This window comes from Mycobacterium sp. (genome assembly GCF_046095365.1).
Taxonomy (GTDB): domain Bacteria; phylum Actinomycetota; class Actinomycetes; order Mycobacteriales; family Mycobacteriaceae; genus Mycobacterium.
In genome coordinates this window covers 1-54,714 of record NZ_JBJTJF010000050.1, presented here as the reverse complement: position 1 = coordinate 54,714, position 54,714 = coordinate 1, and the positions used below count along the sequence as shown (strand labels likewise).

Genomic DNA, 54,714 nt, shown 5'->3' with positions numbered 1-54,714 from the left:
CCTGCACGTGGCCGAGGGCGACCTGAACGTGCACCGCCCAAGGGTCACCCCCGGACACGAGGTGGTCGGAGAGGTGGTGGGACTCGGGGCGGGCGCCACCGGTTACGCGATCGGTGACCGGGTGGGCATCGCCTGGCTGCGTCACACCTGCGGACGGTGCCGCTACTGCCGACGCGGCGCGGAGAACCTGTGCCCGCAATCCCTTTACACGGGGTGGGACGCCGACGGCGGTTACGCCGACTTCACGACCGTCCCAGCGGAATTCGCCCTCCGGCTTCCGGATGGATACACCGACGGCGAGCTGGCACCGCTGTTGTGTGCGGGGATTATCGGATACCGCGCCCTGCTGCGCGCCGAGCTGCCGCCCGGTGGGAGGCTCGGGCTCTACGGGTTCGGCGGCAGCGCGCACATCACCGCCCAGGTGGCCATCGCCCTGGGTGCGGAGGTGCATGTGATGACCCGCGGCGCCGGAGCCCGTGAGCTGGCACTGGCTCTGGGGGCGGCATCGGCCCGCGGTGCCGCCGATGCCCCGCCGGCGAAACTCGACGCGGCGATACTGTTCGCTCCGGTAGGGGATCTGGTGCCGCCCGCGCTGGAGGCTCTGGACCGCGGCGGGACGCTCGCGGTCGCCGGAATCCACCTCAGCGACATCCCGCCGCTGAACTACCAGCGTCACCTGTTCCAGGAACGCCGGCTGCGATCGGTCACCTCCAACACCCGTGCCGACGCCCGCGAATTCCTCGCCTTCGCCGAGGAGCACCGCATCGAGGTCACCACCCCGCGCTACCCGTTGAGCCGGGCCGATCAGGCCCTGATCGACCTGGCGGAGGGAAGGATCGCCGGGGCCGCGGTGCTGCTGCCGTGAGTTCTGCCCGGGCTCACGGCGGCAGGCATGAGTGGAGGCCTGCCTAGGTCGACAGGTGCCACACCAGCGCGGCGGCCAGCGCGCCCACGCCGTTGAGTGACCAGTGCAGCGCGATGGGCGCTATCAGGCTGCCGCTGCGGCGGCGCAGCCAGGTGAACACGAAGCCCGCGGCGGCGGTGGCGATCACCGCGCCCACCACACCGGCGACCATGCCGAACACCCCGTCGCCCAGCACCCGGGTGAAGCCGACGTTGCCACTGGTCAGACCGAGCGACGACGCGATGTGCCACAGGCCGAAGAGCAGCGACCCGGCCGCGGCCACGCCGCGGAAACCCCAGACCCGGTCCAGGGTGCCGTGCAGCACGCCCCGGAACGCCAGTTCCTCGGGAATGACGGTCTGCAGCGGGATGATGACCATCGAGGCGATCACCGCGCCGGAGAATGAGGCGTAGCGGTCATTGAGGAACAGCGGCCGGGTCCACGGCAACAGCGCGCCGATGGCGACCACTGCGATGACCAGCCCGGTCGCCGCCAGCGCGTAGCCGGCTCCCGATCTCCAGTGCTCCCGGCCCAGGCCGAGTTCCGACCAGCCCAACCCGCGGGCCCGAACCAGCAGCAGCAGTGCCAGCGCGGCGGCCGGCACCGTCGCCACGCCGGCCCAGGGCGTGGTGAAGTGCGCGACCAGATTGGTGATGGCGAGCACGACGACGACAAGGACGATGTCGGCATAGACCCGGAAGTGGTGCAGGGCCGCCAGGTGCGCCAGTGCAGGGTGCGGCGGCGCGGCGGGGGCGCTGTAGGCAGACATTTGCCCGCCATCCTACCGGCGGAAACGGCGCCGGAGGCCCCGCGTGTAACGCACCCGACAATCGGGAATAAACGCCGCCGGCGGCCGAAATCGGCTCGCTGCCAGGGCCGAGTCGCAGCCAGCCACTAAGCTCGGCGCCGGAGGACGGAAGGCATGGTGTTGAGCGGTAGCGAGCCACTGCTGGCGCACATGCGGGTGCTCGACCTCTGCGACGGCGAGGCCGACACCGTCACCAGGCTGCTGGCCGACCTGGGGGCCGACGTGATCAAGATCGAACCGCCCGGCGGCGGCACGGCCCGCTCCGCCCGGCCGACCCTCGCCGGGGTGAGCATTCCCTTTTCCCTGCATAACGCCAACAAGCGATCGGTGGCACTCGATCCCGCCGATCCCGCCGATCGTCGCAGGCTGGTCGAACTGGCCGCCGGTGCAGACGTGGTCGTCGACAGCGGCATCCCGGGCCGCGCCGCGGCCTACGGCACGACGTGTGAGCGACTCGCCGACCGGTTCAGCCACCTGGTCACGATGCTGGTGAGCGATTTCGGCAGCACCGGGCCGTACGCGTCGTGGCGCGCCACCGACCCGGTGTTCTACGCGATGGGCACCGCCCTGTCGCGATCCGGGCCCGCTACCGGCACCCCGGTGCTTCCCCCGGACGGGATCGCCTCGGCGACGGCGGCGGTCCAGGCCGCCTGGGTCGCGTTGCTCGCCTACTACAACAGACTGCGCTGCGGTGCCGGCGATTACATCGACTTCTCCCGCTTCGACGCCGTCGTCATGGCATTGGATCCGCCGTTCGGGACCCAAGGTCAGGCCGCCACCGCCCGCACCGCCGGCGAACGCTGGCGGGGCAGGCCCCGCAACCAGGACCTGTATCCGATCTTCCGGTGCCGGGACGGATTCGTGCGGATCTGTGTCATGGCGCCGCGGCAGTGGCATGGACTGCGCGCCTGGCTCGGCGAGCCCGAGCAGTTTCTCGACCCGCGATTCGACAGCCTTGCCGCCCGAGCGCAGGCGTTCCCCGAACTCGGAGCATTGATCGGTGCGATGTTCGCCGATCGGACCAGGGACGAACTCGTCGCCGAAGGCCAACGACACGGTGTGCCGATCGCGGCGGTCCTGACTCCCGCCGAGGCTCTGCATTCCGACCATCTAGGCGCGGTCGGAGCCCTCGCCGACACCGCGCTGGCTCCCGGCCTCAGTGCCCGGGTACCAGTCGGTTACTGGTCGGTCGACGGATACCGGGCGGGTATCCGCACCCCGGCTCCGGCCCTGTCGTGCGATGAAATCGACTGGCGCACCGAGTCGTTCGACCCGGAACCGATCGCAGCTGCCGGCGGACTTCCGCTTGCGGGAATCCGGATCGTCGACCTCGGCATCATCGTCGCCGGGGGAGAGCTGAGTCGGTTGTTCGGCGACATGGGGGCCGAAGTCATCAAGGTCGAGAGTGCCGCCTATCCGGACGGTCTACGGCAGAAGCGTGAGCACCAGGCGATCGGTGACTCCTTCGCCCGCGCTCACCGCAACCATCTGGGATTCGGCCTGGACCTTCGCAGTCCGGCCGGCACCGGGGTGTTCGCCAAACTCGTCGCCCGGGCCGACGCCGTCTTCGCCAACTTCAAGCCGGGAACCCTGCGCGCCCTCGGCCTGGACTACGAGCGGCTGCGCGAACTCAATCCGGGCATCGTGCTCGCCGAGAGCAGCGCCTACGGCGACGCGGGGCCGTGGAGCACCCGGATGGGGTACGGCCCGCTGGTCCGGGCCGCGACCGGCGTGACCAGCCTGTGGGCCTCCGATCAGCCCAATCCGCTTGCCCGACACCCCTTCTACGACGCGACGACGATCTTCCCCGACCACGTGGTGGGGCGGATCGCCGCGATAGGCGCGCTGGCGGCCCTGATTCGCCGGCAGCGCTGCGGTTTCGGGGCCAGGATCCACGTCTCGCAGGCCGAGGCGGGGATCAACCAGCTCGACACCGTCTTCGTCTCGCTGGCCGCCTCCGGTGACGGAGCCGCGGGGGTCCGGTCCAGCACCGCCGAGCACCTGGTGCTGCCCTGCGCCGGCGACGACGAGTGGTGCGTGGTGTCGCTGTGCTCGGAAGCCGACCGCGAAGCGGTTGCCGCGCTCACTGCGGGCGTTCCGCTGGCAGACTGGGCGGCCCGGCAAGCGCCGCTGGACGTCGCGCAGCGCCTGCAGGCCGCCGGCGTCGCGGCCGGGCCGATGTCCCGCGCCGACGAGGTCTACCAGAACCCGCAGTTGCGGTCGCGTCAGGTCCTGACCGACATGGTCCATCCGTTGCTGGAGGTTCCGCTGCCCGCCGAGACCGGCCCGGCGCCCTTCCGCAACATCCCGCGTTCCCCGCTGCGGCCCGCTCCGTTGCCGGGTGCCGACACCCGCGCGGTCTGCCGTGACGTTCTGGACCTGTCCCCGGCCGAGACCGAGCGGCTGATCGCCGACGGAGTTCTGTTCGCCACCGAGGAGAGACAAGGAGTGCCGCCGTGACCGCACATTCGAGGACCGCCCGCCCGGAACTGTTCATCGACGGCGAGTTCCGCGCCGCCGAGAAGGCGGAACCGGTCCTGGAAGCGGCGACCGGCGAGTTGCTCGGTGACGGTGCCAGCGCCACCGAGGCGGACGTCGACGCCGCCGTCGCCGCCGCCCGACGCGCACTGTCCGGCTGGGCATCGGCATCCCCCGACCCCCGGGCCGGGGTCCTCACGGGGTTCGCCGCGGCCCTGCACCGCCGCGCGGCGGACACCAGCGAACTGGTGAGCCGGGAGAACGGGATGCCGATGGCGCTGTCCAGCGGCGCCAACGGGCAGTTTCCCGCCGCGCTGTTCGGTTACTACGCCAAGCTGGTCACCGCCACGCCGATCGAGGAGGTCCGGCCCAGCCGGACCGGTCACACCATCGTGCGCCGTGAGCCGGTCGGTGTGGTTGCGGCGATCGTGCCGTGGAATTACCCGCAGGCACTGGCCGCCTTCAAGCTCGCCCCGGCTCTGGCGGCCGGGTGCGCGGTCGTCCTGAAGGCATCACCGGAAACTGCGCTGGACGCAATGGTTTTCGCACAGGCCGCCGAGGAGGCCGGGCTGCCCAAGGGTGTGCTCAACATCCTGCCGGGGGGCACCGGGGCCGGTGCCCACCTGGTTTCGCACCCCGGCGTGGACAAGGTCAGCTTCACCGGCTCCACCGCGGTCGGGCGGATCATCGGCGAGGTCTGCGGACGCCTGCTGCGGCCGGTCACCCTCGAACTGGGCGGCAAGTCCGCGGCGATCATTCTCGATGACGCCGATCTGACCGCGACCATGCGCGGGTTACGGTCGGTCTCGCTGATCAACAACGGCCAGACCTGCTTTCTGGGTTCACGCATCCTCGCACCGCGGTCGCGGTACGGCGAGGTCGTTGACGCACTGGCCGATCTGGTCAGCGGTCTCAATGTCGGCAACCCGTTGGACACCGCGACCGACATCGGTCCGGTGGTCAGTTCCCGCCAGCGGGATCGAGTACTGGGTTACATCGCGGCGGGGAGGAACAGTGACGCGAAACTCGTTGCCGGCGGCGGGATTCCGGCGGATCAGCCACGTGGCTGGTTCGTCGAGCCGACGGTGTTCGCCGACGTCGACAACTCCGACCCCATCGCCCGGGAGGAGATCTTCGGGCCGGTGCTGGCGGTGATTCCGTACGACAGCGACGAACAGGCCGTCGCGCTTGCCAACGACAGCGAGTTCGGCCTGGCCGGCACGGTGTGGTCCACCGACACCAACCGGGCGACCGAGGTCGCCCGCGAGATCAGGACCGGCACCGTCGGCGTCAACGACTACCAACTGGACATCAACGCGCCCTTCGGCGGCGTCAAAGCCAGCGGCATCGGCCGCGAACTCGGGCCGGAGGGTCTCGAGGAGTTCTTCAGCCTCAAGTCGATCTACCGGGTGGGTCCCGCCGACGCCTGACCCGCTGTGACTAGTCGCGGGCGAACGCCGCAGCGGCCTCCCGCTCCAGATCCAGGTACTGGTCCCCGCCGATGTCGACGCCCACCCCGAGGATCCGCCCGCCGGTGAACGGGAAGCCCGGCGGGTAGGAGCGGCTGACCGGGTCGGCGCTGTCGAACCCGACACACAATCCGTCGCCGGAGAGGGTGAACTTGCCGACCTGGGCCCGCATCGGACCCTCGGCCACCACCTTCTCGTCGACGTAGAGCTTCGCCGTTCCCGTCGACTCGCCGTGCTCGCCGGCGCCCTCGCGGACGAACTCCACCCCGAGGGTGTGGTTGCCCGCTGTGAGCTTGGGTGAGACGAACTCCTGCTCGGGTTTGATGCCCAGGAAGTTGTAGACGTAGTGCAGCTTTCCGTCCTTGATGAACAGGGTGTGCCCGCCGAAGCGTGACCCGTGCGCGAAGATCACGCCCTCGGTGTCCTTGGTGACCTCGACGTCGGCGAGGATCTTGTAGGACCGCCCGCGGACGTTGACCGCCGCACCCTCGGGCACCGGAGCGGTGTCGGGGTAGTAGATGTAGCGGTTGCGCGGCGGCTCGGCCTGGGGACGTGCGTTGCCCAGCTGCTCGACCGCGGTGCGATCGTCAAGGGGCAGAACGAAGTTCTTGTCGGCCTCCTCGAACCAGGCGTCGATGAGCTCCTTGAGCTTCTCGGGATGCTTGTCGGCGACGTTCGTGGACTCGGCCCGGTCGGCGTCGACGTGGTAGAGCTCCCAGACGTCGGAGTCGAAGTTGCCCTTGCCGCTGATCGGGGCGTGCAGCGCGGAGGCCTTCCAGCCGCCCTGCCACAGTCCACGGGTTCCCAGCATGGCGTAGTACTGACGCTTCTTCTTCGTCTTGGCGTCGGCCTGATCGAAGCTGTAGCGCATCGATACGCCGTTGAGCGGGTACTGCTCCACGCCCCGGTACACCTCGGGCATCTCCAGTCCGGTGACATCGAGGATGGTCGCCACGACGTCGGTGGAGTGGTGGTACTGGTGGCGCATCTCGCCCCTGGCCTTGATTCCCCTGGGCCAGTGGATCACCAGCGGATCGCAGGTGCCGCCGGAGAACTGGGCGTAGCGCTTGAACATCTGGAACGGAGTGGAGAACGCCGCCGCCCAGCCGGTGGGGTAGTGGTTGTAGGTCTCCGGGCTGCCCAGGGTGTCCAGGTACTGCATGTTCTCCGAGAGCTCGTCGGGGTAGCCGTTGAAGAACTTGTTCTCGTTGACCGACCCGTTCGGCGAGCCCTCCCCGGAGGCGCCGTTGTCCGCGCAGTAGAAGATGAGCGTGTTGTCCAGCTGACCGGTCTGCTCGAGGTAGTCGATTATGCGGCCGACCTGGACGTCGGTGTACTCCGAGAAACCGGCGAACACCTCGGCCATCCGGGCGAAGAGCTTGCGCTCGTCGTCGTTGAGTTCGGCCCACGGCCGCACGTAGTCGCCCTCGTTGGCGACGTCCTCGGGCATCGGGTTGAGCGGGGTCAGTTCGGTGCCCTCCGGCATCACGCCGCGTTCGATCATTCGCGCCAGGACCCACTCGCGGTAGGCCTCGTAGCCGTCGTCGAACTTGCCCTTGTACTTGTCGATGTATTCCTGCGGTGCGTGGTGCGGGGCGTGGTTGGCGCCGGGGCAGAACCACATGTACCACGGCTTGGACGGGGTTGCGGAGTGCTGGTCGCGCAACATCCGAAGAGCTTGGTCGGCAAGGTCTTTGGAGAGGTGGTAACCCTCCTCCGGGGAGGCCGGCGGCTCGATGAAGCGGTTGTCCTCGACCAGGTCGGGGTACCAGTTGTTGGTCTCCCCGCCGAGGAATCCGTAGAACCGGTCGAAGCCCTTGGACAGCGGCCACTCCGAGCGGCTGCCGCCGGCGGAGATGTCCTCTTCTGGAACGTTGTGGTTCTTGCCGATCCAGAAGGTGCTGTAGCCGTTGTCCTGCAGCACCTGGCCGATGGTGGCGCACTCGGCGGGCAGCCGGCCGGCCGCGCCGGGGAAGCCGTTCGAACCCTCGGTGATCGCCGCGCAGCGGTTGACGTGATGATTGCGTCCGGTCAGGAAGGTCGACCGGGTCGGGGAGCACAGCGCCGTGGTGTGCCACTGGGTGTAGGCCAGGCCGTTACCGGCCAGCCGGTCGAGGGTCGGCATGTCGATCCGGCCGCCGTAGGGCGACCAGGCCGCCAGGCCGGTGTCGTCGTAGAGCACGATCAGGATGTTGGGGGCGCCCTCGGGAGCCCTGGTCAACTCGTAAGGCCCCCAGTCCGGCACCGAGTCCCGGACGTCGAGTTTGATGACTCCCTTGAACGGCTTTGTCATGGATATCCTTTCGCGTCGGCGACTCATCCTTGCACGCCGCTTGCCCCGCTCGTCGTGGCCGACGCTTTGGCCAGCAAGCGGTCGTGATGCGGGCTCCCGGTTTGGTTGCGAGAACCCGAGGAACGCGGCGCCCGGTCCGGTGTCCCATCTGCCCGATGTTAAGTTGACACCTGTCAAGGGAAGGGGTTGTCGAATGAGCCTGGGCCCGCGCACGCCGGTGATCGCCGGCGTCGGTCAGGTCAACCAGCGCGACGAGTCACCCGAGGTCGAGCCGGTCGACCTGATGGCCGCGGCGGCCCGGAAAGCCGCCGACCCGCGCGTGCTGCAGGCTCTGGACTCCATCCGGGTGGTCAATCTGCTGTCCTGGCGATACCGCGATCCTGGCCTGCTGGTGGGCCTGCGGATCGGCGCTCCGGAGGCGTCCACTCGTTACAGCGGCATCGGCGGCAACACCCCGCAGTCGCTGCTCAATCAGGCCTGCCTGGATATCCGGCTGGGCCGGGCCGACGCCGTGCTGCTGGTCGGGGCGGAGACCTGGCGCACCCGGATGCGGTTGCGGGCCCGCGGGTTACGGCCGGAATGGACTCGCCAGGACGAGTCGGTGCCGGTGCCTCCCGGCGGCGACGGCAGCGTGCCGATGTCAGGCCCGGGGGAGGACCGCATCGGCCTGGATCGCCCGGCATTCGTCTACCCGCTCTTCGAGCAGGCCCTGAGGATCGCCGCGGGAGAGTCGAGCGATGACCACCGCCGCCGCATCGGGCAGTTGTGGGCGCAGTTCAGCGCTGTGGCGCAGGGCAATCCGCACGCGTGGAGCCGAGAGGCGGTACCGGCCGAGCAGATCTGGCAGCCCGGACCGGACAACCGGATGATCAGCTGGCCCTATCCGAAGCTGATGAACTCCAACAACATGGTCGACCAGGCTGCCGCGGTGCTGCTGTGCTCGGTGGAGAAGGCGACCTATCTTCAGGTGCCTCCCGACACCTGGGTCTTCCCCTATGCCGGTACCGAATCGCATGACACCTACGGGGTGGCCGAGCGTTACGACCTGCACAGGTCCCCGGCCATCCGGATCGGTGCCGCGCGGGTGCTGGAGCTGGCCGGAGTGGGCGCCGACGATCTCGATCTCATCGACATCTACTCCTGCTTCCCGTCCGCGGTTCAGGTGGCGGCCCGCGAGATCGGTCTGCCGGTGGGTGACCCGGGCCGGCCGCTGACGGTGACCGGCGGGCTGACCTTCGCGGGCGGTCCCTGGAACAACTACGTCATGCACTCGATCGCGACGATGGCCGAGCGGCTCCGGCAGGCCCCGCGATCCCGGGGTCTGATCACCGCCAACGGCGGCTATCTGACCAAACACAGTTTCGGCGTCTACAGCGCCACCCCGCCCCCGCACGAGTTCCGTTGGGAGGACGTCCAGGACGCCGTCGACCGCGAGCCGACCCGGGCCGCGCTGGTGGAGTGGGAGGGCGAGGGCGTCGTCGAGTCCTGGACCACCCCCTACGACCGGGACGGCAATCCGGAGAAGGCTTTTCTCTCGGTTCTGACGCCCGAGGGCGCGCGGACCCTTGCGGTGATCGACGACGCCGGCGAGGCGGCGAGGACGGTCGCCGAGGACATCGCCGGCGCGCCGGTGCGGGTGCGGCCCGACGGCCGCGCCGAACTGCTCGCCGGATGACAGCAGGCCTGCCGCCCCCGAGCGGGCGACAGGCCTGCTGGTGAAACGGACTCTCAGGCGCCGGATGGGTGAGCGCCGAGAACCCGCTGCATATCGGGGATCATCTGCTGAAGCTGGGAACCCCAGTAACCCCAGCTGTGAGTCCCGTTCGGCGGAAAGTTGAAGACTCCGTTCTTACCGCCGGCGGCGAGGTAGTTCTCCATGAAGGTCTTGTTGGTCCGCAGCGTGAAGCCCTCCAGGAACTGCGCGGCCATCAGATTGCCGCCGCCACCGGAGGTGTCCAGCTCCGAGGGCGTCCCGGTGCCGCAGTAGATCCAGATCCGGGTGTTGTTGGCCACCAGCTTGTTGATGTTGATCATCGGGTCGTTCCGTCGCCAGGCCGGGTCGGACGACGGGCCCCACATGCTCTGGGCGTTGAAGCCGCCGGCGTCGTTCATCGCAAGACCGATCAGCATCGGCCACCAGCCCTCGGAGGGATTGAGGAAGCCTGACAGGGACGAGGCGTAGACGTACTTCTGCGGGTAGTAGATCGCGTAGGTGAGCGCGGCGCTGCCGGCCATCGAGAGACCGACTACGGCATTGCCGTTCGGGTTGATGCCGTGCTTGTCCTTCAGGTAGGCCGGCAGTTCCTGGGTCATGAACGTTTCCCACTTGTAGGTGTAGTTCTGGCCGTTGCCCTGCGACGGCTGGTACCAGTCGGTGTAGAAGCTGGACTGCCCGCCGACCGGCATGACCGCCGAAAGCCCGGAGTTCAGGAACCACTCGAACGCGGGCGTGTTGATGTCCCAGCCGCTGTAGTCGTCCTGTGCACGAAGCCCATCCATCAGGAAGACGGCATGCTCGCCGCCGCCCTGGAATTGGATTCTGATGTTCCGGCCCATCGCCGGCGAGGGCACGTCGAGGTAGAGAACCGGCAGGCCGGGACGGGAGAAGGCCGATGCGGTGGCCGGGTCGCCCGCGACTGTGACCAGGCCGGGCAGCACCGCCGCTGCGGCGACGGCTGCGGCCGTCCGGCGCATCCATGTGCCTCGCAACTTCTCGACGATCTTCATGTGGACTCCCATCACCGTGCTTACCTGAGCAGCCAATGAACTGCTGTTCCGGTAGTGAAGCACCGTGGCGATACGGTGACCGTTACGCACAGCGGTGCGCCAAGTCGCAGTTGCGCAACGATCGTGTCACGCGAAGTTATGCCGGGCTCAGGGCTCGGTCGGTACCGCCTGAATCGGACCCGTCGGATCGGGCGAGGCGGAGCTCTCACCGCCTCCGGCTGCGGCGTCCCGCGCGCGGGCGCGCCGGGCGTCGATGGCCTGGCTGAGGTCCTGGAGTAGTTCGGGCTTGCGAAAAACCAACTGCTCCACGGTATCCCGGTCGACGTGGAGCACGGTCACCTCGCCCACCGCGTGAGCGCTGCCGGAGACGGGTTCGCGGGTGAGCGCGGTCTGCCCGATGAAGTCACCCTCGTACAGGGTGGCCACCGGAACCGGCGCGCCGCCCTCGCCGAGCACCACCAGTCGAATCCGGCCCTTCACAACGAAGGACATTCCGGTCGGCACCTCTCCGCTGGTCTGCATCACCTCGTCGGCTCCGTACCGCTGCACCTTGACGTGCGGCAGCAACGACTCCAGGTCTGAACTGCTGGCACGCAGGACGGGGGCGATCTTGCGCAACGCCTCAGCGCGGCGGGCCGGAGTGGAGAAGTCGTCCTCGATTCCATCCAGGCTCAGGCCTTCGCGACGTGCCGCGTACCACAGCCAGCGCTGGAAGGTGGTTCGTGCGGCGACGTCGTCGGCAGGCGAGCGCACCGGGATGGTGATCGTGTACTCGGTGCTGCTGGTCGCGTTGGCGACCGCCTCGCCGTCGGGGTGCAGATGCGGCAGTCTGGAGGCGACTTCGCCGAGCAGGGCGCACACCTCGTCGGGGGCGTCGGTGCCGGCGAACTTGGTGTTGACCGTGATGGTGTGGCCACCGGGCGGGCGGCTGAGATTGGTGAACGCCTGGCCCGCCAGCACCGAGTTCGGGATGATCTCCAGCCCGCTGCCGGTGTTGATGTGGGTGGCCCGCCAGTTGACCTCGACCACCCGGCCGCGTGCCGCGGTGGTCTCCACCCAGTCGCCCATCTGGAAAGGCTGCTCGAACAGCAGCAGCAGCCCCGAGATGATCTGGCCCACCGAGTTCTGCAGCGTCAGGCCCAGCACGATCGAACTGACGCCCAGTGCGGTGAACAGGCCGCCGACGTTGGCCCCCCAGACGTAGGCGAGGATCAGCGCCAGGCCCGCGGCGATGATCGCGAAGCGCGCGACGTCGATGAATATCGACGGCATCCGCCGGCGCCAGGAACCCGCCGGCGCGTTGGAGAAGACAGTCGCGCTGACCCCCGACAGCGCCATCACGAGCACGCAGAATCCGAGGACCGTCTCCACGATCCGCACGCCGGTGGCCTCCACCGAGATCGACGTCGTCTTGACCAGGATCAGCAGCAGTGCGCCCAGCGGGACGATGAAGTTGCGCAGCAGCCCGACCGGTTTGGCCAGGATGCTGCCCCGGCGGTTCAGCGCGAGCTGAATCTCGGTCAGCAGCACCAGAACCAGCGGCAGCCCGACCGCGATGAGAATCGACCAGTAGAACCACGGCTCTGCGAAGACGCTCACGCGTCACGATCCTCTGCCAGCCGCCAGGTCGGCTCGTCACGTCCCTCGAGTTTGATGTTGCCGGCGGGGGTGTAGCGGCGGGTGTCCCGGGTCGCCTCGTAGACGTCCTGGCTGACGTAGACGCCCGGTTGAGCCGACCCGCGGCGGATCTTCGACGCCAGGTGTACCGCCCCACCCCACAGGTCGTAAACCAGGCCCGCCCGGCCGACCAGTCCACTGGTGACCGCACCGGTGTCGATACCTGCCCTCAGCTGGATGTTGCGACCGCTCTCGGCGTTGAACCGGTTGACGATCCGCTGCAGGTCGATGGCGAAGGCGACGGTCCGGTGGATGTTGTCCAGCCGCGGTACCGTCAGCCCGCAGCTGGCGAGGTATCCGTTGTGGGTGTTGCGTACCCGCTCGATTCCGTGGTTCTCGGCTGCCGCGTCGAACTGGCGAACCAGCTTGTTGATGATCGTCAGGGACTCGTCGGCCTCGAGTTCGGTGGACAACTCGTCAAGACCCACCAGATCGGCGAAGATCACCGTGACGTCCCGGTGCTCCTCGGCGATGGTCTGCTCACCCCCGCGGTAACGCTCCACGACCGACTCCGGCATCAGCGACATCAGCAGCCGGTCGTTCTCGGCGCGCTGCTCGGTGAGCAGCTGGTCCTTTATGGACAGATTGCGGCTCATCTCGTTGAATGCGTCGGTGAGGTCGCCGAACTCGTCGTTGGTGTCCACCGGGAGCCGGAGGTTGTAGTCTCCGGTGCTGATCTGCTCGGCGCCGTCCTCGAGTCGTTTTATCGGCCGCACGAACAGCCTGGACCACACCATCGCGGCAAGGCAGGCCAGGAAGATGATCAGCGCGGTCGAGCGGACCAGCCGCTTGGCGAAGTTGCGCTCCGGCGCGAAGGCCTCGTCGGCGTCCACCGCCGCGACGACGATCCAGTCCAGGTTCTTCAGGTCGAGGGGAGCGTAGGCCAACAGTGCCCGGTGGCCGAGATAGTCGGTGGCGATGAGGGTGCCGGTCTCGCCGCGCTGGGCCGCATCGGTGGCCTCGGTCGCGACCGGCTGGACAAGCACCGTGGTGCCCTGATTGATCGCGCGCTCGGCGACCTGCGGCGGCGTTCCGGCGGAGACCACATCGGCGCGGTAGGCCTCCGGATCCTCGAGGAACAACCGGGAGTCCGAGCGCATCAGGTCGTCCTTGCCGACCAGGAAGGCCTCCCCGGTCCGGCCCATCCCCACGCGCGACCACTGCCGGTTGGCGGTCATCAGGGAGTTGACGATCGACGCCGGATACTCCGCGACGAGCGCTCCGATCGCCCGGCCCGGCGGGCCGATCGGAACCAGCATCCAGGCGGTCGGCTGACCGGACGGCAGATAGTCGGCGAAGTCGGTGGTCGTCGTGAAGTCGATGTCGTTGGAGGCCATGGCTTTCCGGAACGCATCGGGTAGTGAGCTTTCGCCACGGAACGGGCCGGTGAGGACGTTGGTACCCAGTTCGACACCCTTGTGCGCGGAGTAGACCACATCGCCCCGGGTATTGATCAGCAATGCGTCCCGGAATCCCAGTCGGGTGGCGAACTCCCGGAAGTAGTCGTTGTATCGGGCGTTGGCCGCCGACCACGCACTGCCGTCCTTGGCGTCGTCGACGGCCACGGCCTTGTCCCGGTCCGGGAAGGCGACGGTGTAGCGCGACTGCAGGTATCTGGCCGCGCTGGAGGTGGGCAGCAGCGCGTTGACGTCGATGCGGCCGTCCTCGGCGGCGCCGAATCGCTTGGTGTAGTAGTCGACGATCGCCTGGTTCTGGGCCGGGTCGACCGTGGCGGAGCTCAACTGGTCGAAGGCGGTGTTGAAGGCGCTCAGCGCGTTGGACACGGTCTCACCGCGGCTGACGATCAGCATCACGCCGCTGATGTCCTTCAGCCCGAGTTCGAGCACCCGCGCCTGTGCCTCGCGGACCGCGGTCAGCTGCTCGAAGACCGCCGCCCGCAACGACTGCCGGCCGGACTGGAACCCGATGCCTCCGGCGATCGCCGTCGCCAGGACGCTCATGGTGAGCAGCATCAGCATGAGCTTGGACTGGATGCTGACCCGGCCCAGCAGACTGCGGCGGGACCGGCGCCGCCTCAGCCGTTCGGCCAGGGCCGACCGGGACTCCTGGGCGCGTGCGTCCCCATCGGATTCAGGCGGAACCGACATCGCGTCCCTCTCTGCCGGCATGAATCCCGAGGGTAGCTTGTCGAAGATGGCTGACCCGTATCACCTGCAGCGTTTCGTCGACGCCCAGAGCGGGATCTACCGGCAAGTGGTCGGCGAACTGCGAGCCGGCCGCAAGCGCGGCCATTGGATGTGGTTCGTCTTTCCCCAGCTGAAGGGCCTCGGCCGAACCGGCACCGCCGAACACTTCGGAATCGCCTCGCTCGCCGAGGCCCGGGCCTATCTGGACCATCCGGTGCTGGGTCCGCGCCTTCGGGAGTGCGCCGCCGAACTCGCCGCTGTTGCCGGGCCGATCGAGCTTGTACTCGGTGAGGTCGACGCGCTCAAGCTGCGCTCGTCGATGACGTTGTTCGCCCGGGCGGCCGGTGACGGCGGCGACCCGGCGGTCTTCGAGTCGGTGCTGCACCGGCATTACGGCGGTATTGCCGACGCGCGCACCCTCGAGATGCTCAGCACGGATTGAGGATCAGCCAGCCGTGCGGAGGAACCTCGGTGTGGCTGACCACCTCCGGCGGCGGCGCACCGGCGCCCGCCAGGATCTCGGCGGGCCGGCCGAGCAACTCCGCCACCGGCAGCGGCATCGGGCCATCATCGACGTTGAGCGCCACGACGAGCGCGTGGTCGCCGTCTCGGGTCTCGTAGACGTAGCCGCGGTTGTCCAGGTGCAGAGCCGCGGTCCGGGCGGCGTGCAGCCAGGGGTGTCGCCGGCGAAGGCCGATCAGGTGGCGGTAGAGGTTGAGAGCGTCGGTGGCCTGCGCTGCGAGATCGGTGGGCGCGGAGGCGAACTCCGGGCGCACCGCATCGTCGCCACCGGGGCGGTCCTCCTTGATGCCGCGGTAGGCCAGTTCGTCGCCGGCGTACACGCTGGGCACACCGCCGGTGGTGACCAGCAGGACCAGCGCGTGGCCGATGTGCTCGGGTCGTTCGAGCCTGCTCGCGATCCGGGTGACGTCGTGGTTGCCGACGAAGGTCAGTGGGGCGAACGTATCCTGGAATGCGTTGTGCCGCTGCAAAGCCCAGTCCAGTTCGTGGAAGTTGCCGTCGTTGAGGCTGCTCCAGATCGCCTTCCACAACTCGTACTGGGTCACCGAATCGACACCGGAGGCCTCGACGAAGGCCGAATAGTCTCCGTGGATCACCTCGGCGACGAACCAGGCCTCCGGATGAGCCTCGCGCACCCCGGGCAGTACCCGGGCCCAGAAGGACTCGGGCACCGCGTAGGCCGCGTCCAGCCGCCAGCCGTCTGCCCCGCGGCCCAGCCAGTGCGCCATCACCGCTGCCGTGTAGTCCACGACGGCGTCGCTGCGGTGGTCGAGGGTGATCAACTCCGCGTGACCCTCGAAGGTGTGGAACCGGCCCGGCCGGCCGCGGAACCACCGGGCGGCGTCGGCGTCCCCTTCGTCGACGGCCTGCCGGTAGCGGGGAAAGTCGGTGCCGACGTGGTTGAACACCCCGTCGAGGAGCACTCGCAGGCCGCGCCGGTGCGCCTCGTCGATGAGGTGGTCGAAGTCTGCGTCGTCGCCGAGGCGCGGGTCGATGCGGAAGTGGTCGGTGGTGTCGTATCCGTGTGTGCGGGAGGCGAACAGCGGACCCAGCGCGATACCCGAGGCGCCGAGTTCGATGGCATGGTCGAGCCAGCCCACCAGTCGGCGCAGCCGGTGCTCGCCGGGGCCGGGCGGCCGTTCGGCGGGAAACGCCCCGACGAATCCGAGCGGGTAGACGTGCCACCAGATCGCGTGGCGTACCCAGTCGGCCATGGGGCAAGGTTAGACACCAAATGCCGGGCCGTGTTCTAGTGCTGGAATGCTCGAGTTCACCCACGAAGACTGGTCGCCCGCCGAGGTGGCGCGGATGCGCGAGGTCTACCAGCCGCTGACGGAGTCGGTGCGTGAGTTGGTGGACGCCGCGATCCGCACCGAAGCCGACCCCGAGACCGTCGCCGCGGTCACGAGCGAGATCGACGCCGCCGTGGCCAGGCTGCGGCAACGGCAGATGCCCGGTTCGTTCGGGGTGCGCGTCGGTGCCGACGGGCAGGGCATCAGCTGGGGCAACGCCGTCATCGGCATCCGCAACCCGCTGGCCCCGCCGGTGATCACCAGCCGCGACGGGTCAGGGGCGGTTCGCGCCGAGTTCGAACTGGGCGCGGCCTACGAGGGGCCGCCCGGCCACGTGCACGGCGGAGTGGCGGCGCTGATCCTCGACCATCTGCTCGGTGAGGCCGCCAGCCCCGACCAGAAGCCGCGTTTCACCGGCAGCATCACCGTGCGCTATCTGCGTGCGACCCGGTTGGGACCGCTGCGGGCCCGGGCCGTGCGCACCCGCAGTGAAGGGGTCAAGACCTACTGCGCCGGCCACATCGCCGACGAGGAGGGCATCACGGTCGAAGCCGAGGGCGTCTTCATCACCCCGCGATGGTTGCGCGAGGCCGGCAGCTGAGCTCGTCGGCGAATCAAAGCCGTTGCGGCTAGGCGTGTTTCTCCGGTGCGAAGGCCGCCCGCATGCGCCGGCGAGGTAGGTTGATGCGATGGAGAAAGTGGTCGTCTGCCTGCGCGCGGCCGACTCCGGTGACGCGTGGTCGGGCGCGCTGTGCGGACCGGTGGCCGACGACCTGCTGAAGCTGGGACTGCCCGGGCTCGCCGTCAACGTCCGGGACGCGCCGGTGCGTGACTCGCTGATGACGCTGCAGACGCTCGACCCTCCGGTGCAGGCGATGGTGACGCTGTGGGCCGATCAGCACTACGGGCCGCAGGTGCGCGCCGCGCTGGAACTCCTCGAACCCCATGCCGATCATGTGGCGGCCTATCTGGTGACCGAGTCGGTACCGATGCGGCCGCCCCCGTCCCCGCCCGGACGGCGGGCGCCCGGCCTGGCCAACATCGCCCTGCTGCGCCGGCCGGCCCACCTCGATGAGGGGACCTGGCTGACCCGCTGGCTGATCGACCACACGCCGGTGGCCATCGCCACCCAGTCCACCTTCGGCTACGTCCAGAACCACGTGGTGCGGGCGTTGAGCCCGGATGCGCCGCCGGTGTCGGCCATCGTCGAGGAACTGTTCCCGATCGAGGCCGTGGGCAGCCTGCACGCGTTCTTCGGCGCGGCCGACGACGCGGAGTTGCGGCACCGGATGGGCCAGATGATCGCCAGTACCTCGGCGTTCGGGGCCAACGTGGACGTCGACACCGTGCCGACCGGGCGGTACGTGTTCCGCGACCCGTTCACGAACCTAAGCTGACCGGGTGACGCTGCTCATCGCTGACCAGAGCCGGGTCCGAACCCTGACCCTGGACCGGCCGGAGGTCCTCAACGCTTTCAACGAAGATCTCTACGACGCCGCCACCGAGGCGCTGAGCGCCGCCGCGGCTGACGCCGATGTCGCGGTGGTGGTGATCACCGGCGCCGGCCGGGCGTTCAGCGCCGGCCAGGACCTGGCCGAGATGCAGGCGAGGATCGCCGATCCGGGTTTCAGGCCGGGCAGGCACGGATTCCCCGGGTTCATCGAGGCTCTGGCCGCCTTCCCGAAACCGCTGATCTGCGCGGTCAACGGCGTCGGACTGGGCATCGGCACGACAATTCTCGGCTATGCGGATCTGGCCTTCATGTCCTCGACCGCCCGGTTGAAGTGCCCGTTCACCAGCCTCGGGGTGGCCCCGGAGGCGGCGTCGTCGTATCTGCTGCCGCAGTTGATCGGCCGGCAGAACGCGGCCTGGATGCTGATGTCCTCGGAGTGGGTCGATGCGGCTGAGGCGCTGCGGATGGGTCTGGTCTGGAGGGTCTGCGAGCCCGACGATCTGCTGTCCGAAGTGCGCCGGCACGCCGAAATCCTTGCCGCCAAACCCATTCGGAGTCTGATCGCGGTCAAGCAGACGATGACGGAACCGGCCCGAGCGGAGATCGCGGCGGCGACGGCCCGCGAGCATGCGTTGTTCGCCCGACTGATGGGTGCGCGGGCGAACGCAGAGGCGCTCGCCGATTTCAACCGCGGACGCTCCCGGCCGGACTGACCGCTACTGCCGGGCCCCGCGCGCGGAATGCCGCGGCCGGTTCGCGGAGAACACCAGCGCGCGTCGTTGCACCTGGCCGGAGGCGACGTCGACGAGGCTGTTGGCGAGCTCGGCGTATCCCCGGTTGCGCAGAATGCTCTCGGCATAACCGAGGAGTGCGATCTCGGATTCGGTCATCATGAGGCACATCCATTCCCGCCCGGAAACCACCTCGGACGCCTCCCCAATCCTGCGCCGCCGGGGCCGTGCGGGACATGAGCCGAAGGAGCGATCCCCGATCCCCGCCCGGTCTGGTTCCCGCCTGTCGGCAACTACGATCCACCCATGAGCAGAATCGGAGAATTCGCCGACGACGACGTCGCGGGCTGGATCGCTCTCTCGCCCGACCTGGGCCGGGCCATGGCGGCGTTCAGCGGCGCCGTCTACGGTCCGGGGAACCGGCTGCCGATGCGGTTACGGGAGATCGCCCGCATCGTGATCGCGCACGACAACCAGTGCGTGGTCTGTGTCAACACCCGCGACGCCGACGGCCCGGCGGCCGGTGTGGACGAGGATCTCTATGCCCATGCGCCGGACTGGCAGACCTGGCCGGGGTTCACCGCGCAGGAACGCCTCGCCGCGGAGTTCGCCCACCGCTTCGCCACTGACCACACCGGGCTCCGGGCGGACGAGCAGTTCTGGGCACGCTGCCGTGAACATTTCACCGACGAGCTGCTGGCCGACCTGACGATCTCCTGCGCGATGTGGCTGGGTATGGGACGCATGCTGCGCACGCTGGACATCGGGCAGGCCTGCAAACTGACACTGCCCGGCCGGGCCGAGGCATGAGGTCCGACGGCGGGATCGTCGTCGGGACAATCGTCAACCCCGCCGGGCTGACGCTGGCCAAGGCGGTACCCGCCGGTGCGGCCGGCAGATTCGCCGATCCTGGTCTGGGCGCCAGCCCGACCTGGCACGGATTCGCCATCGACCGGTCCGGCATCGCATTCACCGACGCGATCAGCGTCGTCGGCGACGAGCGGCTGCGCATCGACCGGCACGCGCTGCGCGCCATCGAGGACGGGCTGTCCTGGGCGCCGGCGTCGTTTTACGACCAGGACTCGAACCCGGTGCCGGCCTGCACCCGGGGGACTCTGGGCCGCATCGAGTCGAGGCTCGACCGGGCCGGGCTGCGAGCGCTGGTCGGCCATGAGATCGAGTTCCTCCTCGTGGGGCCGGCCGGTGAACGCCTGCCCGGTGATTCCTGGGCGCAGTACGGCCTGGCCGGTGTGCTCGAGCACGAGGGCTTCGTCCGAGACCTGATGGACGCATTGGCGGCGACCGGGGTGGCGGTCGAGCAGTTCCACCCCGAGTACGGGGTGAACCAGTTCGAGATGTCGCTGGCCCCGACCTCGCCGGTGGCCGCCGCCGACCAGGTGGTGCTGGCTCGGCTGTTGATCGGCCGGACGGCGCGCAAGCACGGTGTGCGGGTGAGCCTGTCACCGGTTCCGTTCGCCGGCAGCGTGGGTTCGGGTGCCCACCAGCACTTCTCGCTGTCCCGGGGCGATACGCCGATCTTCTCCGGAGGGGCCGGCCCGCACGGCCTGACCGCCGAGGGCGAAGCCGCGATCGGCGGGGTGATCGCCGGTCTGGAACAGGCTCAACTGGTGTTCGCCGGCTCCATCGTGTCGGGGCTGCGGATGCGTCCGGGCAACTGGGCCGGAGCCTGGGCCTGCTGGGGCACCGAGAACCGCGAGGCCGCGGTGCGCTTCCTGCCGAAAACCCACGGCAATCCCCACGGCGCGAACGTCGAGGTGAAGGTCGTCGACCCCTCCGCCAACCCGTACCTGGCCAGTGCGGCGATCCTGGGTCTGGCGCTCGAGGGCATCGAAACCGGTGCCCGACTGCCGCCGGAGGTGCGCGTCGACCCCGCGGCCCTGTCGGCGTCCGGCCGGCTCGAGTCCGGCGTCACGCAGCTGCCGGCCAGTCAGGCCGACGCCATCGCGGCACTGGATGGTTCGACCCGGATCCGCGGCATGCTCGGCGACCCGGCGGTCGATGCCCTGGTCGCGGTCCGCCGCTATGAGCAGCAGAACTACGCCGGCCTGCCGGCTGCGGAGTTGACCGACAAGTTCCGGATGGCCTGGAGTCTGTGAGCGGCCGCCTGGTGCTCGCCGAGCGCATCAGCGAACTGCGACTCGTCGACAACCATGTCCACGGTTTCTGGACGACGCCGGTCGACCGGCGCCGTTTCGAGGACGGACTCAACGAGGCGAACACCGATGCTCTCGCCGGCTTCGACTCGGGTTTCGACACCCAACTGGGGTTTGCCGTGCGCGCGTTGTGCGCCCCGCTGCTCGGCCTGCCGCCGCACGCCGAGCCGCGGGCCTACTGGGAAGCGCGCAGTGCCTGCTCCGCGACGGACCTGGCGGCTCTGTTCCTGCCCGCCGCGGGGGTCGGCGACTGGCTGGTGGATACCGGCCTGATCGGCGTCGCCGGGCCCGCGGAGATCGCGCGGGTCTCCGGCGGGTGCGGTCACGAGGTCCTGCGGCTGGAGAGTCTTGCCGAGGAAGCCGCAGCGGCGCCGGGGGACTACGCGGCGAACTTCACCGAAATCCTCTGGGGCAGAGCGGCATCGGCTGTGGCGACCAAGACGGTTCTGGCCTATCGGGGCGGCTTCGGCGGCGACCTGTCCGCACCGAGTGCCCGGGATGTGGCCGAGGCGGCTCAGCGCTGGCGCGCCGGCGGCGCTTCTCGGCTTACCGACCGGGTGCTGCTGCGTTTCGGTATTCACCAGGCGCTGCGGCTAGGCAAGCCGGTGCAGTTCCACGTCGGACTGGGTGACCGGGACTGCGATCTGCACCGCGCCAACCCGATGGGCCTGCTCGACCTGCTGCGCCAGTCCGGCGACGTCCCGATCGTGCTGCTGCACTGCTATCCCTACGAACGCGAGGCCGGCTACCTGGCCAGCGCGTTCAACAACGTCCATATCGACGTCGGTCTGAGCGTGAATCATCTCGGGGCACGCGCCGCGGCGTTCCTGGGCCGCTGCCTGGAACTGGCGCCGTTCCGCAAGATCCTGTACTCCTCGGACGCCTTCGGGCCGCCGGAACTGCATTACCTCGGGGCGCGGCTGTGGCGCGACGGGATGAGCGAGGTGCTCGATGGTTTCGTCGATCGCGGTCAGTGGAGCATCGAGGACGCGATCAGGATCGCCGGCCTGATCGGAAGGGACAACGCGATCAGGCTCTATCGGATTCCAGGAGAAACCAGGGCCGAATCGGGCTAGGAGCAGCGCGGCACGCTGCCCGGCGCTCCGGCGCCGCACACATCGCCCTGGACACCGTCGTGATCCTCCACGCCCTGTCCGTCGATCCAGCCCTGGCCGTCGACCGCGCCCATGGAGCTCGGACTCATATCCGTGGTGTACATCCCGCCACCCTGGATGCCGTCGCAGTCGGCCGATGCGGTCCCGCTCACGCTCAGCCCGCCATTGGCCCACCCGCAGTCCGTGGCGTTCGCCGTTCCGGTCCCGGCGGTGAAACCGGCCGTTGCCAGGGCGCCGCCGACCGCGACCGCACCGATGAAGGTGAGGGCCGTGACCCTGCGCTTGGAAATGCCAGCCCGGGAAATCTCAGCCTGATGGTTCATATGTGTCCTTCCGAAACAACGCGTCTGGTATCCACGCCTCTGGTTTCCACGCATCTGAAGATCAACAGTACGCGAATCCGCTCGACGGAGTCGGGGACGAAGACCCCGAACCGCCCGCATCGCAACGGGTTCAGATTAGCCCGGTCGCGTCGAACATCCAGCTCATATCCGCTTTGGCCAGTTGCTCCATCCAGTCCTTCGGGGCATGATTGGCCAGCCCGCCGAAGTCCCAGTAGTCCTTCCACAGCGTGATCCGGCCGTCGGCGACCCGGTGCACGGTGACGAACTGCAGCACCGCCGTCTCTCCGGTGACCCAGTTCCAGGTCTCGGAATGCTCGTACATCACATCGGATCCGTTGGAGAGCAGCAGCCCGTCGTGGTTGGCGTAACCGGCCAGCGGCTCCAGGCCGACCTTGAGGCGCTTGACGATGTCCTCGGGGCCGCGGGCGGCCGCGGCCGGACCCACGGGCATGTCGACGTAGACGCAGTCCTGCGCCAGGAACGACGTAACGGCCGCCCAGTCGCGAGCCGACAGCGCACGCCACATGCCCAGAACGACGCTTCGCGCGTCAGCAGGCATGCTCGGGAACCTCGGAGCGCCGGCCGGCCCGAAGGAAGCTTCCGGTGCGTTCGGCGCCCAGCACCTCGGTGGGCGTGCCGTGGCGCACGACCGTCCGGCCGCCGATCAGCACGAGGTCGACGGCGCCGTCGTTGCGGTTGACCATCCGCGGGAGGTTGGCGTACTGCGGCACCGGGCTTTCGGCGTAGGCGTCGAGGCTGTCGTCGAGGCACTCGGGATTGACCAGCACGAGATCGGCCCGGTCGCCGACCCGCAGATGCCCGGCGTCGATGCCGTACCAGTCCGCCAATTCGCCGGTCAGCCGGTGCACGGCCCGTTCGGCACTGATGAACGGCTGCCCGCGCCGTTCGGCGTCGCGCACGTGGCGCAGCAGCCGCAGCCCGAAGTTGTAGAACGCCATGTTGCGCAGATGGGCCCCGGCGTCGGAGAAGCCCATCTGTACACCGTCGTCGGCGGCGAGTTTGCGCAGCACCTCGGGCCGGTGGTTGGAGATCGTGGTGCGCCAGCGGAGTTTCCGGCCGTGTTCGACGACGAGGTCGAGGAAGGCGTCGACGGGGTGCAGTCCGCCGCGGTCGATGCCGACCTCCCCGAAGGACTTCCCGACGACGGACTCATCGGGGCAGGCGACGATCTCGGCGTCGAAGAAGTCGCGGTGCCAGACCCGCATGCCGAACCTGTTGTCGTAGTCCTTGCGAAACCGGCGCCGGTATCCCTCGTCCTGCAGCAGGGCGTTGCGCTCCACCTCGTCCCGCAGGTGCAGGGCTGCCGCGCCCGAACCGAACTCCTCGAACACCACCAGGTCGATCCCGTCGGCGTACACCTCGAACGGCACCGGGAGGTGCTGCCAGCGGAAGTCTGCGCCGAACCGGTTGACCAGCCGGGCCAGAGGTCCGAGAACGGCGATGGCGAACGGGTTGGATTTGACGTCGGCCGCCGAGAGCAGGCTGGTCTTGAGTCTGGTCCGCAGCACCGGAAGCGACTGCGCCACCTGGGAGAGCACGTTGAACGGGTTGGAGATGTCCGGGCCGGACTGCAGCACCCGGCCGCGGCGGCGAAGCAGCGACTTGAGCCGCCGTAGTTCCCGGGGCCTGGCGTAGGTGGAGGGCAGGGTGCGCGACCGGCAGGTCTCGCCGTCGATCTTGTCGAACAGCAGTTGCTGTGAGGACATCCCCAGAAAGCCCGCGTCGAGGGCCTCGGCCAGCATCCGCTCCATGTCGGCCTGCTCGCCTGGCGTGGGTCGCGTCTCGTGACGCGTGGCCCGGTCCAGACCCATTGTGGCAGTGCGCATGTCGGAGTGCCCGATGAACGCGGCGATGTTCGGGCCCAGGGGACGCGCCTCCAGCGCACGGATGTACTCGCTCGCGCTGCCCCAGGTCTTCTCGTCGTCGATGGTGGCGATCACGTGTTCGCGGGGAATTGCCTCCACCCGGCCGAACAGGTCGCCGGCGTCCCGCCCGCCGACGTGGACGGTGGACAGCGAGCACGACCCGATGAGGACCGTGGTGACCCCGTGGCGCACCGATTCCGGCAGTCCCGGGCCGCCGAGGACCTCGACGTCGTAGTGGGTGTGGATGTCGACGAAGCCGGGCATCACCCACCTGCCGGTGCCGTCGATGATCTGCGGGCAGCCCGTCGGGTCGAGATCCGCCGGGGAGACCGCCGCGACCCGTCCGTCGCGGATGCCGATGCTGCGAATCGCCGCAGGGGCACCGGTTCCGTCGAACCAGCGCGCGTTTCGGACGATCACGTCGTAGGCCATAGTCCCAGGAAACCGCCCGTCCGGACCGGTGTCAACGTCCCACCGGGTTTGAGGCCCCCGCCGAACGGGAAGTTGCCGGGCATGGCCTTCTGGATCCTCACCGGCACCGCGGTGGTCCTGATGACGGTTGTGCTGTGGGCGGGCCGCAAGCTCGGTGACGCCCGGCGGCGGGCCCGGGCCGACGTGATTCGCGAACAGTTGCGCCGGGAGGATGCCGAACTGCGCTGGCTGCGGTCCCTGACCGCGGAGGCCGAGGCCTAGCGTGCGACCGGCGCGGCCGCGCCCAGCCTGACCGGCAGCCTGACCCATCCGCGCAAAACCCGGGTGTCCCGCCGGCTGCCCTGCCCCTCCAGCTTGGCATCGGGGAAGCGGGTGAAGAAGCTGCGCAGGCCGACCTCGCCCTCCATCCGGGCCAGCGCCGCGCCCAGGCAGAAGTGCCGGCCGCCGGAGAAGGCCAGATGCCGTCCGGCGTTGGGGCGCCGGACGTCGAAGGTGTCGGGGTCGGGGAAGACGGCCGGGTCCCGGTTTGCCGCCGCCAGGTAGATGACCACCATCTCGCCGCGCCGGACCGGCGTCCCTGCCACTTCGGTGTCCTTTCCGGCCACCCGCACGGTGAGTTGCACCGGGGAGTCGAGCCGCAGGACCTCCTCGACCGCATTGGGCCACAGCGCGGGATCGGCCGTCAGCGCCGCCAACTGGTCGGGGGAGTTCAGCAGCAGCCGGATTCCGTTGCCCAGCAGGTTGACCGTGGTCTCGAACCCGGCCGCCAGCACCAGGCCCGCGATCGCCCGCAACTCGGTCTCGTCGAGTCTGACGCCCGCATCGGAGGCCTCGATGAGCTGGCTCATCAGATCCTCACCGGGATGCTCCCGCAACTGTCTCAAGTGCGCGGTCAGCCAGTGGTTGAATCCCTCCAGGCCGCGCTCCACGCGCTGGTACTGACGCCAATCCAGGCCGAAATCCAAACTGGGAGCGGCTAATTCGCCGAACTCCAGTATCCGGGAACGGTCACTTGCCGGCACGCCGAGGATGTCGCTGATTATCGCGACGGGCAGCTGCGAGCAGTACCGCGCGACGACGTCGACGACTCCGCGCTCCCCGGCGAGATCGTCGAGCAGTCCGTCGGCGGTCTCGGAGACCCGGTCGTGCAGCGCGGCTACCGCACGGGAGGTGAACACCGACGACACCGTCTTGCGATACCGGGTGTGCTGGGGTGGTTCGACGACGAGCAGCGAGGGCGGCAGCAGCGGGTGCAGCAGGTCGGACCGGGTCCGGCGTTCCAGCCAGCCCAGCGGTTCGGGCAGGGCGTCGCGGGTGGACAGCACCCGGAAGTCCTCCGAGCGCAGCAACTCGTTGGCGACGGCGTGGTCGACGGTCAGGTAACTGACGCGGGCGCGCACCAGCGGACCCTGGCGGCGCAGCTCCTCGAAGAACGTCACCGGGTCGGCCCGCACCGCGGGGTCGGCGGCGAACCGGGCCTGCGGGTCACCCCGGCGGGCGGACCATTGCGCGGCCCGGCGCAGCACGCCGTGCATGGCCAGCCAGTGCAGCCAATCCTTCGTCGTCGCCATGGATCAGGCCGGCGGTGTCCAGCTGACCGGCAGCCGCTTGATCCCGTGGATGAACGCCGAGAGCAGCATCGCGGGTTCCTCGCTGACGGCGATGTCGGGGATGCGGTTGCGCAGTTCCTCGAACACCACCGCGATCTCCCGGCGGGCGAGGTTGGCGCCGAGGCAGAAATGGGTTCCGCCGCCGCCGAATCCGACGTGGTGGTTGGGTGACCGGGTCACGTCGAAACGCCAGGGGTCGGTGAACTTGTCCTCGTCCCGGTTGGCCGAGCCGTACCACATCGTGACCTTGTCGCCGGCCGGGATCCGCACGCCGCTCACCTCGACGTCGCGGGTGGTGGTGCGGCGCATGTAGACCACCGGCGAGGCCCATCGGACGATCTCCTCGACGGCGGTGGCGGCGTGGGTGTCGAAGTCGTTCCACCAGATCTCGCGCTGCTCGGGGTAGCGGGTCAGCGCCAGCAGCCCATGGCTGATGGCGTTGCGGGTGGTCTCGTTGCCGGCAACCGCCAGCAGGATGAAGAACGACGCGATCTCAGCCGACGTCAGGCGCTCCCCGTCGACCTCTGCCGCCACCAGTGCCGTCGTCAGGTCGTCGCGCGGGTTGGCTCTGCGGTCCTCGGCAAGCGCGGTCGCGTAGGCGCCGATGTCGATGGCCACTTTCATGAATTCCTCGTAGTCGGTGGTCAGGTCCGGGTCGCCGAAGCCGAGGATGATGTTGGTCCAGTGGAAGACCTGATGGTGGTCGGAATCCGGGATGCCCATCATGTCGCAGATCACCTGGAGCGGCAGCGGTCCGGACAGCTCGTTGACCAGTTCGCCGGTGCCGTCGGGGTGGTTGGCGATCATGTCGGCCACCAGCCGCCGGGCCCGTTCGCGCACCGACTCCTCGGTGCGGGCCACCACCCGCGGAGTGAACGCGCTGCGCACGATGCCGCGCAGCCGGGCGTGCCGCGGGTCGTCCAGGGCGATCATCGAGCCGAAGTACTCGGCGACCTCGGGCTGCTGGTCGGCGATCGTGATGTTGGGGTAGGAGCTGAAGATCTCCGGATGGCGGCTGGCGAAGTGGACGTCGTCGAATCTCGTCAGAGCCCAATGGCCGGGGCCGGTGTCGAATCCCTCGAACTCGATCTCGCGGAAGAACGTGATCGGAGCCTGCCGCCGTAGTGTGGCGAAAGCCCCCTCGCGGATGTCGTCGTCGAGTCCCCAGAAACCCAGTTGGCTCAGGTCGATGTCGCCGAGAGGGATCTGCGGCGGCTGCTGGCCGTTGACGCGTGTGGCGATGCCCATGCGTCCACCCTAGAGGCCGCTCGGTCCTCGCGGATCGACTGAGGTTGCTAGGTCTGCTCCTCGACGACCTTCTTGATGCGTTCCAGCGTGGTTCGCATGTCCCGGACGTTTCGCCGTCCCCGCAGGTAGCCGGCGAACATCCAGAAAACCCGGACCGGCAGGGCGTTGTTGAGCCGGAACGACTCGGTGACGTCGGTGCCGTCGCCGCTCGGGTTGAGCCGGTAGTGCCAGTTGTTGACGGCCTGGTCGCCGGGTCCCAGGACGGCGAAGCCGAACTCCCGGCCCGGCTCGCAGGCCGTCACCCGGCAGTTCGTCCAGTAGACCGGGCCGATCTCGTTGCGCCGGACGTGGCCGCGGAACCTGGCGCCCAGCGCCGGGCCGTCGGCCCCGTCGAGCCATTCGGCCTCGAAGACCTCGGGGGAGAACCGGCCGGTGTTGCGCACGTCGGCGATCAGGTTCCAGATCTTTTCGGCCGGCGCCGACATGTGCACGGTCACGGAGCCTTCCATGGCCTCGATTCTAGGTCCGCTGGGGGGTCGACGACGTGGTCGGGGGTCATCGCCGAGGCGATCTCGGTGGCGCTCTCGCGGCGATCCTGTCCAGACCGCGGCGTAGCGTTGCGGCCCATGGGTATAGCACTGCGGCCGCCCACCCCGAGCGTCGACCGGCGCATCGCAGCCCCTGCCGAACGGGTCTGGCAGATTCTGGTCGAACTCGATCAGTGGCCGCTATGGGGCCCCTCGGTACGGCGGGCGGAGTTGAGCGACGGCGGCACGGTGCTCAGCGCCGGTGCACGGGGCACCGTCTGGACCGCGGTCGGCGTGGCGCTGCCGTTCGTCGTGACCGAGTTCGCGCCGGGCCGCCGGTGGGGTTGGACGGTGGCGGGTGTGCGCGCGACCGGTCACGAGGTCACCGCGGTCCCGGGCGGGTGCCTCGTGCGGTTCGAGACCCCTTTCTGGGCCCTGGGTTACCTGCCGGTGTGTGCGGCAGCCCTGACCAGGATCGACAGGCTGGCCGGCTGACCGGACCGGGCTCAGCCGACCGGGCCCTTGGCCAGCACGACCGGGGCGGTGCGCGGGTTACCCGCGCGGTCGATCCAGCTGAGCATGATGGTGTTGCCCGGCCGGCGTTGGTCGATGATGTTGGACAGGTCGGCAGCGGCGTTGACCGGAATGCCGTCGACCGCGGTGATCACGTCACCGGCCCGCAGGCCGGCCACACCCGCGGGAGTTTCCGGAAGAACCTGCCGCACCACCGCCCCCGCCGGGCCGCCGAACGGCGGGGCGTCGGCGATGCCGACCCCGATGAACGCGGTGTCGCCCAGATGGATCGACGGGGACGGCGCCCCGGCGCGGATCTGATTGGCGATGCCGATCGCCCGGTCGATCGGGATGGCGAAGCCCTCCCGGCCGCTGACCCCGCCCATGTGGTAGTTCAGCGTGGCCGCCACCGTCACACCGATGACCTGTCCGGCGCCGTTGACCAACGGCCCGCCGGAGTCACCCGGGCGGATCTCCGCGGCCACCCGGATCAGGTCGAAGAGCTCGCGGGAGCCGCCGCCGGCCTCGTCGGAGGCCCGCACCGAGGCACCGAGCTGGGTGACGTTGCCCGGGGCGAAACTGGGCGGCCCGCCGGTTCCGTTGGAGTTCCCGATCGCTGCCACCGGGTCGCCGACGGCCACCCCGGCCGAGCTGCCCAGCACGGCGGTCGGCAGGCCGCCGGCGCCGCGCAGCCGCACGACCGCGATGTCGCTGGCCCGGTCGAAGCCGATCACGTCCACCGGGTAGGTCACGCTGTTGGCCAGGCTGACGGCGGTGATATCGGTGGCACCCTCGATGACGTGGTTGTTGGTGAGCACGTCGCCGTTGGGATCGAGCACGATCCCGGTGCCCGCGCCGGCGGCGCCCTGATAGCCCAGGGTGGTGTTGATGTCGACCAGACCCGGCACGACCTGGCTCAGCACCGCCGACTGGTCCAGCGGAGTGGCCGGCGGACGCACCGGCAGCGGCAGGGCCTCGGCCGGCGCGGCAGTACCCCCGGCGAGCAGCGCGAGCGCCGCCAGCAAACCGGGGAGTCGCCGCGGCCGTCGGCGCGCCGCGCGTGGACGTGTCGGATCCATACCCATAACTGTGCCTGAAAATCCCTTAAAAGGGCAGTTCGGGTTTGCCGTCGGCACAGCGGTGCCGGGAGAGCTTGCTCACACCTGGGTAGCATCGGCGCACGATGCAAAGCTCACTGCGTTCGCGGTCGGCGATCGCGCTGCTCGCCGCGAGTCTGCTGACCACGCTGGTGCTCGGCGTCGTGGTGGTGGTCTTCCACCGCGTCTTCGACCTGGGTGGGAGGGCATCGCAGCCCGCTCCGGAAGCCCTCGACGACGAGCAGTCCCGAAGCCAGGTGCTCGAGCCGGCCCGGCAGTTCGTCCGTGCCGGGAAACTGCGGTCGGCCACCGGCGGCTACCTGCTGATGTCCTGCGGCACCGAGGAGCAGCCCCCCTACCAGGGCACCGTTTATATGAACTTCGATGTGCCGACGGTCACCGAGACGCCTGCCTACTTCCGCGAGATCGCCCGGGCCATGAAGGACCTCGGCTGGCGCGAGGGGCTGCCGCCCGGACGGCACCCGGGTGGTCACACGCTGGCCAGAGAGGGTCTGATCGCGGTATACCACCGCGACGCCGACCAGCCCGGCCGGGGTGTGCTGGAGATCTCCGGGGAGTGCCGCAACATGACCGACCACAGCGCCGACAGCACGGGTTTCGTCGACGTGACCCGCGAGCTGAACCGGTAGGGCGCCAGGGAAATCCGGGACTTTGGTCCCCGGTCCGGTGGCCTTCGACCCGTGTCTGATACGCCGTGTCACACATAGACTGCCACCCATGGCATATGTGATCACCAGCGCGTGTGTGGACGTCAAGCACAAGGCCTGTGCCGCCGAGTGCCCTGTCGACTGCATCTACGAAGGCGACCGGACCATGTACATCAACCCCGAGGAGTGCGTCGACTGCGGCGCCTGCCGTCTGCTGTGCGAGGCCGACGCGATCTTCTACGAGGACGACCTGCCCGAGGGCGAGCGGTAGTTCCGGGCCGACAACGCCGCGTTCTTCTCCGAGGGGTTGTCGGGCCGCGAGAGCCCGCTGGGCGCGCCGGGCGGGGCCGGCCGTCTCGGCCCCGTCGGGGTGGACACCCCGATGGTGCACGCGCTGCCGCGCGGCTAGCCGTTCGGGTCGGCCCGGGGCGTGTCGCCGGCGAATTCGGTGAAGGCCGCGAAGGCGCGCGCGCCGTAGATGGTTGCCGGTCCGCCGTGCATCATGATCGCCACGCCGATGGCCTCGGCGGTTTCAGGGGCCGTCGCCCCCGCGCGGGCAGCGCCGCGCGCATGCGAGGCGACGCAGCCGTCGCAGCCGTGCACCACGCCGATTGCCAGTGCCATGAGCTCCTTGACCCTGGCCGGCAGGGCGCCGTCGGCCAGGGCTGACGCGCTGAGTTCGTTGAACGCCCGGTACACGTCGGGGATCTCCTGCTGGAGTGCACGGTGCTGCGGGCGCAGGGTATCCAGGACGTCACGATGGTGGCCGTGTTCGCTCATGGCTGGGACTGTAATCCCCTTAGGCACGACTCTAACCTCTAGACTGCATTGCGCTGGTGACCACGACACGACAGGGAACACATGGCCGGATCAGTTCGACGGGGACTCGCCGCGGCGGGGATCGCGATGTTCGCCATGGCGGCCACCGCCCCCTCCGCCCCGGCCGCGACCGCCCCGTCGCAGGGAGCCGGCACCGTCGCCACCGTGCAACCCGTCAACGGCCAGACCGTCGGCGTCGCGCACCCGATCATCGTGACCTTCACCCGCCCCGTCCGCGACCGGGCGGCCGCCGAACGCTCCATCACGGTCACCGCACCCACCCCGATGACGGGCCGGTTCGAGTGGCGGGACGACACCACGGTGCAGTGGGCGCCCGACCGCTTCTGGCCGGCGCACTCCCGGATCACCCTGACGGCCGGGGGAGAGCGCCGCAGCTTCGGCACCGGATCAACCGTGCTCGGAGTCGGCAGCGTGTCCAACCACACCTTCACCGTGAGCATCGACGGGGTGATCATGCGGCAGATGCCGGCCTCGATGGGCAAGCCGAAATTCCCCACCCCGATCGGCTCGTTCAGCGTGCTGGAGAAGTACAAGTCCATCGTGATGGACTCGCGCACAATCGGCATCCCGCTCACCGATCCGGAGGGCTACAAGCTGACGGTCGCCGACGCGATCCGGATCACCTGGGGCGGTGTGTACGTACACTCGGCGCCCTGGTCGGTCGGCTCCCAGGGCTACGCCAACGTCAGCCACGGCTGCATCAACCTCAGCCCGGACAACGCTCTGTGGTACTTCAATCAGGTGGGGATCGGAGACCCCGTCATCATCAACTGGTGAGATCAACCGGTGAGATCAACTGGTGAGCCGGGAAACTACTTCGGGCACGACGCCCGGAAGTCGATGGTCACCTCGTCGGCGACCTTGAGCGACCCCATGAACAGCGAATAGGGCCTGACCCCGAAATCGTTCTGGCTCAGGCTCACCCGGGTAGACAGGGTCCACGCGTTGCCGCTGTCGTCGACCTTGACGTCGACGGACTGGGGGCGCGGCGTCCCGTGGATCTCCACCGTGCCCGCCATCCGGTATCCGTCCTCGGTCTTGGCGATCTCGTCGGCGGTGAACCGGATCACCGGAAATTTTTTGGCGTCCAACGTCTTCAGCGCGTTGGCGCGAGCCACTGCCTTCTCCGGTCCGGACAGGGGAGTGACGCCGCCCTCACCGCTGAGCACCTCCAGGGATTCCACCTGAACGCTGAGCTCGGCGTGCGTCGGGCTGTCGCCGGCCCAGTGGACGGACGCCTGCCACGACTTCATTCCGATGGCCAGACGGTGGCCCATCCTCGCCGCCCGGCCGGCCACGCCGGTCAGGATGCGCAATTCGCCGTCGGCGGCGCTGAGCGACCAGTCCTTCACCCGGTGATGGTAGCGCCGGGTTCGAGGCGGTGGCTCGAGCCGAAAACCCCCGCCGATCGGTCTATCCCCGACGGGCCGGCGGTGTTATTCTTCTCACAGGTTAAAATCACGATTATCACAGGTGCGCGGGGGTCGCCATGCGAGCTGCAGTGAACATCGCGCACGTCGGCGCGCTGGCCGTCGTTCTCGGATTGAGCACCTTCCCGGCCGGCGTCGCCGCGGCCGACGCCACCGACGCTCGGGCGGACACGGCATCGGGACCGGTCGACCCGGGGTCGCGGCGGGCGACGGGCCCGAAGGCGCCCGCCGTGCCGCGCGCCGAGCGCAAGCGGGCCGGCGCCCCGGCGCGCGCGAAGCCGCCCAAGCCGGCCCGGGCATCGGCCACCGGGGACTCCGCGTCCGTCCCGCGGGCCCGCGTCGCGGCGACTCCGCCGGCCGCGGCTGCCGGACGCTTGAGGGTGCCGGACGTCCTGCCCGAGCCGGCCCTGCGGGGTAGGACAGTCGCGGAAGTTGCAGTTCGGCCGCAGGCGGCCGGCGCGGCGGTGCGGTCGCTGGCGGGCCCGTTAGCCGGAACGGCCGACCCGGCGGCGAGGCCGATGCCCGCGCCTGCGGCCACGGTGATGAGCGCCGCGGCCGGGACCGCCCGGGCGGGAGGGTCAAACCCTCTGGCGGACAACGGTACTGGAGTGCCGGTCTTCGCTCCTGTCTCGTGGGTGCTGGCAGCGGCGGCCCGCCGGGAGTGGGGTTTCGACCCGGGCGGGCCGGCGGTGGCGCCGGCGGCGGTTGTCAGCAGAGGTGTCCTGTTCAACAGGCCGCCGGTGATCACCTCGGTTGCGGTTGGAGCCGGGAATCCGGCGACCGGCGTTGTTTCCGCAGTGGTCAACGCCCGGGATCCGAACAACGACCGGCTGACCTTCCGGATCTCGAGCCCTGCCAAGGGCAGCGCGAGCATCTCCCCGGTCGGAGTCCTCACCTACACGCCCACGGCAACGGCAATGCACGCCGCGGCCAGGGAGACCGCCCCGGCGCAGGACCGGTCCGACACGGTCACCGTGACGGTGACAGATACCCGGTTCGCCCGGGTGAGCAGGGCGGTGACGATTCCCATCGTGCCCCGCAACGCGGTGCCGGTAGCTCGGACCACGGTCGGAACTCCGAATGCCGCGACCGGCGTGGTCACCGGCCGGGTATCGGCCACCGACGCCGACGGGGACGCGCTCTCCTACACCGCCCCCGCAGCGGCCGCGCGCGGCACAGTTCAGGTGAATGCGACCGGCGACTTCACCTACACGCCGTCGGCCGCAGCGAGACATGCGGCGGCCCGGTCCGGTGCGACGGCGGCAGAGAGGAGCGACACCTTCACCGTGACCGTCCGCGACGGTTACGGGGCGGTGCTGAGGGTACCGGTGACGGTGGCAATCGCTCCCGGCAACAGCGCGCCGGCCGCCGGTGTACCGGTGGTCGGCACACCCAACGCGTCGACCGGTGTCGTGACGGGTTCGGTCAGCGCCACTGACTCCGATGGGGACACCCTGAGCTTCAGCGCGCCCGCATCGACCGCCAAGGGCGCCCTGACCCTCAATCCCGGCACCGGAGCCTTCTCGTACCGTCCGACGGCGGCTGCCCGCGATGCCGCGGGGGCGTCCGGCGCCACCGCCGCCGATCGCCGGGACGGCTTCACGGTGACCGTGACCGACGGGCACGGCGGCAGCACAGCGGTGGCGGTGTCGGTGCCGGTGAGCCCGACCACCTCGGCGGTCAACCGGGCGCCGACCGGATCGGCGACGGTGAACGCCCCGGATCCGGTGTCGGGGGTTGTGACCGGAGCGGTGGTCGGCCGTGACGCCGACGGCGACACGCTGTCCTACAGTGCGCCGGCGTCGACTCCCAAAGGCCGGGTGACGGTCAACGCGGCCAACGGATCCTTCTCGTACACGCCGAACGCGGCGGCCCGCGATGCCGCGGCAGCGCAGGGTGCCACTGAAGCAGACCGGCGCGACGGATTCACCGTGACGGTGGCCGACGGCCGCGGGGGCACCGCTGCCGTGGCGGTGAGCGTGCCGGTCGCCCCGACTCCGGCGGCGCCCGCCGGCCTGCCGGCCTTCCCCGGCGCCGAGGGCTTCGGGGCGAATGCGACCGGGGGGCGCGGCGGCAGCGTCGTCTATGTGACCAATCTCAACGCCGACGGCCCCGGCTCGCTGCAATGGGCCATCGACCAGCCGGGCGCAAGGTACGTCCTGTTCAAGGTGAGCGGGGTGATCAACACCCAGATCCACCTGACCAACGGCAACGTGACCATCGCCGGCCAGACCTCGCCGGGCGGGATCACCGTTCGCGGATTCGTCACCGACGAGAGTCCGTATCAGGACCAGGAAGTCCGTGCGCCAGGCGATTTCGCCGAGAACTGGATTCTGCAGCACATCCGGATCCGGCCGGGAACCGACTCCTACAGTGACGACGGCCTGCGGCTGCGCTACACCCGCAACGGAATCGTCGACCACGTCTCCATCGGCAACGCCACCGACGAGGCCATCGAGATCTCCTACTCCAACAACATCACCGTGCAGAACACGCTGCTCGCCGAGACGCTGGGGTATCACGCCGAGTACGGCGGCATCTTGATGAACTACTCCAACCCGGCGTACGGCTTCGGCCTGGACAACGTGTCGCTGCATCACAACGTGTTCAACCGGATCTGGGGGAGACTGCCGGAGGGCAGTCGGGAATCCCTGGCTGCGGCCAACTCGACGATGAACCTGGAACTGTCGAACAACCTCTACTGGGACCCGAGATTCTTCATCGCACTGGGTCCGGGCACCGGCACGGTCACCAACCCGAGTGGCAACTCATACCCGATCTACTGGAAGATCAACGCGGTCAACAACTATTTCCGCACCGGCGCATCGTTCCCCTACGGCATGTTCGACGACCAGATACTGCGCAATTCGGCCAACCAGCTGTACCTCAGCGGAAACAAGATGAGTCTGTATCCGACCCGATCGGACTACGAACTGTTCTACTGCTGCAACGACTACCCGGCCCTGAGTAGCGCAGATGTGGCGAGCCTGGTGTCCCAGCAGCAGGCGCAGAAACGCAGCACGCGCTTCCCGTTCCCGGCCATCACCTACACAGCGACCGACCAGTTGCGCACCGTGCTGCTCAACACGGCCGGAGCGTGGCCGCGCGACCCGATGGACACCAGGCTGATGCAGAACGTCGCCGCCAACACCATCGCGACGGCTCCGATCGAGACGAATCCGGCCGGCGACGCGCTGCGCCCGGTCTTCAGCGGATCCGCGCCCGCTGCGCCGGCGGACACCGACAACGACGGGATGCCGGACGCCTGGGAGAACGCCAGGGGTCTCAACCCGGCGGTGGCCAACACCAACGCGACCACTCTGTCGAGTCTGGGCTACACCGACCTGGAGATATACCTGCAGGAGTTGTCGGCCAGCCGGATCAACGGGACCGCCCTGTGAGTCAGCCGTCGCGTCCGGCGGCCTGACTCGACGGCGTCGGGGTGACGGTGGTGGTGCTGACCGTGACCGACGTGGCGGGCGCCGCCGACGTCGACGCCGGCGCCGGTGCCGCCGACGAGGACGCGGCGGGGAAGCGGGGCGTGTGGAATTCGGCCCAGGTGTCCCGGTAGAGCACGGTGTCGCCCTCGGACACCAGGAAGGCGTCCTTGGACACCGAGTAGGTGACCTCGTCGTTGGTCGCGACGACCGAGCCGTCCGATCCCCGGGTCGCCGGCAGGCTCAGATCGGCCTGGTCGCTGAGCCGGACCGCCCGGTACTCCAGTTCGCCGTCGCCGTCGACGCAGATCGCCACCAGCGACCGCGACGTGCGGCCGAACTCCATCACGGTCTGCCCGCTATCGCAACGGGCGGCTGAGTCCTGAAAACCGAGCTCGTCGCTGGGGTAGGCCGGGCCCCCCGCGGGGGTCGTGGGCGCCGTCGTCGGCTCGGCCCCGGCCCGGGGCAGGACGACCGCCGCGGCGGTCGCCACCGCGGCCAGGATCAGTCCGGCAAAACGTGAACGGCGGGGCATCGGTGACTCCCTTCGGTTGGTAGACACAGCGAACCACCCCGGCCGCGCAATACGGCGCTGCGGCGACGGCGTTTCGTCCGGCTAGCCTCGGGGGGTGGGTGCGCAGCGACTGGTTTTCAGCGGGCACATCGCCGGGTTCGGCAGTACCGCCGGTGTGCGGCTGGTGGTGGGGACGTGGACACGGTCGCCGTTCGGGGCGTTCGCCGACGTGATGGTGCAGACCGGCTCCGACGAGCGGATCCTGCTGGCGCCGACGGCCCGGGTGGCCGATTTCGTGGCGTCGACCTACCGCTTCGACCGGGTCGAGGTAGGCCCGGTCACCGCCGAGCTGTCCGCGGACACGCTGTCGGTCACCGCGCCCGGCCTTGTGCTCGATGTCGTTCTCGGGGGGCCCGCCCCGCTGGACCGACTGCTGCGCCTGGTGCCGGCCCGGCTGGCCACCGAACCGTGGTGGCTGCGGGCCATCGACCCGATCGCCTCCCGCCTGGTGCCGGGTGTGCACACCGCCGGAAGCGCCGGCAACGGCCGGCGGGAGTACTACGGGGTCAGACGGTCCCGGCTGATCGAGACGGTGCGCGGCAGCTTCGCCGGAAGCGACCTCGGCGCAGTGGCGCCGCTGGCGCCGCCGGTCGGTTTCGGCTTCTCCTCGGCGCCGCCCACGCCGCAGATCGTCTCGGTGTCGACCACCATCGACACGCCGGAGTCAGTCGGAGTCAGTCGTCGTGTGAGGCTTTCCCGGGGGCGCGGCTGAGCACCGCCCACAGCAGCCGCGCCGCCCTGCGGGCCCGCTCGTCGGGGACGATCGGCACACCGGCGGCGGGCTGTTCGGCGGGTCCGCCGCCGATGTGCTCGACCAGCGCGACCGCCAGCACCCTCAGCCGGACGTTGGATTCGTGGCTGGCCCGCCGCAGCATGGTCCACGCGGTTTCGGCGTCGCACCGCAGCGAGCCCATGATCGCGCCCTTGGCCTGTTCGATCGCCCCCCGCGACTGCAGTACCGCGAGCATATCGGCGATCTCGGTGCCGTCCTCGGCCGCTGCCCTGGTCACCAGCGCCGCGGTGACCAACTGCTCGTATCCCATCAGGGTCGCGATGGTGGCGGCGTCGGCAGTTCCGCTCAGCAGGCACGACAGCGCCACGGTCTCGTCGGCTCGCCAGACCCCCGGCACCGCGGCCGCCCCGCGCACGCGCCGCGGGGCGTCCACGTCGTCCCGGAGGTATGCCCGCATCGCTTCGGCGGTCAGCGCCGGCCACCGGTCGTCGGACCAGAGGTCGAGGCTGAGCACCGGGACCTGGTGCTCCACCGCGGTCGTGACGGGGCCGCCCAATCCGGATGCCTGGGCGTGCAGATACTCGGCGCCCATGCCGCGTGCGGCCAGCACGGCCATGCCCCCGGTCTTGGAGTGCATGCTGACGGCCAGCCCGACCGCCTCCGGCAGGTCATGGTGCACCCGATCCAGAATCCGGTCGAAAAAATCACTGCTGCAGTCATTTCCGCGCGGGTGGAACGTCGGCGTGGGCACTGTCTACCCCCTTTCCACCACGGTGACGACACGATCGAGACCGGAGATCGCAAGCAGGGTACTGATGTGTCCGGTCGGCTTCACGATCATGGTCAACCGCGTCAGCGCGGCGAGGTTGAACAGTGCGCGCACAGCGGCGCTGTCGCAGTAACCAACCCCGGTGAGATCGACGGTCAGGTCTGGGGATCCGTCGCAGGCCGCGGTCATCGCGTTCTGGAATTCGTCGACGTTGGCCAGGTCGATGTCACCGGTGACCACCACCACGGGGGGATGGCCGGGGGTGTCCACGGTCACGGCGAAACGCGCTTCGGTCATCGGGCCAACTCCTTGACCATCGTGACGGTGGTCCCGGCCGGGCCGGTCTGCATTTCCACGGAGTCGACCAAGGCGTTGATCAGCAGGATCCCGTGTCCACGGGGTCCTGCTGATTGCGCCGACGGCTTCCATCTGCCGGTGTCGGAAACCGAGATCCGCAACCGGTCGCCGCTGAAGTGGGCGTCGACGGTGATCTCGACCAGTCCCGGTGCGCCCACGACGGCGTGCTCGGTGGCGTTGGCGGTGGCCTCCCCGACCGCCAGCAGGACGTCGGAGCAGGACTGCGCGTCGAGTCCCGTCGCGGCCAGCCATTCCCGAAGCCGGTTTCGACTGTGCGCGAGATTGGCCGGCTCGGCGGGCAAGGTGATATTGAGCGGGTCGGGAGGATGTCGTTCAGCCAACGCCGCCCCCTTCGCAGCCACCGAACAGATCCGCCGCGGAGTCGCGGCACCCGGCCGGCGAACCGCCGCACCGGCCGCGTCGATCGGTGCAGCGTATCAAGAACGGCGGTTTGGGGGAGTCGGCGACCGGGGAGGGGCTAGGCTGCCTCTCATGTTCCGCCATCTCCTCATCGCAACAGCCGTCGCGGGCGGCACGCTGGCGGCGGCGCCGTCGGCCGTCGCAGACGGATATGCAGGCGACGTGCCAGGCATCATCTACGACGCCCACCTGAGCGCGCCGTGCTACCGCTGGGACCGGTTCATCTTCGGCCGCGGCCCGGGTGGGGAGGCGCTGGCCTGCCACTTCATCCAGAACCTGTCCTACGTTCCCATCGACCGGCCGCCGCAGGGCACGGGTTTCTGGGTGATCTCGCCGAAGCTGTACGGCGTGCAGGAGGTGGGCGCGCCGTGCCCGGGTTCACAGGCCGCCGCGCAGTCACCTGACGGCCTGCCGATGCTGTGCCTGGGTGCTCGAGGCTGGCAGCCCGGGTTCCTGAAGGTCGGCGACTGGGGCAACGGCAGTTCGTTCGTTCCCGCCGGCTGACGCTCAGACCGCCGCGGCGGCCTCATTGAGGTCGTTGAGCCTGGTGGTCGCCTCCAGGTACTCCCGCACCCAGCGTTCGATCACCGCGGCCGTTTTCTCGACCCTGGTGAACTGGCCGACGACCTGACCGACCGGATTGAACGCGACGTCCACGGTCTCGTCCGGGTAGCGGCTGGTCGCGGCCACCGCCATACCGGACACCATGTACTGCAACGGCATCCCGAGCGGCTCGGGGTTACCCGGGGTCTCCCAGGCCTCGGTCCACTCGTTGCGCAGCATCCGGCAGGGCTTGCCGGTGAAAGAGCGGCTGCGCACGGTGTCGCGGCTGGTGGCCTTGACGTAGGCGGCCTGCTGGACCGGGGTGTTCTCGGCCTCCTCGACCATCAGCCACTGCGAGCCGGACCAGGTTCCCTGGCAGCCCAGCGCCAGCGCCGCGGCGATCTGGTATCCGCTGCCGATCCCACCGGCGGCCAGCACCGGGCGCGGTGCCACTTCCTTGACCACCTGCGGCCACAACACGATCGAGCCCACCTCTCCGCAGTGGCCGCCGCCCTCGCCGCCCTGGGCGATGATGATGTCGACGTCGGCGTCGGCGTGCTTGCGGGCCTGGGCGGGGGAGCCGCACAGTGCGGCGACCTTGCGGCCGGATGCGTGGATGTGGTCGATCATGTCCTTGGGCGGGGTGCCCAGGGCGTTGGCGATCAGAGTGACCTTGGGGTGGCGCAGCGCCACCTCCACCTGCGGGGTGGCGGTCGCCTCGGTCCAGCCCAGCAGTTGCAATGCGTTGGAGTCGGCGTCGGCGGTCGGCACGCCGTGGTCGGCGAGGATCTTTTTGGCGAAGTCCAGATGCTGTTGCGGCACCAGCTTGCGCAGCATCTCGGCGAGTTCCTCGCCGGAGGCGCCGGTGTCCATGCCCTCGTACTTGTTGGGGATCACGATGTCCACGCCGTAGGGGTGGTCGCCGATGCGCTCGTCGATCCAGTTCAGCTCGATCTCGAGCTGATCGGGGGTGAAGCCGACGGCGCCCAGCACGCCGAAGCCGCCGGCCTTGCTCACCGCGACCACGACGTCGCGGCAGTGGGTGAAGGCGAAGATCGGGAACTCGATGCCCAGTTCGTCGCAGAGGTCGGTGTGCATGGGGCCTCCCTGGCCGGTTACTGGAACGTGTTCTAGTTTAGCGACCGGAGTACCCGGATGGCCAGGAACACGGCCATGCCGACCGCGCAGAGCACGTGGTCGCGCAGTACCGCGCGGGCCAGCCGGGTTCGCTCGGCCTGGCTGCCGGTCCCGCGTCCGAGGCGGACCGCGTTGGGCACCGTGCGCGACAGGGCCAGCAGGATCGGTCCGCCGGCCAGCACCGCCGAGACGCCCACCAGCCAGCCGGGGTCGCCGCCCCGGGCGGCCTCGACTGCCAGGGCGGCGATCAGGACCACCATGGCCGCGGCGATCAGCGCGCCCATCGGCTGGGATTCCGTCGTCGCCCGCCGGTAGTAGCCGGTGATGGATGCCAGCGCGGTGTCCTCGGGCGCCCTGGAGCGGCGGCGGATCTGGGTGTCGAACATCAGGTCGATCCACAGCACGGCGAACAGGAAGCCCGCACACCCCGTGATGAGGACCGCCATCCGTCCTCGCTTCCGGGAGTACCGTTGATAGTGCGTCCAAGGTAAGCGTTCTCGGTGAGGAGGTCGCCGGTATGACCACTCTCCGCGGGATCGTCCTGGCTCCGATGGCTGTTCTGGCGGGCGCCTTGATTTCGGTGCCTCTCGCCTCCGCCGACTCCGGACAGGCGCCGTCGGCGCCGTGCTACGACGGCATCGTCCCGCTCAACCCCTATGCGAACAATTGCGCCCTGCCGCAACGTCCGCCTCACGTTCTGGGGTCGGCGCCGGATCAGACAGCACTGATCAACTGCAGCGTCGGCAGCCCACTGCTGCGGGCGCAGTGCCTGTCGGCGTACGTCAACGGCGGCTACGGCGGGTATCCCGGTTTCGTCGTGGGGATCGGCTAGCGCCCGTCGCCGAACAGCCGCACCGAGCTGACCAGGGGTAGATCAAGGGTTGTCCGGATGCCCGGCGGGGCGGCGATCACCGCCGGGATGGCGTTGACGATCCGGCCCGCCGCGGCCGAGATCGCGGCGTGGTTGTGGTCGCCGAGGGTGCTGGTGGGGCAGATGTCGATCGAATAGGACGGCTCGCCGCTGATCTCCAGGCGATAGGAGCCGCCAGGCTGGGCGGGCTGGGCCCAGTCCGGCCGCAGGTCGCCGTGCAACCGGGTGACGTGTTCGACGACGATCGCCGGGTGACCGCCCACCATGCCGTTGATCTGGAAACGTACCGCGGCGACACCGCCCTTGCGGATGTGGCCGGCGGCGATATCGAAGGCCTCCGGCGCCGGTTCGCGTTCGTAGCTCTCGGTGATGGCGTCGATCTCGAGGTTCAGCCCGGCGGCCAGCTGGCGGATCGCGCAGCCCCAGGCGACCGAGAGCACGCCGGGCTGGAACAGGATCGGCACCTCGTCGAGCGGCTTGCCGAAGCCCATGACGTCGAACATGACGATGGCGCCGTCATAGGTGGCGTAGTCGGCGATCTCCATACATCGGATCTGCTCGATGCGCCGGCAGGTGCTGGCGAAGGCCAGCGGGATAAGGTCGGTCACGAAACCCGGGTCGACGCCGTTGATGTAGATGCTCGAATTGCCCAGCCGCGCAGCATCTTCCAGCGGCTCGATGAACTTATCCGGGATCACACCCCAGGGGAACTGCAGAATGCCCGGCGCAGAGCCCACCACGTTGACTCCGGCCGCCAGGATCCGCCGGACGTCGTCCATGGCGGCGGGCAGCCGCGTGTCGCCCATCGCGCAGTACACCGCGCACACCGGCTCGGTGGCCAGCAGCGCGTCGAGGTCGGTGGTGGCGGCGACGCCGGTGGTGATGTCGAGGCCGGCGAGTTCGCCGGCGTCCTTGCCGGCCTTCTCGACGCTGGAGACCCACACACCCGCCACGTCGAAGGCGGGGTTGTCGATCAGCTCGGCCAGCGCCAGCCGGCCGACGTTTCCGGTTCCGATGTGGACGACACGTATGGCCATGGTGACAAGTTAGCCCCAAGGTAGCCTTTCGCCCCATGGGACGTGTCGACGGAAAAGTTGTTCTGATCAGTGGCGGTGCGCGGGGGATGGGCGCCGCGGACGCCCGGATGCTGGTCCGCGAGGGTGCCAAAGTGGTGATCGGCGACATCCTCGACGACGAAGGTGCCGCGCTGGCTGAGGAACTGGGGGAGTCGGCCCGCTACGTCCACCTCGACGTCACCAGCTCGGAGGACTGGAAGGCCGCGGTCGACACCGCGGTGGACGCCTTCGGCAGGCTCAACGTTCTGGTGAACAATGCCGGCATCGTGCAGGCCGCGCCGCTGAAGACCGCCGACCTCACTCGCTGGCAGAAGGTGCTCGACGTCAACCTCACCGGAGCCATGCGCGGCATCCAGGCCGTCATCGAGCCGATGATCGCCGCCGGGGGCGGGTCGATCATCAACGTCTCCTCCATCGAGGGCATGCGCGGGGCGGTGTGGGCGCACAGCTACGTCGCCTCGAAGTGGGGTCTGCGCGGGCTGACCAAGTCCGCCGCGCTGGAACTGGCGCCGGAGAACATCCGGGTCAACTCCATTCACCCCGGGTTCATCCGCACCCCGATGACCAAGCACCTGCCCGACGACATCGTCTCCGCCCCGATGGGCCGCTCGGGCACTCCCGATGAGGTCGCCACCTTCGTGGTGTTCCTGGCCAGCGACGAGTCGTCGTTCTCCACCGGGTCGGAGTACGTGATGGACGGCGGTCTGATCACCGACGTACCGCATCGCGCTATCTGAGTGGCGTCAGCGCCGGCCCCGCAGGGCCACCGCGCTGAACGCCGCGCCCAGAGCCGCCCGCCCGAACGCGGGCAGGTGGGCCAGCGCGTCGGCCCTGCCGCGCTGGCCCGGCACCGTAACGCGCAGCACCGGCCAGCCTTCGCGGGCGGCGAGATCGGCCAGCCCGGCGCGCGGGTTGACCGGCCGCGGATGACCGACCATCCGCATCAGGGCGGCGTCCTCGTCGCCGTCGGCATAGAAGTAGCTGTGCCCCAAATCCACTCCGTGCTCGCCGCAGAACCGTTGCGTCGCAGCGGCTTTCTGGCGTCCCCACACGATCGGTGTGGCGATGCGTCCGGTCAGCAGTCCCGCATCGTCGAGTTCGAAGGTGTTGCAGACCAGGTGCGGGATGCCCAGTGCGCGGGCTACCGGCGCGGCGTGGATGCTCAGCGCCGAGGAGCTCATCACCAGGGTGTGGCCGCGCTCCCGGTGGGCCTCGACGACACGGCGCATCAGCGGGTACATCTTGTGCGTCACCTGCTCGGCGAAGACCCGCGCACCGACCGCGTCGAGTTCGTCCAGCGACTCGCCGCGCAGATAGCCGGCGGCGCGAACCAACAGCCGCTCGAACTGCATACGGCCGAGCTTGTAGCGCAGTGAGGCTTCGACGACGCCGAGCACCTCGCCGATGCGGGCCTGCCGGCGCCGGACCCGGTCACCGGCGTGGGCGGCGGCGGTGAATCCGGCCACCAGCGTTCCGTCGCAGTCGAAGAACGCCCCGACCGCCGGCCCAGGCGGGCCGGCCGCGATCTCTGCCAGCGGATCGGCCCTCACGTGGGTCCCGTGCGCGCGGAACCGGTCTGCCTGCCGGCTTCGAGTTGGTCCTCGTAGGCCCCCTCGTCACGGCCCAGCGCGATGGTGGCGGCGGTCATCGCGGCCACCGCCACACCCAGCGCGACGGCACTCGGCGTGCTGACGGTCAGATGCTCGCCGAGGACGACCTGACCGAGCAGCACGGCGACCATCGGTTCGAGCACCAGCATCGCGGGCACCGAGGTCTGCAGCGACCCGGCGTGAAAAGCCGACTGCTGCAGCAGGGTCGCGGCCACCGCGACCACGATCAGCACGTACAGCACGGGGGAGGTCAGCACTTTGGTGAAGGCGCCCTCGGTGACGAACTGCATGACGATCTTGGTCAGCACCGCGACGACGCCGAAGAGCACACCCACACCGATCGCCAGCAGGATGGCCCGGCGCCAGCCCGACACCCGGCCGGCCAACAGCACGCACCCGCCGACGAACACCGCGCTGCCCGCCGCGACGAACACCGCCGTCCACGCCGAACCCTCGTAGTCTCCGGCCCGGGTGTGGGCCAGTGAGACGAACACCGCCAGCGCCACGGTCAGCAGCAGAGCCCAGCCCCAGTCCGTCCGGCTGACCCGCCGGTGGGCCAGCCGGGCGCTGAGCGGCAACGCGAACAGCAGCGCCGACACCAGCAACGGGGCCACCAGGGTCAGCGCCCCGTAGGCCAGCGCCAGGGCCTGGAATCCGTAGCCGACCACCGCCGCGCCGGTGCCGGCCCACCACAACGGCCGTCGCACCAGCGTCGAGACCATGACGGCGCTGACACCCTGGTCCTCCGGGACGTCCATGGTGGCCCGCTGGCGCACCACGATCCCGATCGCGGTGAACACCGCCCCGGCCAGAGCAGCGGCCACCACGAGGGCTTGCTCGAGCACTGTCGGCTTCCCTTCCGGCGCGTCGACGGCGCCCACACCGAATGTAGGCCAACCGCGGCTGCTGTCAGCCGATAGGCGCAATCACCGGCGCCCCGCCGTACCCGGTCACCCGGACCCAGCCGGGTAACGGGCCGCCCTCGGGGACCCGACCGCGAACCTCCACCGTCTCGCCCGGAAACACCGTCACGTAGTTGTCGTCGTACTCGATCGGCAGGATCTCGTCGACCTGATCCGGTGAACCGGCTTCGTCGAGCAACTCGACGCGCTGGAAGAACGCCAGGTTCGTCGATGCATTGCGCAGCCGGATGCTGACGTCCCGGCCATTGCCGCCAACGCTCTCGGCGGTCACGTCCAGATCTGGCCTGGGCAGTGTGTTCAGCGCTGTCATGTCCGCCCAGCTGAGCTGCCTGGTCTCGAAGGCGGTGTCGGCCTCGGGCGGGCCGGGGACGTCGACCTGTCGTGACTGCCAGTAGACGTTGTCGGCCAGCGTCGTGCCCGCGGCGTCGAGGAGTTCGCAGCGCACGAAGAACACCGGCGAGTCGTTCGGTCCCGGGGGCAGCATCAGGGCCTGGACCGAACGGCCGGCGTCGACGGAGATTCCCTTCACCCTGCGGTCGGCGCGCACGGTGCCGGACAGGTCGTAGGTGCGCACCCGGACCTGCAGCTCGCCACGGCGCTGCCCGCTCTGGTTGACCACACTCACCCGGGCTCGCCGGTGGTCGCCGGTGGCATAGGCGTCGAAGACCACCGACAGCGGGCGAAGCCCCTTCTTGGCGCCGTAGTAGGCGCCGCCGGGCCGCAGGTAGTAGTCGAAGATGTTGCCGAAGAACGACGGCCAGTGGCTGTTGAGCATCCAGTAGACGGTCATCTTGTTCTTGTCCCACCCGCCGGCGGCGAAGGCCTCGAACTGCGCGCGGGTGGACTCGTAGTGCGCCAGTTGGGCTTTGTCGGCGAAGGTGCGGGCGTCCGCCGACGGTCCGTAGCGCCAGTCGATCACCCGGCGGGTGCTGGTCAGGTTGGCGTTCTGCGGATCCGAGCCGGCGTGGAAGAACCAGGTCTCGCCGATGGGCCAGAGATCCTCCGGGGGGATGAACCTGCGCAGGCTGGCGAACGGTGGGATGTGTTCGTTGTCGCCCTGCTCGGCGGTGGACCCGCGGGTTGCCGGGTAGCGGCCGGCGAACCAGTACGCCGGTGCGCGCCAGGTGTAGGGCCCGGCCATCTGGATGCCGTCCCACAGCGTCTTGCCGTCGCGGTCGCGGGCGAGCGCGGACACGGTGTCCACGACCGCGTTGGGCCAGTGCAGAGCGTCGATGATGTCGCGGTAGGCCGTGCGGACGTCCTCGGGGGGCCGGCCGTCGCTGCCGTTGGCCCAGAGGAACACCGAGGGGTGTGAGCGCAGGATCGCGATCTGCGAGCGCAGGCTCTCGTCGGCGACCCGGCGGTCCTCGTCGTCCCACTGGGCCCAGCGTTCCCATTGGTTGCAGCACATCCAGCCGTACATCAGCGGGATGCCCATCTCGTCGGCCATCTCCACGAAGCGGGACGAGGCGATCTTGGACTCCATTCGCAGCATGTTCAGGCCGAGGTCCCGGGTGTAGCGCAGGATCGCCGCGTCGCGGTCGGGGTCGTAGCGGTAGAGCAGGTCGGGCGTGTAGGTGGCGCCCCGCACCGGGAACTCCCGGCCGTTGACGGTCAGATAGAAGTTGCCGCCGGCGCCGGGAGCCAGACTGTCGTCACCGTCGCGGGCCTGTCCGACGGTGCGGATCCCGAACTTCAGCGCGGCATCGGCGGTGACCGTATCGCGTTGGGCGAACTCCAGACCCAGGTCGTAGAGGTTGGGCTCGCCCATCGTGTAGGGCCACCACAGGTCGGGATTGCGGACGTTCAGCGCTGCGAAATCATCTGGCGCGAAGGCGATTTCACGTTCCTCACCCGGTCCGAGTGCCACCGCCTGGGAGATCCGGACCGGATCCCTGCCGGTTCGGGTGATCCTCACCGTGAGCACGCCGTTGACCGGCTTGGGCGTGTAGTTGCGGACGGTGGCGTACACCGTCAGGCGGGCGCTGTCGGTGCTGGGCAGCGGGAGTTCGGTGTTGACCGTCGCCGGTCCGATGCCGACCGGGCCGAATGCTTTGAGCCGCACCGGCTTCCATATCCCGGCGTTGCGGTCCGGAACGAAGGAGACGCCGGTGTTGTTACCGTAGGGGTCCTGGTAGCCCAGATAGCGCGCGTTGATCCAGTCGTACCAGCTGTCGGCCAGTTCGACGCCGTCGACGTCCTGCACGCGTCGTTCCGGAGTGACCTTGACCGCAAGGGTGTTCTCGGCACCGGGGGAGATCCACCGCGTGACGTCGAGCTCGTGGTCGGTGTACATGCCGACGATCTGTCGGCTGTCGGCGACCCGATGGCCGTTGAGCCAGATGTCGGCCCGGTAGTTGATGCCGGGGAAGTCGAGCACGTAGGTGGTCTGGCCGGCCGGGGCGGTGAACGTGGTCCGGTACCACCAGTCCTGCTTGTAGAGATCCTGGGGAACCTCGGTGCGAAGGTTCATGCCGTAGTAGAGGTTTGGGTAGACCCCGGCATCCTGCAGGGCCTGCAGGACCGTCGCGGGCATCCGGCGCACCGGGACCCATCCGCCGGTGCGGTAGCCGGCTGCGGAGATCGTCTCGCCGGTCTCGGCCAGACCGTCGGCCGAGGTCAGCATCCAACCGTCGGACAACTCGAGGTCCTGGCCCGCAGCCGGCCGCTGCCGGGGGCCGGCGACCCGGTAGTCGGCAGCGCACACCAGCAGGATCACCACGGCGAGAATCCTCAGCAGGTTCCTCGCCACGGTGCACCATCTTGACAGAGCCGCCCGGCCCCGCTGGGGCTAGGCTGAGGCCATGACCGATCAGGACCGGGCCGTCACCCGACGTGCCATTGCCGATGCTCTGCTGAACGCGCTGGAACGGCGCGGCGAGTTGGTCGAGGCCATCGTCAACTCCAACGACCGCGCTGAGGCGATCGAGGCCGTCACCGGGCTCCTGGGCACCTCGCGGGTGGCCGGCGAGGCGCTGATGGGGATGCGCATGGACCAGTTCACCAAGGAGTCCCGCCGCCGGATCGCCGCCGAACTCGACGACCTCAACAGCCAGTTGAGCTTCACCGTCGATGAGCGGCCGGCCAGCACCGACGACACCCTGCGGCTGCGGCCTTTCTCCCACGAGCGCGACCACGACATCTTCGCGGCTCGCACCGAGGAGGTGGGCGCCGCCGGCGACGGGTCGGGTGCCCCGGCGGGCGACCTCGAGGACGAGATCCGGTCGGCTCTGGCGCGCGCCAAGGCCGAGGAAGCTGCCTGGTTCGTCGCGGTCGACGGCGAGGACAAGGTCGGGATGGTCTTCGGCGAACTCGCCTCCGGCGAGGTCAACGTCCGGGTGTGGATCCACCCGGCGCACCGCAAGAAGGGCTACGGCACCGCCGCGCTGCGCAGGTCGCGCACGGAACTGGCCGCCCAGTTCCCGGCCGTCCCCCTGGTCGTGCGGACCCCCGGAGCCACAGGCTGAGCGAGCAGGGCGCCGGTCGTATCCCGACCGCCTTCCGCTACCCGCGGCCGGATACCGGTCATGCGCGGCTTCGCGACCGCGTGCTGCGGATGACCGGTGTGGACCTGTTCCCCTCCGGCCGCGTCGCGGACGCCTTCCGGACCGGGCTGACCGCCGGCGACCCGATCGCCGAGCGCTTCGTCGCCGAGACCTATCACGGTGAACTGGGGGCGCGGCGGGCACGGGAACTCGTCGAACGGGCACAGCGTGACGGCATCGACAGCGTCCCCGAGGCGCCGGAATCCCTGCGGGTCCTGATCGAGGACTTCGAGCGCGTACCGGACTGGGTGGACCCCGACCTGGTCGAGCAGGGCGCGGCGGTCTGGCGGCGCTGGGCTTACGCGCTGGGTGCGGTCGGCAACGCCGGGACGATGGACACCTACACCGAGGGCTGGCTGGCGCTGCCGCTCTCGCTGTCCGGCGGGTACGCCGGGCAGCGGGCGCTGCACCGCTACATGGAGACCTCCCGCTGGTGGATCGAGGTCAGCAGGCCGGGGGCGGTGTTGCGGCCCGGTTCGCCGGCCCGCGCGATCTCGCTGCACGTGCGGATCATGCACGTCAGCGTCCGCGCCCGGGTCCGGCAGCATCCGGAGTGGGACTTCGAGCGCTACGGCCTGCCGATCAGCCAGTCGGCGATGATGCTGACGCTGCTCGGTGGCAGCGTCGCCCCGGCGCTGGGACTGACCGCGCTGGGCTACCTCACCTCGCCCCGCGAGGCGCGGGCGGTACTGCACTTCAACCGGTACTGCGGTCATCTGGTGGGCGTGCGCTGCGAGGGTTACTTCCCGGCGACGGTGATGGACGCCTGGCGGATTCTGTTCATGGCCGACTCCGCGCGCAGCTACGACTCCGCCGGCACGGGCAGCGAGCTCGTCGAGTCATTCGTCCCGGCATTCGAGCCGAAGCCGACGCAGCGCGGACTGGACCGCGTGCGGGCCGGCTACCACTACCGGCTGCAGGCCGGCTATTCGGGACTGTTCATGCTGCCGTGGAACCGCCGGCGCTACAACCTGCCCTCGCCGGCCGCCGGGATGGCGATGCTGCTGGCTCGCGCACCGCTGATCGCCGGGGTGGAGGTGGCGCGCCGGATCGTGCCGGGTGTCGACCGGCGCTGGCAGCGGTTCGCGATGCGCCGCTGGGAGCGGTGGTACCGCTGGCAGTCCGGTGGCCGGGCCGCCGAGTTCCGGGCCGCGACTCCGCTGCGCCGGTGATACCCGGGGCTGCGTAGTCTCGAACCCGATGAGCGTGCGCGCGGGGATCCTGGTGACCGGAACCGAGGTGCTGACCGGCCGGGTGGCCGACCGCAACGGGCCCTGGGTGGCCGAGCGGCTGCTGGAACTGGGTGTGGAACTGGCGCACACCACCATCTGCGGGGACCGGCCCGCCGACATCGACGCCCAGCTCCGGTTCCTGCGTTCCGAACGAGTCGATCTGATCGTCACCACCGGCGGGCTGGGCCCGACCGCCGACGACATGACGGTGGCGACGGTGGCCCGGTTCTGCCGACGCGAACTGGTGCTCGACACGGCCATGGAGGCCAGGATCGCGTCGATCGTGCGGCGCTGGATGGCCCGGTTCCCCGACGTCGACCCCGACGCCGTCCGGGCCGCCAATCGCAAACAGGCCATGGTGCCCGACGGGGCGGAGGTGCTCGACCCGGTCGGCACCGCGCCGGGTGTCGTCGTCCCCGGCAGCCCGGTGGTGGTGGTGCTGCCGGGCCCGCCCAAGGAGTTGCAGGGGATGTGGGAGGCGGCCGTGGCCACCGACACCGTCCGGCAGGCCATCGCAGGGCGCACCGACTACCGGCAGGAGACCGTGCGGATGTTCGGGGTGCCCGAGTCCGCTCTGGCCGAGACCCTGCGCGCCGCCGAGGACTCCGTAGCCGGGTTCGAGGGCCTGGAGATCACCACCTGTCTGCGGCGCGGGGAAGTGGAGATGGTGACCCGCCACGAGCCCGCCGGCGCGGCGGCCTACCGCGCGCTGATGGACCTGATGCGGCAGCGCCACGGTGCGGCGATCTTCTCCGAGGACGGCGCGACGGTCGACGAGCAGGTGGCCGCTCTGCTGTCCGGGCGGTGGATCGCGACCGCCGAATCCTGCACCGCGGGCATGCTGGCAGCCCGTCTCACCGACCGGGCGGGATCGTCGGCTTATGTGGCCGGCGGCGTTGTGGCCTACGCCAACCAGGCCAAAGTTGCTCTGCTGGAGGTGGATTCAGCTCTGATCGAGGAGCACGGAGCGGTCTCCGCCGAGGTCGCTGAAGCGATGGCGGCCGGCGCACTGCAGCGGTTCGGGGCCGACACCGCGGTGGCCATCACCGGGGTGGCGGGCCCCGGCGGGGGCACCGAGGACAAGCCGGTCGGCACGGTGTGGTTCTGCGTCCGGGTGACCGGCGGGCCGACGGTCACCCGCTGCGTGCAGGTGCCGGGCGAGCGGGCCGACGTGCGGGAGCGGTCCACGACCGTTGCCATGCACCTGCTGCGCCGCGCGTTGTCAGCCCCGCCGGAGTGAGGACCGGTCAACCGGGAAGTCGAAGAACGTCTGCGGGTAGGGCTCCGGCTGATAGGTGTAGTGCCACCACTCCTTGTCGTAGTTGACGAAACCCTGCCGTTCCAGGCCCTCGAGCAGCAGTTGCCGGTCCTTGGCCTGCTGCCCGCCGATCCTGGGGTCGGCGGTGTGGGCCAGCGTGTCGAAGCAGTCGAAGCCGGTGCCCATGTCGATGGAGTTGTCGGGGAACCGGATCGCCTGCGGCGCGGCGCAATCCACCAGTGGCTGCCCCGGGATGTACGGCGGGTCCGGCGGCGCCCCCAGCGGGACGATCGTCACGTCGAGGGTGCTGCCCCGGCTGTGGCCGGAGCGCTCGGCGATGTAGCCGTCGGAGAACAGCGTCGACTTGTCGACGCGCGGGTAGAACTCGGCCTTCATGCGCTGGTCGGCGAGATCCTCGGCCCACCCGACGAAGTCGTCGACCGCCCGTTGCGGGCGGTAGCAGTCGTAGACCTTCAGGGTGTAGCCGTCTTCGAGGAAGTCGCGCTGCGCCCGGGACAGCGCCTCGGCCGCCGGGCGGGTAAGGATGCACATCGGCGCGAGGTACCCGTCGACCGGATCGCCGGTGAAGTTGTGCGCGGTGAAGTAGCGCATCTCCTGCTGGATCGACGGATCCACGTCGGCCACCGCGACGAAGTCGTCCGGTGCCACCGGCGCGGGCTCGGCGGCCGCCGGCGCGACCGACGCCGTCATGGCGGTCAGCACCGCCGCGGTGCAGCGTAGTGCGGGGATTTCACGCACTGCCGTGCTCCACGACGTACTCGGCGGTGTTGCCGCCACGGCGGCGGGCCCGGTACATGGCGGTCGTGGCCTGGGCGATGATCTCGTCGAGAACGTCGTGCGGCGGCCGGTCGGCCAGCGGCCGCAACGGCGTGCTGACGGCGCCGATGCTGGCCGTGATGCCGCCCGGGGTGGCTGCCACCGCCCCGAGGATCCGCTCGATGAGCGGACTGGGATCGGGTGTGGTGAAGGAGTCGGCGACCAGGAATTCGGTGTCGCCGACGTGCCCGATGACCGCGTCATGGCGGACCGTGTCGCGCAGCGCCTGTCCAACCGCCACCCGGGCGCGGTCGGTGCTGCGGGTGCCCCCGATGCTCAGCAGCGCCGCGTAGCTGTCGATGGTGACCACTGCCAGCACCAGATAGCGGTCGTCGCCGCGGTTGCGCGCGCCGATCAGCGTGCCGACCGACTCCTCGAAGGACTGCCGGTTGGGCAGACCGGTCAGCGGTTCGACGTCGGCCCGCTCGGCCCGGGAGGCGGTGATCTCGGCGATCGTCCGGCAGGCGACCACGATGGCGATGTTGATCAGCACCACGGGCGTCACCACGGCGAACGTCGTCGCGAAGTCCTTCATGGCGATCCGGACCGCCAGCCAGATCATGGTGAGGACTGCGACGGTCGCGGTGAACAGCTGGACCCTGGTGCCGTGGAACAGCGCGGCGAAGCCGAGGACGAAGGCGAACGCCGTGGACACCGCCAGGCCGGCCAGCGGATCGCTGGCCACCGCGCAGCCCGTCGCCAGGACCAGGGTCCCGACCACGACGACGGCGATCGACTGCTCCCGGGTCGGCCACCGGTGCCGCAGCCACGGCGCGGCCAGGCACAGACACAGCAGGGCGATCACGGCGAGTGTGGCCCGGCCCAACGGGATTCGGGTGGAGGCGGTGTTGGTCAGCGCGGCCAGTGCGGGCAGGCTCAGCATCAGGATGCTGCCGGCGACGACCCGCATGGTGCGCTGCTGTTCGCCGCGGGCGGCGAGCCGGGCGGTGACCGCGTAGTACTGGTCGGGGACCTCGTCGGAGAACAGCTTCACTCCGGCCTCCGATGCGCCGACACCGCGTAGTCCCCACCACGGTAGGGCTGCCGGTCCCAGGTGGCCCACCGGCCCGCCGGCATCAGACCGGCGGCGGCGGCCATCGCGTCGTAGTCCTCCAGGGTGAGTTGACCGGGCCGCAGGCTGAACCCCGCGACCAGCAGACCGCCCGGTGCCAGCCGGGCTGCCAGATTGGCGAGCACACGCCGTTCGGTGTCCGGCGCGAGGAAGATCATCACGTTGCCGGCCAGCAGCGCCAGGTCGACCCGACCGGGCAGCACCGGCGGCCAGTGTGCGGCAGCGAGATCGGCATGGGCCCAGCGCAATTGGGGGGCTTTGTCCTTCGCGGCGGCGAGCATGGCCCGATCGGCGTCGACACCGGCGACGGTGAATCCGCGGCGGGACAGTTCGATCGCCACCCGGCCCGTCCCGCAGCCGGCGTCCAGGACGCTGTGCCCGGCACCGCCGAGCAGGGCCTCGACGAGGTCGGCTTCGCCGTGGATGTTCTGCCCGGCTTCCTGCAGCGCCCGCCAGCGGGCGTCGTAGTCGTCGGCGACGCCGGTCAGCTGCCAGCGGGTGCTCATCCCGGCGCCCTCCGATCGTGATTCTTCGTCCGGTTCCATCGTCACACCGCGACGACTACGGTCAACCGGTTTCCGTCCTGCTCGATGCGCATACCGGCGCGGCGCGCCACCGCGGCCACCGCCGCCGCGTCGTCGGGTTCGGCCCGGCCCGACGCCAGCGCCCGGGCCAGCCGTCCCTTGTGCGCCTTGTTGAAGTGACTGACCGTGGCCCGGCGTCCGTCGGGGTGCTCGGCCACCACGTCGAGGTGGACCGCCGCCGCCAGCCGGCCCAGACCGACGTATGCCCCTGACCGCAGATCGACGACCAGTTCGCGCTGAGCCAGGTCGTCGAGCACCGGCTCGACGACCGGACGCCAGCGGGCGGACAGTGCGGGCTTGCCGGGCAGTTTGGCCGACGCCGAGAGCCGGTAGGCCGGTATCGGGTCGCCGGCGCGTACCAGACCGAACAGGGCCGACCCGACCGCCAGCCGGGCCTGTGCGCGCGTGGCCGCGGCGCCGCGCAGCGAGCCGGCGTCCAACGCGTCGTAGAGCACCCCGGTGTAGCGGGCCAGAGCCGGCAGGGTGGGCGAGGTGCGCAGCGCGGCGTTGCGTGCGATCTCGGCGTCCTGCGCTGCGGAGATTCCCAGCGCCCGGCGACTGGCTTGCGGGTCGGCCGCCAGGTCGATCAGTTCGCCGACGAGCTGCTCGCGAACCGGGTTCAGGTCCGGCCAGCTCAGGGAACGCAGCTTCAGGGTCGGTCCGTCTCCGCCGGCGCGCTTGGTCTCCGACGGGGGGAGCAGGACGATCACGGGTCAGTACGGCGGCAGCTGGCCGTTGCCGGACTGGCCGGCCAGCCCGTTGAGGATGTCGAGGTTGTGCCGCAGCTGCAGCTGGGACAGCCAGGGCGGGTTCTGGTTGGGCGGGGCGTCGTTGGTCAGCTGCCAGGGCTGGCATCCGTTGGTCTTGAACGCGACGTCGCCCGGGTCGATCTGCACGGTCTGCGGCTGCTTGGACAGTGCGTTCTCAACGGTGGCGTTGTCCGGCCCGATGCGCCGCCAGTAACAGGTGCCGTCCGGGCGCGGCCCGGCGGAGGTGTAGACGCCCGGCTGGATCTGGCTGCCGACTTCGAAGATGCCGTCGTGGTCCATGACCAGCGGCCCCGGTGCCGGGGGGGCGCCGGCGGCGGCCGGGTCGACGCCGTGGTCGACGGGCGGCTCAGGAGCGGCGGTGTCCGGGTCGGCCGCGGCCGGGCCGGCGGCGGACAGCGCAAAGGCGGTCAGCAACGCGGCGGCCAGAGCCGCGGACCTGCCACCCACGCAGTCGAGGGTACCCGGGACGGCTCAGGCGGTGTGGCGCTGCAGGGCCAGCAGGAAATGCCCGCGCCGCTGAACCGCCTCGTCGAAGAGGTGCTCGGCCTCTGCTACCGACTCCAGGACCGGAAGGCCGGCCC

General features: G+C 69.8%; 54 protein-coding genes and 1 pseudogene (1 of these 55 only partly in view). 24 read left to right on the top strand and 31 right to left on the bottom strand.

Translation table 11 applies throughout. The annotated features are described in order from the left end of the window. Window positions 1–865, top strand: the 3' portion of a protein-coding gene (locus ACKOQ4_RS03665) for a zinc-binding alcohol dehydrogenase family protein (protein WP_526288953.1). The gene continues 137 nt to the left of window position 1, outside the view; the window shows 865 of its 1,002 coding nt (coding positions 138–1,002); its start codon lies beyond the left edge, outside the window; its stop codon occupies window positions 863–865. A 43-nt stretch (window positions 866–908) separates the two neighbouring features. On the opposite strand, the gene ACKOQ4_RS03660 is transcribed toward ACKOQ4_RS03665, so the two are convergent. Then, window positions 909–1,673: a CPBP family intramembrane glutamic endopeptidase gene (locus tag ACKOQ4_RS03660; RefSeq protein WP_526288917.1), complete on the bottom strand. Its 765-nt coding sequence runs from the start codon at window positions 1,671–1,673 to the stop codon at window positions 909–911. Between the two features lie 153 nt (window positions 1,674–1,826). Between ACKOQ4_RS03660 and ACKOQ4_RS03655 the strand changes: the two genes are divergently transcribed. Both ACKOQ4_RS03655 and ACKOQ4_RS03650 read left to right on the top strand, forming a co-directional pair. Continuing rightward, window positions 1,827–4,172, top strand: coding sequence for a CaiB/BaiF CoA-transferase family protein (locus tag ACKOQ4_RS03655; protein WP_526288915.1), 2,346 nt, complete (start codon window positions 1,827–1,829; stop codon window positions 4,170–4,172). Beyond that, the gene (locus ACKOQ4_RS03650) at window positions 4,169–5,620 is read left to right on the top strand and encodes an aldehyde dehydrogenase (protein WP_526288913.1); all 1,452 of its coding nucleotides are present in this window, start codon (window positions 4,169–4,171) and stop codon (window positions 5,618–5,620) included. The genes ACKOQ4_RS03655 and ACKOQ4_RS03650 overlap by 4 nt, the downstream gene beginning before the upstream one ends. A gap of 10 nt (window positions 5,621–5,630) precedes the next feature. On the opposite strand, the gene ACKOQ4_RS03645 is transcribed toward ACKOQ4_RS03650, so the two are convergent. Then, window positions 5,631–7,952, bottom strand: coding sequence for an arylsulfatase (locus ACKOQ4_RS03645; RefSeq protein WP_526288911.1), 2,322 nt, complete (start codon window positions 7,950–7,952; stop codon window positions 5,631–5,633). 193 nt (window positions 7,953–8,145) lie between these two features. On the opposite strand from ACKOQ4_RS03645, the gene ACKOQ4_RS03640 reads away from it, so the two are divergent. Further along, window positions 8,146–9,627, top strand: a complete 1,482-nt coding sequence (locus ACKOQ4_RS03640) for an acetyl-CoA acetyltransferase (protein ID WP_526288909.1) — start codon at window positions 8,146–8,148, stop codon at window positions 9,625–9,627. 53 nt (window positions 9,628–9,680) lie between these two features. Here the strand turns inward: ACKOQ4_RS03640 and ACKOQ4_RS03635 are convergent, their stop codons facing one another. From ACKOQ4_RS03635 to ACKOQ4_RS03625, 3 genes are all read right to left on the bottom strand, one after another. Further along, window positions 9,681–10,679 carry an alpha/beta hydrolase gene (locus ACKOQ4_RS03635; RefSeq protein ID WP_526288951.1) on the bottom strand — a complete coding sequence of 333 codons (999 nt, stop codon included), beginning with the start codon at window positions 10,677–10,679 and terminating at the stop codon, window positions 9,681–9,683. A gap of 147 nt (window positions 10,680–10,826) precedes the next feature. Then, window positions 10,827–12,278 carry a mechanosensitive ion channel domain-containing protein gene (locus tag ACKOQ4_RS03630; RefSeq protein WP_526288907.1) on the bottom strand — a complete coding sequence of 484 codons (1,452 nt, stop codon included), beginning with the start codon at window positions 12,276–12,278 and terminating at the stop codon, window positions 10,827–10,829. Then, entirely contained in the window at window positions 12,275–14,464 is a 2,190-nt protein-coding gene (locus tag ACKOQ4_RS03625) for an adenylate/guanylate cyclase domain-containing protein (protein ID WP_526288949.1), read from the bottom strand. The genes ACKOQ4_RS03630 and ACKOQ4_RS03625 overlap by 4 nt, the downstream gene beginning before the upstream one ends. Before the next feature lie 46 nt (window positions 14,465–14,510). Between ACKOQ4_RS03625 and ACKOQ4_RS03620 the strand changes: the two genes are divergently transcribed. After that, window positions 14,511–14,945 (top strand): DUF1810 domain-containing protein, encoded by a 435-nt coding sequence (locus tag ACKOQ4_RS03620; protein WP_526288905.1) that lies wholly within the window; start codon window positions 14,511–14,513, stop codon window positions 14,943–14,945. Here ACKOQ4_RS03620 and ACKOQ4_RS03615 read toward each other — a convergent pair. After that, window positions 14,932–16,239 carry an alpha-amylase family protein gene (locus ACKOQ4_RS03615; protein WP_526288903.1) on the bottom strand — a complete coding sequence of 436 codons (1,308 nt, stop codon included), beginning with the start codon at window positions 16,237–16,239 and terminating at the stop codon, window positions 14,932–14,934. The two genes, ACKOQ4_RS03620 and ACKOQ4_RS03615, sit on opposite strands and share 14 nt — an antisense overlap. A gap of 46 nt (window positions 16,240–16,285) precedes the next feature. Between ACKOQ4_RS03615 and ACKOQ4_RS03610 the strand changes: the two genes are divergently transcribed. The 3 genes from ACKOQ4_RS03610 (at window position 16,286) to ACKOQ4_RS03600 (ending at window position 18,483) form a co-directional block, all read left to right on the top strand. Continuing rightward, window positions 16,286–16,918, top strand: a complete 633-nt coding sequence (locus ACKOQ4_RS03610) for a PaaI family thioesterase (protein WP_526288901.1) — start codon at window positions 16,286–16,288, stop codon at window positions 16,916–16,918. 88 nt (window positions 16,919–17,006) lie between these two features. Then, window positions 17,007–17,714, top strand: a complete 708-nt coding sequence (locus ACKOQ4_RS03605; RefSeq protein WP_526288899.1) for an EthD domain-containing protein — start codon at window positions 17,007–17,009, stop codon at window positions 17,712–17,714. A gap of 4 nt (window positions 17,715–17,718) precedes the next feature. Beyond that, the gene (locus ACKOQ4_RS03600) at window positions 17,719–18,483 is read left to right on the top strand and encodes an enoyl-CoA hydratase/isomerase family protein (protein WP_526288897.1); all 765 of its coding nucleotides are present in this window, start codon (window positions 17,719–17,721) and stop codon (window positions 18,481–18,483) included. A 3-nt stretch (window positions 18,484–18,486) separates the two neighbouring features. Here ACKOQ4_RS03600 and ACKOQ4_RS03595 read toward each other — a convergent pair whose 3' ends face one another. Further along, entirely contained in the window at window positions 18,487–18,660 is a 174-nt protein-coding gene (locus ACKOQ4_RS03595; protein WP_526288895.1) for a hypothetical protein, read from the bottom strand. Between the two features lie 147 nt (window positions 18,661–18,807). Between ACKOQ4_RS03595 and ACKOQ4_RS03590 the strand changes: the two genes are divergently transcribed. From ACKOQ4_RS03590 to ACKOQ4_RS03580, 3 genes are read left to right on the top strand one after another with little or no spacing between them, the layout of a single operon-like run. After that, window positions 18,808–19,311: a carboxymuconolactone decarboxylase family protein gene (locus tag ACKOQ4_RS03590; RefSeq protein WP_526288893.1), complete on the top strand. Its 504-nt coding sequence runs from the start codon at window positions 18,808–18,810 to the stop codon at window positions 19,309–19,311. Further along, window positions 19,308–20,618, top strand: a complete 1,311-nt coding sequence (locus ACKOQ4_RS03585) for a type I glutamate--ammonia ligase (protein ID WP_526288891.1) — start codon at window positions 19,308–19,310, stop codon at window positions 20,616–20,618. The genes ACKOQ4_RS03590 and ACKOQ4_RS03585 overlap by 4 nt, the downstream gene beginning before the upstream one ends. Further along, window positions 20,615–21,751 (top strand): amidohydrolase family protein, encoded by a 1,137-nt coding sequence (locus ACKOQ4_RS03580; RefSeq protein WP_526288889.1) that lies wholly within the window; start codon window positions 20,615–20,617, stop codon window positions 21,749–21,751. The genes ACKOQ4_RS03585 and ACKOQ4_RS03580 overlap by 4 nt, the downstream gene beginning before the upstream one ends. Here the strand turns inward: ACKOQ4_RS03580 and ACKOQ4_RS03575 are convergent. From ACKOQ4_RS03575 to ACKOQ4_RS03565, 3 genes are all read right to left on the bottom strand, one after another. Then, window positions 21,748–22,113 carry a hypothetical protein gene (locus ACKOQ4_RS03575; protein WP_526288887.1) on the bottom strand — a complete coding sequence of 122 codons (366 nt, stop codon included), beginning with the start codon at window positions 22,111–22,113 and terminating at the stop codon, window positions 21,748–21,750. The two genes, ACKOQ4_RS03580 and ACKOQ4_RS03575, sit on opposite strands and share 4 nt — an antisense overlap. 130 nt (window positions 22,114–22,243) lie before the next feature. After that, window positions 22,244–22,693: a nuclear transport factor 2 family protein gene (locus ACKOQ4_RS03570; RefSeq protein WP_526288885.1), complete on the bottom strand. Its 450-nt coding sequence runs from the start codon at window positions 22,691–22,693 to the stop codon at window positions 22,244–22,246. After that, a complete protein-coding gene (locus tag ACKOQ4_RS03565; RefSeq protein ID WP_526288883.1) occupies window positions 22,683–24,452 on the bottom strand; it encodes an N-acyl-D-amino-acid deacylase family protein in 1,770 nt (589 codons plus the stop codon). Before ACKOQ4_RS03565 ends, ACKOQ4_RS03570 begins: the two co-directional genes overlap by 11 nt. An 81-nt stretch (window positions 24,453–24,533) precedes the next feature. Here ACKOQ4_RS03565 and ACKOQ4_RS03560 point away from each other — a divergent pair, with 81 nt between their 5' ends. Then, complete coding sequence (locus ACKOQ4_RS03560; protein ID WP_526288881.1) at window positions 24,534–24,713, top strand: hypothetical protein; 180 nt, start codon at window positions 24,534–24,536, stop codon at window positions 24,711–24,713. Here the strand turns inward: ACKOQ4_RS03560 and ACKOQ4_RS03555 are convergent. Genes ACKOQ4_RS03555 through ACKOQ4_RS03545 form a run of 3 tightly spaced genes read right to left on the bottom strand, consistent with a single transcriptional unit; the run spans window position 24,710 to window position 27,819 of the window. Continuing rightward, window positions 24,710–26,023 (bottom strand): cytochrome P450, encoded by a 1,314-nt coding sequence (locus tag ACKOQ4_RS03555; protein ID WP_526288879.1) that lies wholly within the window; start codon window positions 26,021–26,023, stop codon window positions 24,710–24,712. The genes ACKOQ4_RS03560 and ACKOQ4_RS03555 overlap by 4 nt on opposite strands. Window positions 26,024–26,026: 3 nt before the next feature. Then, window positions 26,027–27,310, bottom strand: a complete 1,284-nt coding sequence (locus ACKOQ4_RS03550; protein ID WP_526288877.1) for a cytochrome P450 — start codon at window positions 27,308–27,310, stop codon at window positions 26,027–26,029. Window positions 27,311–27,357: 47 nt separating this feature from the next. Next, a complete protein-coding gene (locus ACKOQ4_RS03545) occupies window positions 27,358–27,819 on the bottom strand; it encodes an SRPBCC family protein (RefSeq protein WP_526288875.1) in 462 nt (153 codons plus the stop codon). A gap of 117 nt (window positions 27,820–27,936) precedes the next feature. Here ACKOQ4_RS03545 and ACKOQ4_RS03540 point away from each other — a divergent pair, with 117 nt between their 5' ends. Continuing rightward, complete coding sequence (locus ACKOQ4_RS03540) at window positions 27,937–28,332, top strand: SRPBCC family protein (protein ID WP_526288873.1); 396 nt, start codon at window positions 27,937–27,939, stop codon at window positions 28,330–28,332. 11 nt (window positions 28,333–28,343) lie between these two features. Here the strand turns inward: ACKOQ4_RS03540 and ACKOQ4_RS03535 are convergent, their stop codons facing one another. Beyond that, the gene (locus ACKOQ4_RS03535) at window positions 28,344–29,429 is read right to left on the bottom strand and encodes a S1C family serine protease (RefSeq protein ID WP_526288871.1); all 1,086 of its coding nucleotides are present in this window, start codon (window positions 29,427–29,429) and stop codon (window positions 28,344–28,346) included. A gap of 104 nt (window positions 29,430–29,533) precedes the next feature. Here ACKOQ4_RS03535 and ACKOQ4_RS03530 point away from each other — a divergent pair, with 104 nt between their 5' ends. Both ACKOQ4_RS03530 and fdxA read left to right on the top strand, forming a co-directional pair. Then, the gene (locus ACKOQ4_RS03530) at window positions 29,534–30,097 is read left to right on the top strand and encodes a lipoprotein LppJ family protein (protein WP_526288869.1); all 564 of its coding nucleotides are present in this window, start codon (window positions 29,534–29,536) and stop codon (window positions 30,095–30,097) included. A gap of 88 nt (window positions 30,098–30,185) precedes the next feature. Further along, window positions 30,186–30,524 (top strand): annotated as a pseudogene (gene fdxA, locus ACKOQ4_RS03525) (ferredoxin). On the opposite strand, the gene ACKOQ4_RS03520 reads toward fdxA, so the two are convergent. Further along, on the bottom strand, window positions 30,521–30,895 hold the full coding sequence (locus tag ACKOQ4_RS03520) for a carboxymuconolactone decarboxylase family protein (RefSeq protein WP_526288867.1): 375 nt from the start codon (window positions 30,893–30,895) through the stop codon (window positions 30,521–30,523). The pseudogene fdxA and the gene ACKOQ4_RS03520 sit on opposite strands and share 4 nt — an antisense overlap. Window positions 30,896–30,976: 81 nt before the next feature. Here ACKOQ4_RS03520 and ACKOQ4_RS03515 point away from each other — a divergent pair, with 81 nt between their 5' ends. Continuing rightward, the gene (locus ACKOQ4_RS03515) at window positions 30,977–31,732 is read left to right on the top strand and encodes a L,D-transpeptidase (protein WP_526288865.1); all 756 of its coding nucleotides are present in this window, start codon (window positions 30,977–30,979) and stop codon (window positions 31,730–31,732) included. Window positions 31,733–31,767: 35 nt separating this feature from the next. Here the strand turns inward: ACKOQ4_RS03515 and ACKOQ4_RS03510 are convergent, their stop codons facing one another. Further along, a complete protein-coding gene (locus ACKOQ4_RS03510) occupies window positions 31,768–32,307 on the bottom strand; it encodes a YceI family protein (protein WP_526288863.1) in 540 nt (179 codons plus the stop codon). 137 nt (window positions 32,308–32,444) lie between these two features. On the opposite strand from ACKOQ4_RS03510, the gene ACKOQ4_RS03505 reads away from it, so the two are divergent. Beyond that, window positions 32,445–35,786, top strand: coding sequence for a cadherin-like domain-containing protein (locus ACKOQ4_RS03505; RefSeq protein WP_526288861.1), 3,342 nt, complete (start codon window positions 32,445–32,447; stop codon window positions 35,784–35,786). A gap of 1 nt (window position 35,787) precedes the next feature. Here ACKOQ4_RS03505 and ACKOQ4_RS03500 read toward each other — a convergent pair whose 3' ends face one another. Continuing rightward, window positions 35,788–36,357 carry a hypothetical protein gene (locus ACKOQ4_RS03500; protein ID WP_526288859.1) on the bottom strand — a complete coding sequence of 190 codons (570 nt, stop codon included), beginning with the start codon at window positions 36,355–36,357 and terminating at the stop codon, window positions 35,788–35,790. Window positions 36,358–36,451: 94 nt separating this feature from the next. Here ACKOQ4_RS03500 and ACKOQ4_RS03495 point away from each other — a divergent pair, with 94 nt between their 5' ends. Beyond that, window positions 36,452–37,108 (top strand): hypothetical protein, encoded by a 657-nt coding sequence (locus tag ACKOQ4_RS03495; protein WP_526288857.1) that lies wholly within the window; start codon window positions 36,452–36,454, stop codon window positions 37,106–37,108. On the opposite strand, the gene ACKOQ4_RS03490 is transcribed toward ACKOQ4_RS03495, so the two are convergent. The 3 genes from ACKOQ4_RS03490 to ACKOQ4_RS03480 all read right to left on the bottom strand — a co-directional run bounded on the left by ACKOQ4_RS03490 (window position 37,071) and on the right by ACKOQ4_RS03480 (window position 38,596). Then, window positions 37,071–37,808, bottom strand: a complete 738-nt coding sequence (locus tag ACKOQ4_RS03490; protein WP_526288855.1) for a GAF and ANTAR domain-containing protein — start codon at window positions 37,806–37,808, stop codon at window positions 37,071–37,073. The genes ACKOQ4_RS03495 and ACKOQ4_RS03490 overlap by 38 nt on opposite strands. 75 nt (window positions 37,809–37,883) lie before the next feature. Next, window positions 37,884–38,195 carry an STAS domain-containing protein gene (locus ACKOQ4_RS03485; protein WP_526288853.1) on the bottom strand — a complete coding sequence of 104 codons (312 nt, stop codon included), beginning with the start codon at window positions 38,193–38,195 and terminating at the stop codon, window positions 37,884–37,886. Continuing rightward, window positions 38,192–38,596: an ATP-binding protein gene (locus ACKOQ4_RS03480; protein ID WP_526288851.1), complete on the bottom strand. Its 405-nt coding sequence runs from the start codon at window positions 38,594–38,596 to the stop codon at window positions 38,192–38,194. The genes ACKOQ4_RS03485 and ACKOQ4_RS03480 overlap by 4 nt, the downstream gene beginning before the upstream one ends. A gap of 151 nt (window positions 38,597–38,747) precedes the next feature. Here ACKOQ4_RS03480 and ACKOQ4_RS03475 point away from each other — a divergent pair, with 151 nt between their 5' ends. Beyond that, entirely contained in the window at window positions 38,748–39,179 is a 432-nt protein-coding gene (locus tag ACKOQ4_RS03475) for a hypothetical protein (protein ID WP_526288849.1), read from the top strand. 3 nt (window positions 39,180–39,182) lie between these two features. On the opposite strand, the gene ACKOQ4_RS03470 is transcribed toward ACKOQ4_RS03475, so the two are convergent. Together ACKOQ4_RS03470 and ACKOQ4_RS03465 are read right to left on the bottom strand one after the other, a co-directional pair. Next, on the bottom strand, window positions 39,183–40,316 hold the full coding sequence (locus ACKOQ4_RS03470) for a nitronate monooxygenase (protein WP_526288847.1): 1,134 nt from the start codon (window positions 40,314–40,316) through the stop codon (window positions 39,183–39,185). Window positions 40,317–40,348: 32 nt separating this feature from the next. After that, window positions 40,349–40,801 carry a hypothetical protein gene (locus ACKOQ4_RS03465; protein ID WP_526288845.1) on the bottom strand — a complete coding sequence of 151 codons (453 nt, stop codon included), beginning with the start codon at window positions 40,799–40,801 and terminating at the stop codon, window positions 40,349–40,351. A gap of 71 nt (window positions 40,802–40,872) precedes the next feature. Here ACKOQ4_RS03465 and ACKOQ4_RS03460 point away from each other — a divergent pair, with 71 nt between their 5' ends. Further along, entirely contained in the window at window positions 40,873–41,187 is a 315-nt protein-coding gene (locus tag ACKOQ4_RS03460) for a hypothetical protein (protein WP_526288843.1), read from the top strand. Here the strand turns inward: ACKOQ4_RS03460 and ACKOQ4_RS03455 are convergent. Then, window positions 41,184–42,263: an NAD(P)H-dependent amine dehydrogenase family protein gene (locus ACKOQ4_RS03455; RefSeq protein WP_526288841.1), complete on the bottom strand. Its 1,080-nt coding sequence runs from the start codon at window positions 42,261–42,263 to the stop codon at window positions 41,184–41,186. The genes ACKOQ4_RS03460 and ACKOQ4_RS03455 overlap by 4 nt on opposite strands. 35 nt (window positions 42,264–42,298) lie before the next feature. Here ACKOQ4_RS03455 and ACKOQ4_RS03450 point away from each other — a divergent pair, with 35 nt between their 5' ends. Further along, the gene (locus ACKOQ4_RS03450) at window positions 42,299–43,039 is read left to right on the top strand and encodes a glucose 1-dehydrogenase (RefSeq protein ID WP_526288839.1); all 741 of its coding nucleotides are present in this window, start codon (window positions 42,299–42,301) and stop codon (window positions 43,037–43,039) included. A 6-nt stretch (window positions 43,040–43,045) separates the two neighbouring features. Here the strand turns inward: ACKOQ4_RS03450 and ACKOQ4_RS03445 are convergent, their stop codons facing one another. The 3 genes from ACKOQ4_RS03445 to ACKOQ4_RS03435 all read right to left on the bottom strand — a co-directional run bounded on the left by ACKOQ4_RS03445 (window position 43,046) and on the right by ACKOQ4_RS03435 (window position 47,587). Continuing rightward, window positions 43,046–43,852 carry an HAD family hydrolase gene (locus ACKOQ4_RS03445; RefSeq protein WP_526288837.1) on the bottom strand — a complete coding sequence of 269 codons (807 nt, stop codon included), beginning with the start codon at window positions 43,850–43,852 and terminating at the stop codon, window positions 43,046–43,048. Then, window positions 43,849–44,757: a DMT family transporter gene (locus tag ACKOQ4_RS03440; protein WP_526288835.1), complete on the bottom strand. Its 909-nt coding sequence runs from the start codon at window positions 44,755–44,757 to the stop codon at window positions 43,849–43,851. Before ACKOQ4_RS03440 ends, ACKOQ4_RS03445 begins: the two co-directional genes overlap by 4 nt. A 64-nt stretch (window positions 44,758–44,821) precedes the next feature. Continuing rightward, entirely contained in the window at window positions 44,822–47,587 is a 2,766-nt protein-coding gene (locus ACKOQ4_RS03435; protein ID WP_526288833.1) for a glycoside hydrolase family 2 protein, read from the bottom strand. 52 nt (window positions 47,588–47,639) lie between these two features. Here ACKOQ4_RS03435 and ACKOQ4_RS03430 point away from each other — a divergent pair, with 52 nt between their 5' ends. From ACKOQ4_RS03430 to ACKOQ4_RS03420, 3 genes are read left to right on the top strand one after another with little or no spacing between them, the layout of a single operon-like run. Then, window positions 47,640–48,302: a GNAT family N-acetyltransferase gene (locus tag ACKOQ4_RS03430; protein ID WP_526288831.1), complete on the top strand. Its 663-nt coding sequence runs from the start codon at window positions 47,640–47,642 to the stop codon at window positions 48,300–48,302. A gap of 20 nt (window positions 48,303–48,322) precedes the next feature. Then, window positions 48,323–49,552 (top strand): oxygenase MpaB family protein, encoded by a 1,230-nt coding sequence (locus tag ACKOQ4_RS03425; RefSeq protein ID WP_526288947.1) that lies wholly within the window; start codon window positions 48,323–48,325, stop codon window positions 49,550–49,552. Window positions 49,553–49,580: 28 nt separating this feature from the next. Further along, on the top strand, window positions 49,581–50,852 hold the full coding sequence (locus ACKOQ4_RS03420) for a competence/damage-inducible protein A (protein WP_526288829.1): 1,272 nt from the start codon (window positions 49,581–49,583) through the stop codon (window positions 50,850–50,852). Here ACKOQ4_RS03420 and ACKOQ4_RS03415 read toward each other — a convergent pair. The 5 genes from ACKOQ4_RS03415 to ACKOQ4_RS03395 are packed head-to-tail and all read right to left on the bottom strand — an operon-like array spanning window position 50,835 to window position 54,580. Continuing rightward, entirely contained in the window at window positions 50,835–51,629 is a 795-nt protein-coding gene (locus ACKOQ4_RS03415) for a M15 family metallopeptidase (protein ID WP_526288827.1), read from the bottom strand. The two genes, ACKOQ4_RS03420 and ACKOQ4_RS03415, sit on opposite strands and share 18 nt — an antisense overlap. Further along, on the bottom strand, window positions 51,622–52,701 hold the full coding sequence (locus ACKOQ4_RS03410) for a GGDEF domain-containing protein (RefSeq protein WP_526288825.1): 1,080 nt from the start codon (window positions 52,699–52,701) through the stop codon (window positions 51,622–51,624). The genes ACKOQ4_RS03415 and ACKOQ4_RS03410 overlap by 8 nt, the downstream gene beginning before the upstream one ends. Next, entirely contained in the window at window positions 52,698–53,285 is a 588-nt protein-coding gene (locus ACKOQ4_RS03405) for a class I SAM-dependent DNA methyltransferase (protein ID WP_526288823.1), read from the bottom strand. Before ACKOQ4_RS03405 ends, ACKOQ4_RS03410 begins: the two co-directional genes overlap by 4 nt. Before the next feature lie 41 nt (window positions 53,286–53,326). Then, window positions 53,327–54,073 carry a peroxide stress protein YaaA gene (gene yaaA / locus ACKOQ4_RS03400; RefSeq protein WP_526288821.1) on the bottom strand — a complete coding sequence of 249 codons (747 nt, stop codon included), beginning with the start codon at window positions 54,071–54,073 and terminating at the stop codon, window positions 53,327–53,329. 3 nt (window positions 54,074–54,076) lie between these two features. Next, window positions 54,077–54,580 (bottom strand): Rv1352/Rv1906c domain-containing protein, encoded by a 504-nt coding sequence (locus tag ACKOQ4_RS03395; protein ID WP_526288819.1) that lies wholly within the window; start codon window positions 54,578–54,580, stop codon window positions 54,077–54,079. Between the last annotated feature and the right edge of the window lie 134 nt (window positions 54,581–54,714).

Bases quoted from the DNA above. Each gene is read 5' to 3' on its own strand.
- ACKOQ4_RS03450 (WP_526288839.1), top strand. From the start codon at position 42,299: ATGGGACGTGTCGACGGAAAAGTTGTTCTGATCAGTGGCGGTGCGCGG.
- ACKOQ4_RS03465 (WP_526288845.1), bottom strand. From the start codon at position 40,801: ATGGCGGTCCTCATCACGGGGTGTGCGGGCTTCCTGTTCGCCGTGCTG.
- ACKOQ4_RS03460 (WP_526288843.1), top strand. From the start codon at position 40,873: ATGACCACTCTCCGCGGGATCGTCCTGGCTCCGATGGCTGTTCTGGCG.
- ACKOQ4_RS03470 (WP_526288847.1), bottom strand. From the start codon at position 40,316: ATGCACACCGACCTCTGCGACGAACTGGGCATCGAGTTCCCGATCTTC.
- ACKOQ4_RS03430 (WP_526288831.1), top strand. From the start codon at position 47,640: ATGACCGATCAGGACCGGGCCGTCACCCGACGTGCCATTGCCGATGCT.
- ACKOQ4_RS03420 (WP_526288829.1), top strand. From the start codon at position 49,581: ATGAGCGTGCGCGCGGGGATCCTGGTGACCGGAACCGAGGTGCTGACC.
- ACKOQ4_RS03560 (WP_526288881.1), top strand. From the start codon at position 24,534: ATGGCCTTCTGGATCCTCACCGGCACCGCGGTGGTCCTGATGACGGTT.
- ACKOQ4_RS03575 (WP_526288887.1), bottom strand. From the start codon at position 22,113: ATGAACCATCAGGCTGAGATTTCCCGGGCTGGCATTTCCAAGCGCAGG.
- ACKOQ4_RS03500 (WP_526288859.1), bottom strand. From the start codon at position 36,357: ATGCCCCGCCGTTCACGTTTTGCCGGACTGATCCTGGCCGCGGTGGCG.
- ACKOQ4_RS03555 (WP_526288879.1), bottom strand. From the start codon at position 26,023: ATGGCGACGACGAAGGATTGGCTGCACTGGCTGGCCATGCACGGCGTG.
- ACKOQ4_RS03615 (WP_526288903.1), bottom strand. From the start codon at position 16,239: ATGGCCGACTGGGTACGCCACGCGATCTGGTGGCACGTCTACCCGCTC.
- ACKOQ4_RS03605 (WP_526288899.1), top strand. From the start codon at position 17,007: ATGGAGAAAGTGGTCGTCTGCCTGCGCGCGGCCGACTCCGGTGACGCG.
- ACKOQ4_RS03570 (WP_526288885.1), bottom strand. From the start codon at position 22,693: ATGCCTGCTGACGCGCGAAGCGTCGTTCTGGGCATGTGGCGTGCGCTG.
- ACKOQ4_RS03530 (WP_526288869.1), top strand. From the start codon at position 29,534: ATGCAAAGCTCACTGCGTTCGCGGTCGGCGATCGCGCTGCTCGCCGCG.
- ACKOQ4_RS03475 (WP_526288849.1), top strand. From the start codon at position 38,748: ATGTTCCGCCATCTCCTCATCGCAACAGCCGTCGCGGGCGGCACGCTG.
- ACKOQ4_RS03620 (WP_526288905.1), top strand. From the start codon at position 14,511: ATGGCTGACCCGTATCACCTGCAGCGTTTCGTCGACGCCCAGAGCGGG.
- ACKOQ4_RS03565 (WP_526288883.1), bottom strand. From the start codon at position 24,452: ATGGCCTACGACGTGATCGTCCGAAACGCGCGCTGGTTCGACGGAACC.
- ACKOQ4_RS03645 (WP_526288911.1), bottom strand. From the start codon at position 7,952: ATGACAAAGCCGTTCAAGGGAGTCATCAAACTCGACGTCCGGGACTCG.
- ACKOQ4_RS03515 (WP_526288865.1), top strand. From the start codon at position 30,977: ATGGCCGGATCAGTTCGACGGGGACTCGCCGCGGCGGGGATCGCGATG.
- ACKOQ4_RS03540 (WP_526288873.1), top strand. From the start codon at position 27,937: ATGGGTATAGCACTGCGGCCGCCCACCCCGAGCGTCGACCGGCGCATC.
- ACKOQ4_RS03535 (WP_526288871.1), bottom strand. From the start codon at position 29,429: ATGGATCCGACACGTCCACGCGCGGCGCGCCGACGGCCGCGGCGACTC.
- ACKOQ4_RS03520 (WP_526288867.1), bottom strand. From the start codon at position 30,895: ATGAGCGAACACGGCCACCATCGTGACGTCCTGGATACCCTGCGCCCG.
- ACKOQ4_RS03585 (WP_526288891.1), top strand. From the start codon at position 19,308: ATGAGGTCCGACGGCGGGATCGTCGTCGGGACAATCGTCAACCCCGCC.
- ACKOQ4_RS03545 (WP_526288875.1), bottom strand. From the start codon at position 27,819: ATGGAAGGCTCCGTGACCGTGCACATGTCGGCGCCGGCCGAAAAGATC.
- ACKOQ4_RS03625 (WP_526288949.1), bottom strand. From the start codon at position 14,464: ATGTCGGTTCCGCCTGAATCCGATGGGGACGCACGCGCCCAGGAGTCC.
- ACKOQ4_RS03455 (WP_526288841.1), bottom strand. From the start codon at position 42,263: ATGGCCATACGTGTCGTCCACATCGGAACCGGAAACGTCGGCCGGCTG.
- ACKOQ4_RS03640 (WP_526288909.1), top strand. From the start codon at position 8,146: ATGAGCCTGGGCCCGCGCACGCCGGTGATCGCCGGCGTCGGTCAGGTC.
- ACKOQ4_RS03405 (WP_526288823.1), bottom strand. From the start codon at position 53,285: ATGAGCACCCGCTGGCAGCTGACCGGCGTCGCCGACGACTACGACGCC.
- ACKOQ4_RS03655 (WP_526288915.1), top strand. From the start codon at position 1,827: ATGGTGTTGAGCGGTAGCGAGCCACTGCTGGCGCACATGCGGGTGCTC.
- ACKOQ4_RS03635 (WP_526288951.1), bottom strand. From the start codon at position 10,679: ATGAAGATCGTCGAGAAGTTGCGAGGCACATGGATGCGCCGGACGGCC.
- ACKOQ4_RS03550 (WP_526288877.1), bottom strand. From the start codon at position 27,310: ATGGGCATCGCCACACGCGTCAACGGCCAGCAGCCGCCGCAGATCCCT.
- ACKOQ4_RS03660 (WP_526288917.1), bottom strand. From the start codon at position 1,673: ATGTCTGCCTACAGCGCCCCCGCCGCGCCGCCGCACCCTGCACTGGCG.
- ACKOQ4_RS03595 (WP_526288895.1), bottom strand. From the start codon at position 18,660: ATGACCGAATCCGAGATCGCACTCCTCGGTTATGCCGAGAGCATTCTG.
- ACKOQ4_RS03505 (WP_526288861.1), top strand. From the start codon at position 32,445: ATGCGAGCTGCAGTGAACATCGCGCACGTCGGCGCGCTGGCCGTCGTT.
- ACKOQ4_RS03485 (WP_526288853.1), bottom strand. From the start codon at position 38,195: ATGACCGAAGCGCGTTTCGCCGTGACCGTGGACACCCCCGGCCATCCC.
- ACKOQ4_RS03590 (WP_526288893.1), top strand. From the start codon at position 18,808: ATGAGCAGAATCGGAGAATTCGCCGACGACGACGTCGCGGGCTGGATC.
- ACKOQ4_RS03610 (WP_526288901.1), top strand. From the start codon at position 16,286: ATGCTCGAGTTCACCCACGAAGACTGGTCGCCCGCCGAGGTGGCGCGG.